Source organism: Kitasatospora sp. NPDC002965 (assembly GCF_040611255.1).
GTDB lineage: Bacteria > Actinomycetota > Actinomycetes > Streptomycetales > Streptomycetaceae > Kitasatospora.
Genome location: NZ_JBEXNT010000017.1, coordinates 1 through 55,066 on the forward strand (window position 1 = coordinate 1; position 55,066 = coordinate 55,066).

Consider the following 55,066-nt stretch of genomic DNA (forward strand, 5'->3'; position numbering starts at 1 on the left):
TTGGGGGTTTCCCTTGGGCTCCCCCCCTTTGTATTTCAATCTCTCCCACCCCCAGCCGGGGGGGCGCGCGCCGGGGCCCCCCCCGCGGCGGCCCCCCGGACGCTCAACGGTGTGGACCGGTCCGCCGGACCCGGCCGGCCGCCGGCCGGGCGACGGCCCGACAGCGGCGGGGCGGAGTCCGGGCTCACGACCGGTTCACCGAGGTCCCGGACGCGGTCCTGGTGGGCGACCGACACGGCACCCACGTCCGCTCCGGTGCGCCGCCGCGTTCCTCACGGGTGGTCGCGGTGTCGGCCCGCACGGCCGCACCGGTGCCCGCACGGGTCAGCGCAGCTCCTGGATGCGGACCAGGTTGCCCGCGGGGTCGCGGATCGCACAGTCGCGGATGCCGTACGGCTGCTCGGTCGGCTCCTGGACGACCTCGGTATCACCGGCCTGCACCTTCTCGAACGTGGCGTTGAGGTCCGGGGTGGCCAGCAGGATCCAGCCGTAGGTGCCCTTGGCCATCATCTCGGTGATCGTGCGGCGCTCGTCCTCGGTGATGCCGGGATCGGCGGCGGGCGGCGCCAGAAGGATCGACGTGCCCGGCTGGCCGGGCGGGCCGACCGTGATCCAGCGCATCCTGCCCTGCCCGACATCGCTGCGGACCTCGAAGCCGAGGACGTCGCGGTAGAAGGCGAGCGACGCGTCCGGGTCGTCGTGCGGAAGGGAGGTCGTGTGAATGGTGATGTCCATGGTGAGCAGGCTAGAGGTGGCTCCGTGAAACGCGCTTCTCCATTCCTGATCGATCCGGACACACCCGGACGTTCACGGGCATGTCATCACGCGGAGCGCACCCCCCTTCCCGCGACGGTGCACCCGATGCTCCGTCAGCCGCCCTCCGGGGGCGGAGACTCGTCGGGCGTTTCGTCTCCGGTCCTGACGGTCGGGTTGCGCGTCAGGTCGGGACGGTGTCGCCGGCGAGTCGGCGGGTCACGATGCCGATCATCGCGATCGGCACGGTGGTCGGTGTCGGCCTCGTTCGGCTGCCGTCTTGACGGGGGGAGACCGCCTCCTCCAGAGTTCACATGTGAACCCAAGGGGAGGGGTGTGCTCGTGAAATTCCTGGCCAGTACGTTGGTTCCCAAGAAGAGCAGGGGACTGGGAAGCCCGCCGCTCAGCCGGACGGAGCGGTTCACGGAGCTGATCGATCTCGCACTGTGGGCCGAGCGGGTGGGGTACGACGCGTTCGGGGTCGGCGAGCGGCACAATCCGGACCTGTTGTCGGCGTCACCTGCGGTGATCCTCTCGAACATCGCCGCCCGGACGACCCGGATCCGCCTGGTCACCGCGGTCGCGGTGCTGTCGCTCACCGACCCCGTCCGCTCCGCCGAGGACTACGCCACGCTCGACCACCTCAGCGGAGGACGGCTCGACCTGGTCATCGGCAAGGGCGGCGACCCGGTCGCGCCGAGCGTCTTCGGCATCGACCCGGCCGACCTGTGGGACCGGCTGGAGGAGGGTTACGAGCTGCTCCGGCGGCTGTGGCGGGAGGAGAAGGTCACCTGGGAGGGCCGCTACCGTCCGAAGCTGACCGAGGCCTCCCTCGAACCCCGGCCGTTCCAGCAGCCGGCGCCCCGGGTCTGGCACGGTTCGGCCACCAACAAGCGTTCCACCGAACTGGCGGCGCGCTGGGGGGACCCGCTGTACTCGGCCAACGGCACGGACCGCGTCGACCACTACCTCGACCTGGTCGCCCACTACCGCGAGCGGCTCGCCTTCCACGGCCACGATCCCGACACCGCGCTGGTCGGCGTGGGCGTGCATTCCCCCATCATCACCGACCGCTCGCAGGACGCCCTGGCGATCGCGCGGCCGATGTTCGAGGCCTCGGTGGCCGAGCACTACCGCGATCGCGCCCGCTTCCCGTTCGAGTCCCTGGAGGACTTCATCGAGAACGGATCCGCGCTCGTCGGTACCGCCGAGCAGATCACCGAGAAGCTCCTCGGCCTGCACCGGAAGTTCGGCAACCAGGTGTTCGGCGTCGGAGTGGAAGGGTTCTTCTCGACCTACACGACGGACCTGGCGGTCACCCGCGGCTACCTCGAACGGTTCTTCGCCGAGGTCGCCCCCGTCCTGCGGGCCGAGATCCCCACCACCGTCTGGGAGTGATCCTCAGTCCGACGTGTCCCGGCGCACATGGGCGCGGATCTTCCCGGAGATCGCGATGAGCCGCTCCACCTCGTCCGCGGTGAGAGCGCCGATCAGCTCCTCCCGGATGTGCCGGGCGCGGTACGCCTGCGCCCGGCGGAACACCGACAGGCCCTGCGGGGTGAGGGAAACCGCCGTGGCGCGGGCGTCACCGGGCACCGGCTCCCGCTCCACCAGGCCGCGCTGCTCCATGCGTCCGACGTGCTGGTGGAGCCGGCTCTTGCCGAACATCAGCGTCCTCGCCAGTTCGAACGCGCGCAGTGTGTGGCCCTCGGTGTTGCCCAGCGCGTCCAGAACCTGCCAGTCCGGCTCGGACAGCCCGGTGTCCTGCTGGAGCCTGCGGGTCAGCACCTGCCACAGCTCGACGTCCATGTGGAAGAAGGCGTCCCACAGTGCACGTTCGCGCTCTCGCTGCCGCATGGCTCCACACTGTACCGAGCCACCGCGCTGCTCCGTCCTCCTCAGCCTGCCGACGTGCGGCCGGGGCGGGCCGCCGACGAGCACGGCGGCCCGATCGGCGGCTCCGCCTCGCCCCTCGCGGGGCGCCGGTGGTGCTACTTCTGCCAGCCGATGGTCTCGGGCAGCGGGCTGTTGAAGATGGCGGCACCGACGTTGGCGAGGCCCTTGCGGAGGCCGTAGGTGGAGGGTCCGCTGTAGAGCGGCAGGAGGGCGTGCTGCTGGAGGGCCTTCTGCTCGATCTTGTTGACGGCCGCGATCTGCTGGCCGATGTCGGCGATCTCTCCGGTGGCGCGGATCTCCTTGTCCAGCTCGGGGGTGCCGGCTCCGGTGATGTTGGAGTCACGGTCCGAGCAGTAGAAGTCGCACAGGTACCGTGCGCCGAAGGGGTCCGTCGAGCGGTTGCCGGAGATGAACAGGTCGAAGCGGCGGTCGCTGAGCACCTTGGAGAACTCGTTCACGGAGACCTTGTTGACGGTCAGCTTCACGCCGACGGTCTTGAGCATCGCGGTGAACGCTCCGGCGACGGCCTTCTCGATGGGGTCGTCTCCGAGCAGGGTGTAGCCGAGTGCGAGCTCCTGGCCGTCCTTGGTGCGGACGCCGTCGGCCCCGGGTGCCCAGCCGGCCGCGTCCAGGGTCTTCCGGGCCTGCTCCGGGTCGTACTTCAGCACGGCGGTGAGGTTGTCCTGGTAGCCCTGCTGGAAGCTGTAGAGCACCGCCGAGCCGGGCAGCGGTTCGGTGTAGTCGAGGCCCTGGAACCGGATCTTCGCTATCTGTGCGCGGTCGATGCTCTCCTGCACCGCCTTGCGGACCTGGACGTCGCCGAGCAGCGGGGACTTGGTGTTGAGGTACAGCGCGTACTCGAAGGGGCTGCCGCCGCTGCGGACCTCGGCGTCCTTGGTGGTCCTCACCTGCTTGAGGTTCTCCGCAGTCCCGACGGGGGCGTAGTCGATCTCGCCGTTCTTGAAGGCGTTGATCGCGGCGGCGCTCTCCAGGTTGACGTAGACGCGCTTGTCGAGCTTGCCCTTCCGGCCCCACCAGGAGGGGTTGCGCACGAAGGTGATGTTGCCGGACTGGGCGTCCCAGGTGCCCACGGTGTACGGTCCGGTGCCCCACTCGGGGTGGGCCGTCTTGACGTACGCCTGGTTGAAGTTGGCGACGGTCGCGGCCTGGGGGTGCAGGAAGGTGGTGAACAGCGCGGACCAGGAGGCGTTGACGCCCTTGAAGGCGATGACCGCCTGTTTGTCGTCCGCGCCCCGGGTGACGGACGTGATGAGGTCGTAGCCGTCGGTGGAGGAGGCCGCGTAGTCCTTGTCCGTGCCGTTGTTGGACTTCCAGGTGGCCTCGATGGCCCGCCAGTCGATCGGGGTGCCGTCGTTGAACACGGCCTTGGGGTTGAGGGTGATGACGACCTTCTGGTCGCCGCCCTCGACCGAGACCTTCACGTCGCTGTAGTAGTCCGGGTTGTACTGGACCTCGCCGGTGGGCGAGTAGGTGATGGCGTCGGCGTTGTACCAGGACCAGATCCGCAGCGTGTTCAGGGTGCCGTTGACGTTGAAGGGGTTGCCCTGCTCGTCGAAGGTGCCCGCGGTGGTGTAGGTGCCGCCGTCCTTGATGTTCTCGTACGGCTGGGGGTTGTAGTCGGTGACCGAGGACGCGACCTTGGCCGTGTCCTTGGCGGTCTCCTTGGCGTCCGGCCCGGAGGAGGACGAGGAGGAGCACGCGGTGGCGGCGACCGCGACGGCCGCGACGAGCGCGAGGGGCAGGGTGAGCTTCCTACGCATGGGGTGTCCTTGTGGGATCGGTGTGAAGGGGTGGGGCGGCGCGGGTGTCAGACCGCGTGGCAGGCGTACTGGTGGTCGGAGCCGTCCGGGGTCCCGGCGGTGGCCGGCCGTTCGGTGCGGCAGCGCGTCTGTACGCTCTGGTCGGAAACTCGGTAGAGCGGGCAGCGGTCGACGAACACGCAGCCCTCCGGCAGCCTGGCGGCGCTGGGCTGCTCGCCCGCGAGGACGATGCGCTCGCGGTGGCGTTCGCGCTCCGGGTCGGGCAGCGGGATCGCCGACAGCAGGGCCTTCGTGTACGGGTGCCGGGGCCGGGCGAAGATCTCCTCGGTGGCGCCGGACTCGACGATGTGTCCGAGGTACATCACGGCGATGCGGTCGGAGAAGTAGCGCACCACGGCCAGGTCGTGCGCCACCACGAGGTAGGCCAGGCCCAGTTCGCGCTTCAGTCGGGCGAGCAGGTTGATGATCTCGGCCTGCACGGAGACGTCCAGGGCGGACAGCGGCTCGTCCAGGACCAGCAGCCTCGGCTCGCGGGCCAGGGCGCGGGCGATGCCGACGCGCTGGCGCTGGCCGCCGGACAGGGCGGCGGGGAAGCGGTCGCCCATGGCGCGGTCCAGGCTCACCAGGTCCAGGAGCCGGGTGACCCGGGCCCGGACGGCCGACCGGTCGGCGCCGGCGGCCCGGAGCGGTTCGGCCAGCAGGTCGAAGACGGTCAGCCGGGGGTCCAGGGCGTCCGTCGGGTCCTGGAGGACGATCTGGATGTCGCGCCGCAGCTCGCGCACCTGGGCGGCCGACCGCAGCGTGGCGACGTCGGTGCCGGCCACCTCGATGCGGCCGCCCTCGGGGGCGCGCAGCCGCAGGACCTCGCGCAGCGTGGTGGTCTTGCCGCTGCCGGACTCCCCGACCAGGCCCAGGGTTTCGCCGGCGCGCAGTTCGAAGCTGACGTGGTTGACCGCGTGCAGGGTCCCCACCCGGCGCCTGAGGACGGCTCCCTTGGTGACGGGGAACGTCTTGACCAGGTCCTCGACGCGCAGGACCACTTCGCCGGCGGTCCGCTCCCCGGCGCGGGCCGCAGGCACGGGCACGGCGCCCGCCGCCGGGTCGAGGCTTCCGTCGGCGATCTCCTGCGCGCGGTGGCAGGCGACCCGTCCGGGCTGCCCGGCCGGTGCGGGCAGGTCCGGTGCGGGCAGGTCCGGTGTGGTCAGGTCCGGTTCCGTGGTGCGGCACACGTCCTGGGCCACCGCGCAGCGGGGCGCGAAGGGGCATCCGGCGGGCAGGGCGGCCAGCGAGGGCGGCTCGCCGCCGACCGGGATCAGGGGCCGGTGGACGCCGCTGTCCACGGTGGGGACGCTGGCCAGCAGACGGGCGGTGTAGGGCATCGTGGGCCGGCGGAAGAGCTCGTCGACGCCCGCGTGCTCGACGATCCGTCCGGCGTACATGACGGCGACGTCGTCGGCGTGGCCGGCCACCACGCCCAGGTCATGGGTGATCAGGACGAGAGCTGCGCCGGTCTCGCGCTGGGCCAGGCGCAGCACGTCGAGGATCTGGGCCTGGACGGTGACGTCGAGCGCCGTGGTGGGCTCGTCGGCGACGAGGACCGAGGGCTTGTTGGCGATGGCCAGGGCGATGACGACGCGTTGGCGCATGCCGCCGGAGAACTCGTGCGGGAACGACTTGGCGCGTTCGCGCGGGTCGGGGATGCCGACCAGGTCGAGCAGTTCCACCGCCTGCTCCCATGCGTCCTTCGCGGACAGCTCCCGGTGCACGCGCAGGGCCTGGGAGAGCAGCCGGCCGACGCTGAAGATGGGCGTGAGCGCGGACATCGGGTCCTGGAAGACCATGCCGATGTCCTTGCCGCGCACCCGGGAGATCTCCCGGTCGTCCATCGCCGCCAGGTCGCGGCCGCCCAGCAGGATCCGGCCGCTGAGGTGTGCGGTGGGCGGCAGCAGGCCCATGACGGCGAGGGCGGTGGCGGACTTGCCGGAGCCGGACTCGCCGACGATGCCGAGGGTACGCCCGGGCAGGAGGTCGAAGTCGATGCCGCGTACGGCCTCCACCGGTCCGGCCTCGGAGGGGAACGAGACGCGCAGGTCGCGTACGGACAGGACGGGTGCGGGCTCGGTGGGCCCGGCCGCGGGCCCGGTGGGGCGGGCGGGTGCGAGGGTCATCGTCGGCCTCCTGCCGCGCCGGTGGACGTGGGGTCGAGGGCGTCGCGCAGGCCGTCACCGACGAAGGTCATCGAGACGGTGAGGAGCACGGTCAGCCCGGCGGGGAAGGCGAAGAGCCAGGGGGCGCTGGTGAGGGTGCCCGCGCCGTCGGCGAGCATCGTGCCCAGTGACACGTCGGGGGTCTGCACGCCGAAGCCGAGGAAGGACAGGGCGGTCTCGCTGAGCACGGTGGAGACCACGCCCAGGGTGAGGTTGACGATGAGCAGGGAGCCCAGGTTGGGGATGATGTGGCGCACGACGATGCGCAGGGGGCGCACGCCCATGAACTCCGCGGCGAGCACGTAGTCGCGCTCGCGCAGGGACGTCGACACCGACCAGACCACGCGGGCGGTGGACATCCAGCCGAACACCGTCAGGACGAGGATGAGGACCCGCCAGTCGCCGGCCAGCCGGTGCGAGACCAGGGCGAGGATGAGGAAGGAGGGCACGATCAGCAGGAAGTGGATGAGGGCGAGGGTGGCCTTCTCCACCCGGCCGCCGAAGTAGGCGGCGCCCGCGCCCACGACCGCGGAGATGGCGACGGTCAGCAGGGACACGCTCACCGCGATCGTCAGCGAGCGCTGGAGGCCGTGCACGGCGGCGGCGTAGATGTCGTTGCCGCCCTGGTTGGTGCCGAACCAGTGCTCGGCACCCGGGGCCTGGGTCAGGGCCGAGAAGTCGGCGTCCGCGTAGCCGTGCGGGGTGAACAGGTCGCCGAACGCGCTGAACAGCACGAGCAGCAGGAAGATCACGACGCCGGCGACGGCGATCCGGTTGCGCAGGAAGCGGCGGAGGTAGAGGCGGTGCCGTCCCAGGTAGCGCCCGTCGTGCTCGGTGGGCGGCGGGTCTGCGGTCGGCCCGGGGGCAGCCCCGGTGGCGGGGGCCGTGGCGGCGGTGGTCGTGGCGCTGGCGAGGACGCTTTCGGAGGTCGCGTCGGGACTCATAGGGGTGCCCATCTCAGCTGACCCGCACTCTCGGGTCGAGGAGAACGGTGGTGATGTCAGCGAGGATCGCGCCGACCGCGGTCAGGGCGGCGGCGAAGGCGGCGGTGGCCACGGTGCCGTGCACGTCGTTCTTGTTGATGGTCTGGATGAAGTACTGGCCCATGCCGTTCCAGCCGAAGATCGTCTCCGTGAGGACCGCGCCGGTGAAGGCGGCGGGGATGCTGAAGGCCACGGACTGGGCGGTGGGGATCAGGGCCGTGCGCAGGGCGTGTCGGCGGATCGCCTGGGCGCGGGTGAGCCCGGTGGCCCGGGCGGTGCGCACGAAGTCGGATCCGATGACGTCCAGCAGCAGGGAGCGCTGGGTGAGGTGGTAGCCCACGTACCCCGTCAGGGTGAGTGTCAGCGTCGGCAGGATCAGGTGCGCCAGCCGGTCACCGATCGTCGCCCAGAACCCCTCCACGTCGGGCGACTTCTCCCCTGCGACGTACAGGAAGTGCCAACCCGCCTGTTCGTTCAGCCGGATGGCGAGGAACACCAGGGCGAGGGCGGCGATCGACACCGGGACGTTGAAGAGCGCCATGGACAGGGCCTGGGCGGCCCGGTCCCGCCAGCCGTACTGGCGCGAGGCGGTGTGGACGGCGAGCGAGACACCGACGACGACGGACAGGACCGTGGCGCCGATCACCAGTTCGGCGCTGACCAGGGAGCGGTAGCCGATTTCCCCGTTCACCTGGACCCCGACCGGGGAGCGGCCCCAGTCGAAGCGCAGGACCACACCGGTCAGCCAGTCCCACCAGCGGTGGAGCAGCGGCTCGTGCGGGTCGAGGTTGTAGGGGGCCAAGGCCCGGGAGATCTGCTCCTCGGTGCGGACCGGGCGCAGCTCCTTGAAGTTCGAGCGCGGGTCGAGGAACCAACTGGCCAGGAAGTACGTGGCGTTGGTGGCCACGGCGATGACCAGGAGCCAGCCCGCCGCCCTGCGTGTCACGTACCGGAGCACGGACGCCACCTCCCCACCGGATGCGGCGGGTGTGGCTGGGGAGTAGCGGGTCTGGGGGAGCTAGGCATGCGGGTGGAACTCTTCCGATCCAAGGAGTGGTTGCACGACCGTGCAGAGGCCAGTCTGTGTGCGAGCGACACGTGACACCAGAGATCAGGGCATTTGGACACGAAGACGAAATACCCCCGCAGCAAATGGACGTGTTCGCGTCACAATTCGATCGATCCGCAGGTGGGGCGGGTCGTAGCAGGCGCAGGGCCCCGGGCCCTGTGGCCGCTGCGGCCGGTGGGGCAGAGGCGGCGTCAGCTTCCGGTGCGCGGAGGGGCGTCGGCCTCGCCCTCGGCCGGCCCGCGCTCGCCGGGGCGGCATCCTGCTCAACACCGTGCTCGTCGTGTCCCGGCCGGTCCGGGGCAGGGCGACGTGGACGCCGCCGGACGAGACCCTCGGGAACCGGACGGCGGCGACCTGGCAAGCGGGCCTGTTCGCGGTCCTGGTGTCGGTCACTCAACCGGCGCGTCGTAGTGAATCGCCTCCTCGGGGCCCCAGGGACAACGGAGTGGCGGCTCCTCCTGAAGGAGAGCGAGATCCCTGAGATCACCCGTTGCGCCACGTCCAGGAGCAGCGAACCACCTACCCCACCGCCTGCTGTCTTCCCGCGCCCCCACATGGACAGTGGTCGTAGCCGACCCGGCTCCCGCCTCGGATGCCGTGTTCCTCTACGGGGTGCCATAACGGATGTGACGCCCCCCACCGGAGGTAAGTCAGCGTATGAGTTCAAAGCGCAGCAAGAATCCAACCCTGCCCGTACTCGACGACGCATTCCGACTCGCGTCGGTCAAGGACGCCGAGGAGTCCACCCGTGACTTGGCCGCGCGGCTGGCCACCACCGAGCAGGAGTGAGCAATGAAGTATGTCGATCTCGATGTCCGAGTCGGCGAACTGACCGGGGTCCTCGGCCCCGGCCCCTACCTTGAGCTTCTGCCTGCGCTGAGCACCAACCTGCCCCCGGGCGCCAGGGCGTTCGCCACCGACCCGAGCCACTACGACTTCGCCGGGCGGCGCTGCGTCAAGGACATGACGCTCCACCAGGCGATCTTCTTCCAAGAAGGGTCAAGCCCTCGACCTCCGCCTCCGTCACAACTGTTGGAAGCACGAGGAGGACCTGGCCATTCGTTATGCGGGGGTGACAGCCGTCCAGATCAGCACTCCGAACGAGCCCTCGCCCTGGGACAACCTCGGCACGCTGATCCTGGACGAGATCCTTCCGCACGACCAGGGCTGCACTCACGAGATGGCCTTCAGGCCCGGGTCGTGCCCGGGCCGCCCCGCCAGGGGCCGAGACGGCACCGCAGACCGGCCTGACGGACGAGCCGGTTCGGGTGCCCCGTTGGTAGGCCGATCCGGATGCGCCTGCCAGGCCGTTGGCGCGGAGGGGGTGGGAGGGTGCAGGGTGTCACCATGTCCGAACGCCGCGATCGCCGCCGTCTGCACGCACGTGCCCGAGCTCTCGGGGTGCCCATCGGGCAGGCCGACCGCCGGGCTTCCCTTCGCCGGCCCGGGCCGCGGGTTGTGGAGCCCGCGTGGCCGCGCACCGCGCTGCCGGACCGGGACGAGACTCCTGCAGTCGTCCGGGCGATGCCTCCGGTACTGGTGGCGTGCTGCACGGTCACGCGCGACCGGCAGGTCACGGACGGCGGGACCGTGATGGTGCTGACACGCCACACGGCGGACTGCCCGGTCTGGTCCGCCCGCTGACCACGGGCCCGGACGGACCCAACCGCGCGAGGGGTGTTCTGCCGGGTGCTGTGGTCAGGCTCCTGCGTCTGCCGACAGAAGCGGCGGTGCCCGCGCTCCTACTGGTCGCTACCCGCCAACGCGCTCGCAGGGAGGACAGGGTGCTTCGGGCCTTCTGTGCCGCGGCCTCCGACCGACCCCCGCAGGCGCGGGGAGCGACCGCCGCAGGCGCGGGGAGCAGCGGCCCGGCCTGGTGGGCGGGCCGTATCGGGTGGACGCCGTGAACCGGGGGTCGTTGGTGAGGTGAACAGACTCAAGGAGGCCCGCTGCGTCGGCGCCCGGGCCCACCTCTGCACCACCGAGATCCAGCCCGCCCACGTCTGGCGCGGACCAGCCGCCGCCCGGCCCGTCGTCGGTGCTGCGCCCAGGGTGGGAGGGGTGGTGGGGTTGCGGGGCTTGGGGCTTCGGGGTGGCGGGTCCGCCCGGCCGGGGAGGGGTCCGGCCGGGCGGGTTCTTCGGGCCCACCGCGTTTCGCCGGATCGGCTCGGGTGCCGACGGGTGGGGTTCGCCGGCACCCGGGGTGTCAGTCGTGGACCCAGAACTCGATGGACAGGGGCGGGACGGTGACGGTGAGGTTGGTGCCGGTCTTGGCGCCGATGCTGTCCATGTTGGTGGAGGGGCCGTAGCGGTAGCCCCGGAAGGTGCCGGTGGTCTGGGTGTCGACGGTGAAGGTGTAGTTCGCGTTGCCGCGGTTGGTGACGACGAAGACGGGCTTTCCGCCGGGGGTCTTCCAGGCCATGATGCGCTGGTTGGGCCGGTAGGTGATGCCGCCGGGCGTCGTGGTGCCGTTCGCGTGGGTCTTGAGGCCGCCGCTGGCCTCGGTGGGGTGGGGCTCTTCGACGTTGTAGCGCACGGAGTCCCAGGGCATGAACCTCACGAAGCCGGCGACGGCGTTCCAGTTGCGGGGGTTCCACGTCCAGTCGCCGGGCTGGAGGTTGGGGAAGCGGCTGTTCACGGGGGCGCCCGGGGGCCGCCAGGTGCCGAGGCCGTAGTTCTCGGACAGGGCGTCGGTGCTGGGCTTGAGGGCGTGCAGCCACCACCAGGTGGGGGAGTTCTGGAAGGTCATCCAGTTCATGATGGACTGGGCGGTGTTGAGGGTGTCGCGGTCGGTGACCGGGCCGTGGCCCGACAGGTACTCGAACTCGTTGTTGAAGACGGGCCTGGAGGCGACGCCGCTGCCGGTGTAGTTCTCGGTGATCTGCGCGTTGCTGTCCGTGCCGATCTTGTGCCAGGTCCAGGCGTCGATGTACTGCATGGTGGTGGTGGAGTTCTTGAGGACCGCGCCTCGGTTGTTCCACCATCCGCTGATGCTGGTCGCGTGGATCTTCGCGTCGGGGTAGTTCGCGCGGATCTTGGGCGCGATGATGTTGAAGACGTCCCGGTACTGCTCGTCGGTGTACTTGCAGCTGCTGTAGGCGGCGCCCTGGTTGGGTTCGTTCTGCAGGCTCCACCAGGAGATCTTCAGCCTCGGCGGCGAGGCCGGGGTCTCCCTCGAGTTTTCGACCAGGTAGTCCAGGTCGGCGACCATGGCGTCACCCATGGCGGCGGACTCGGTCGGGGTGAAGGAGGCGAGGGTCGCGTTCTTGTTCGGTCCGCCCCCGAGTTGTCCGTTGCTCTTCCAGTGGGGGGCGGGGGACCAGTACTCGACGCCGAGGCCCTCGATGCCCGCGTCCTGGACCATCTTGGCCAGCTTCTTGGTCTGGTCCGGGTAGCGGTCCTGGAAGCGCTTGCCGTCGGTGGTGACGCCGCGGTGGTAGAGGCCCATGGCGAGTCGGCAGTAGCGGAAGCCTCGGTCGGTGCGGCCGGCCTTGAGCATGTCGTTGATGAAGCGGGTGTAGGCGGCGGCGGTCAGGTCGAGGGGGACGCCGCTGACCAGGGTGTCGTCGGTGGGGCCGTCGTTGGAGCCGATGGAGTCGGACTGGATCTCGAAGCCGAGGCCGAGGATCGTCTGCCGCTTCGCCCCGTTGTCGTTGAAGGCGATGACGTAGTCGCCGCCGGTGTCGTCGTCGGCGTGCGCGAAGGTGGGGATGAGGACCTGGGGCAGGGAGGCGGCGGCGCCGATGATGGCGGCGCCGCGCAGGACGGAGCGGCGGTTCATACCGTGCGGCTCGGGTCTGGTCATGGTCTTCCTTCGTGGGGGATCCGCCGGGCCGGGGCTCCGTCCGTGCGGGGCGGGGCGTTACGGCGTGGGCGGGCTGCGGACGGAGGCAGGCCCTGGTGCGTGCGGGGCAGGCAACGGGCCAGGTCGGGTGCGATATCGGCGTCGGGGCCGAGGTCGTGCCGCGTAACATATGCGATATACGAAATTAACGCCAGAGGTGTTGCCGCCTCCCCCTCCAGGGGGCGGGCGCCCGTCGAGGCGTCCCTCTCCGGCGGGTTCCTGGCGGGCTCCCGTGTTGCGTGGAGTGTTTCGGGGTGTCGGCGGGGGCGGCTCGCCCGGGAGTGCCGCGCGGGTCGCGCTCGCTCCGGACCGGATCCGCCTGATCGGGAGGGATTCTGACGTTCCGTCACGCGTGAGGTCCGCGCCCCGGTAGGCTGGCGCCAGGCAATGGGTCGTATGTCCGGAAAGTGGGACGACACTTGTTGTCGAATGAGCCGTATACATACCGTCTGGTCCTGGAGCCCGAGGTCAGGGAGTGGCTGCACGGGCTGCGGCGCACCGACCGGGCGTCGCTCGACCAGGTCGCCGCCGCGATCACCGCCCTGCGCCGCGTGGGCCCCGCTCTCGGCCGGCCCCTGGTGGACCGGATCCGGCACTCGGGGATTCCCAACCTCAAGGAGCTGCGGCCCGGGTCGTCGGGCGGCACCGAGGTCAGGCTCCTGTTCGTCCTGGACCCGGGGCGCCGTATCGTGGTCCTGGTCGCCGGTGACAAGCGGGGCCGCTGGCAGTCCTGGTACCGCACGGCGATCCCGCTGGCGGAGGAGCGCTACCGCCGGTACCTCCGGCGGACGGAGGAGCGGACGAACCGATGACGGAGCCCGGGAGCTACGGCGACGACGCCGAGTTCCTCGCGGAGTTCCACCCGCGACCGGGCGACGCGGAGCGGGTCGTCCGGGCGGCGGATCGCCTGGTCGCGGAGAACCGCGGTCGGATCCTCGCCGGACTGCGCCGCCTGACCGGCACCGGCGTCCCGGACCTCGCCCGCGCCATGGGCGTGGACGCGCAGGTGGTGGCGGCGTTGGAGACGGGCCGGGAGACGTCCGCGGGTGCGGTGCTCGCCTTCGTGAGGGCGCTGGGAGGGCACTTGGTTCTGGAGGTCGTACTCGCGGGCGGGCGCCGCGCGGGGTTCGACCTGCCCGCCACCGCCTCGCCGGCCACGGCGGAGGACTTCGGGGAGTGGACCGTCCGGCGCCGGGAAGCGGCTGCGGCGGCCGTTGCGCGGGCGGGCGCCGCGCTCCTCCTCCCGGAGGCGCCGGCCGCCGAGGTCCGCAGGTCGCTGGACCAGCCGGGCACGGCGGACTGCGGGGGAGCGGTCGTCGACGTGCTCCTGGTCGCCGTCGTCGACGGCTGGCGGGCCGAGATCGGCTGACGGGCGCGGGCGGGCACGGGCAGACGCCGGCAGGCATGAGCAGGCATGAGCAGGCATGAACGGGACGAGCGGGCACGGACGGCGAACCGTCGGGGCGTGCCGCGCGGCCGGCCGCCGGGCGGTCAGCCCGCGGTGCCGCGGCGCGCGTAGGTGCGGATGCGGTAGCGCAGGCCGGACGTCGAGGTCCGCGGGCCGAGGTCCTCGGTGACGGCCCACGCGGGACCGACGGCCGGGGCGTGGGTGTCGCCCTCGACAGACAGGTCGATCTCGGTCACCGAGAGGGTGTCGGCCCGGTCGACGGCCGAGCGGTAGAGCTGCCCGCCGCCGATCACCCAGGCCTCGGCGGCCGGGCCCGCCCCGGCCGTCTCGGCGGCCAGTCGCAGGGCCTCGTCGAGGGAGCCGGCGCGGTCGGCGCCGTCCGAGGCCCACTGCGGGTCGCGGGTGACCACGATGTTGCGCCGGCCGGGGAGCGGGCGGAACCGCGGCGGGAGCGACTCCCAGGTGCGGCGGCCCATCACCACGGGGTGCCCGAGAGTGGTCGCCTTGAAGTGTTCGAGGTCCTCGGGCAGGTGCCAAGGCATCGTGTTGTCCGCGCCGATCACGCCGTCCGGGGTCTGGGCCCAGATCAGTCCGATCCTCATACCGCGACCGGTGCCTTGATGGCCGGGTGGTGCCGGTAGTCGACCACGTCCACGTCGGAGTAGGCGTAGTCGAAGAGCGACTCGGCCTGCCGAAGGCGCAGCGCGGGGAAGCCGAACGGCGTGCGGGTGAGCTGTTCGGTCACCTGCTCCACGTGGTTGTCGTAGATGTGGCAGTCACCGCCGGTCCAGATGAACTCCCCCGGCGCGAGGCCCGCCTGCTGGGCGACCATGTGGGTCAGCAGGGCGTAGCTCGCGATGTTGAACGGAACCCCGAGGAACAGGTCGGCACTGCGCTGGTAGAGCTGGCAGGAGAGCCTGCCGTCGGCCACGTAGAACTGGAACAGCGCGTGGCACGGGGCGAGCGCCATCGCGTCCAGCTCGCCGACGTTCCAGGCCGAGACGATCATCCGGCGGGAGTCCGGGTCGCTGCGCAGGGTGTCGAGGACCCGGCCGATCTGGTCGATGTGCCGACCGTCGGGGCTCGGCCAGCTGCGCCACTGCACGCCGTAGACGGGACCGAGATCACCGTCGCGGTCGGCCCACTCGTCCCAGATGGTCACGCCGTGCTCGCGCAGCCAGCCGACGTTGGAGTCGCCGCGCAGGAACCACAGGAGCTCGTACACCACGGACTTCAGGTGCACCTTCTTGGTGGTGACCAGCGGGAACCCCTGGGTGAGGTCGTAGCGCAGTTGGTGCCCGAAGACGCTCCGGGTACCGGTGCCCGTCCGGTCGGTCTTGGCCGTCCCGGCGGTGAGCACGTGCTTCAACAGGTCTTCGTACTGGGTATCCACCACGAGCGGCAAGTCTACGTGCCCGTCCGATGCCCCGATTGTCCCGGTCCGGTACGCCGCGCGCGGCCGCGCAGCTGGGTCTCCCGTGAGCGCCTTCGGCCGGGCGGGGCGGACCGGGCGGCTGCTCTTGCGTCCCCGCGGCAGGTTATCTTGCGGTAGACGCACCGCGAAGTCGGCAAGCCCTGACCGCCGGGCCGGGCCTCAGCCGGCCGTCCCCCGGGCGGAGGTGTCGGGGGTGAGGCCGTCCTGCGCCTGCCGGGCGCGTTCGGCGAACAGCTGGGTGAGGAGGGTGAATCCGGGCGCGGTGAGGCCGGCGCCGGGCCCCTGGCCGCGCACGAGGAGCAGCGTGCTGCCGACCCGGACCAGCGCGACCGCCGCGCCGCCGCCCTGGATGCGGATGGCGCTCTGGTCGCCGCTCCGGGGGACGGCCGCCGTCGGCTGCTCGCCGGGGGTGCTTTCGAGCATGGCGTCGAAGGCGCGGGCGGCGGTCTCGGGGGAGGTGAAGGCGGTCGCGGTGAACTCGACGGTCTGCGCCGAGGCCGAGGCGAACGTTACCGTGGCGTAGGCGAGTTGGTGGTCGCAGGCGTCCGGAGGCAGGCAGGGGAGCGGGCCGGCGGTGCCCACGCCCGTCCCGCTCCCGGGACCCGTCCCCGACTCCGGCGCTCGCTGCACCCGCCAGCCGATCGGCATCGCGCCCTCGCCGGGCAGCACCGCTCGGAGCAGCGACGGGTCCCGAAGCGGCTGCGCGGCGTGTGCCAGGCCGGGCCCACCGGGCTTCAGCAGCGGGCGCGAACTCAGGTGGATGCCGAGCGCCACCAGAGAGGTGATCAGGACCAGGGCGAGCGCCACCACGATGCCGGCGCTGCTCCGCCGCCCGGCGAGCAGCCGGGCACGGGCGGCGTCCGGGCCCATCCGCAGCTGAACGGTGGCGGGGCCCTCTGGCCGGGGTCCGGTCCGCAGTTGCACGGTGCCGGGGTTCTTCGCCGGTGGTGCGCCGGCCCTACCCGTCCGCAGCTGGACGGTCTGCGGGCCGGAGGGTGACTCGGAGGGCTTCCCGAGTTCCGTGGTGGCCAGGTACTGCGCGAACGCCACGTCGGCGGCCAGCAGTCGGGCGACGGCCGCGGTCAGCAGCGTTCGCGCCTTCGGGTCCTGCGGGTCCGCCGCGGCGGCGGCGAGCGCCTGCGACCCCTCGGGCATCATCCGCAGCCGGGCCCGCACCACGTCCGCCACCGCCTGATGCGCTCCGTCGCCGAGCAGCGCCGCCACCACGGCCGCTTCCGGCCCCAGACCGTCTCCCATGGCAACTTCCCCCGTCGCGCGAGTAGTTGCCTCCACCATCCCGGACCACTGCTCAATTCGTACCCACGCCGAAACGGAACGGAGACGCAACTGCAACCCCACCCGGACGAACCGGGCGGCGGCGCGGACGGCGCGCTCAAGTCGGGACGGGGGCGAGGCGCTTGACTTCCCACAGGGTCACGGCGGTCTCGATGTGCCGGACCCCGGGGAGTGGGCTGATGCGCCGGTCGATGTAGTCGTACAGGTCGGCCGGGTCGCGGAAGATGCCGCTGGCGACCAGGTTGGACGTGCCGGTGGTGGCCGCGGCGAAAGCGATCTGCGCATGGGTGGCGAGGGTTTCCCCCACGATGCGCAGGTGCGCCGGCGCGACGTTCAGCCAGATGCGGGTGGCCGTCCGGTAGCCGAGGAGCCGCGGGTCGAAGTCGACCGAGAGGTTCAGGGCGCCCGCGCCGCGGAGGCGGTCGAGGTGGCGTTGGATGCTGGAGGGGGAGCGGCGGGCGGCCGCGGCGAGCTCGGGCAGCGACGCGCGGCCGTCGCGGGCCAGCTCCCTGAACAGGATGTGATCGGTTGTGTCCAGGTCGAGCGGGGTGGCGGAGGGCGCAGGGGAGGGCACCGCGGCCGCGGTGCCCTGTGGCCCGAACCGGGTCGCGTGCCAGGTGCTCGTCGCCCCGAGGAAGACGCGCATCATGCAGTGCGCGCTGACGGAGAGCACCCGCGGGGTGCGGGGGAGCTTCTCCAGGAGCAGTGCGTTGAGTTCGTCAGCCGAACGGGCGTCGAGCGCGCAGTAGAGCTCGGTGCCGTCCGAGGCGATGGTGACCCAGCTGGTGTCGGAACGGCGGGCGAGGGCTCCGGCGACGGTTCCGGCGGCGTCCGGGGCGCAGTGCAGTCGCAACAGCCAGCGGCTCAGGCCCAGACGGGAGGAGACGGGCCGGCCGATGATGCGCAGGCCGAGGCCGCGTAGTCGCCGGTAGCGACGGGCAACGGTGCGTTCGGACACCTCGCGGTCTCGCGCGATGCGGCTGAAGGGCGCGCGGCCGTCGAGTTGGAGAGCCCGGAGCAGGTGCTGGTCGAGCTCGTCGACGGTGTCGCGATCCACCGGTACACCTCGGTTCCTCGCCGGATGGTCCCGTTTTCAAGCGTACGGCTTGAGCCGTAGCGGGAGGGACCTGGATGGTGACCGGGTCGCCGTCCGTCCGGTGGGCGGCGGCCTTGGTCGGCGCGTGCGCCGAGGCCCCGGCCCCGGGCCGCACCGGAAACGCCCGCTCCCACCGACGGCCCCCGGCCCCACTGACACCCCTGCCCCGTCCATCGACCTCACGGAGGATCCGCCCGTGGCCACTACCCCGATTCCCCTCATCGACCTCAGCCGCTGGACGTCCGACCACAGCGCGGACCGGGAGCGGCTCGCCGCCCGGGTCGACCGCTCCCTGCAGTCCAGCGGCTTCCTCCTGGTGACCGGGCACGGCATCGAACCGGAACTCCCGGGCCGCGTACGCGCCGCGGCGAACGACTTCTTCCACTTGCCCCAGCCCGTCAAGAGGCCCTACGACCAGAACCGGCGCGGCTGGATCGGCCGGGAACGGGTGACCACCGCCAGGTCCGAGGGCACCCTCACCCCGCCGGACCTGCTGGAGGTCTGGTCGTGCGCCGTCGACTCCTCCGCACGCCCCGGCGTCCCGCAGCAGACACCCGGCCACTGGCCCGACGAAGTCCCCACCCTGCACCCGCTCGTCACGGCATACACCGCCCGGATGCGCACCCTGGCCGACACGCTCCTCGCCATCATGGCGACGGCGCTGCGCCGGCCGGCCGACTTCTTCACCCGTCACACCGCTCGCCCGCACTGGGACTTCACCATCAACTGGTACCCGGCGGCCCACGAAACCGGCACCGCCGCACCCGGCCAGTTCCGCGTCGGACCGCACACCGACTTCGGTCTCGTCACCCTTCTGAACCGGCAGCCCGGCAAGGGCGGCCTCCAGGTCCACGACGAGGAGGCGGGCTGGCAGGATGCCCCCTACGAGCCGGGCGCCTACACCGTCAACATCGGTGACCTCATGGCCCGCTGGAGCGGAGACCGCTGGCGCTCCGGCCGCCACCGCGTCCTGCCCCCGCCCCCCGAGGCGCCGCAGGAGGAACTCACCTCGCTGGTGTACTTCCACGCCTGCGCGCCCGACACCGGGATCACCTCGCTGCCGGCACCACTCGGCCGCAGGCCCTACAGTCCGGTACGCGCCGGGGACTACCTCCAGGGCAAGATGCGCGCGATTCTCGACTGACGGCGTCCCTCTCTCCGCCTGATCCCCGTGCCGCCACTGCGATTCGCCTCCCCGCCGCTGCGATCCGCCTCCCCGCCGCACGGACGGGTCACCGTCTCGGGCGCCCGCCCGTCGGTGCGCCGGTCCCATGCCGCCCACACGGCTTCGGCGGGCCGCCGGCAGGGACTCCCTCGTGCGCGGGGTGTGAGGGGCGGTCCCGGGGACGGGCACCCGCCGGCGGTGCCCCTTCCGTCATCGGGCGTCTTCCCTCCCGCTTCCTGGAACCCCTGCGGCGCCGGGGCGGGGCGTCTGTCCGTCCCTGTTCGGGCCGGAGACTACCTTCCCCTCGGACACGGAAAAATCTGTTCTGGCGGGAGTAGACATTGATGTCGGCTGTGGTTAGTGTTTCTCTCGTAGCCAGCAGTCGAGAGGTACCCGCCAGACACGAACTGGCGGGAAGCGTGACGGAAGTTCGCAGGTCGGCACGGTTGCGGGGCCCTGAAGCCAAGGAAGTGCAGTGCGGCGACAGGACCGGTGGCCGGGCCCGGTGGCCCGCAGTGATCAGGGGCCACCACCAGGCGGTACCGCCGCCGGCAGACGCAGTACCCCAGCAAAGGCGCCGGACTGCGGGCGCGCGTGCCGGGGAGGTCCGGACAGCGGGGTTCCACGCCGAGCTCGTGAGCAGGACGGGCGATGGAGCCGGCAGCCGGACCGGGCGGCAGTCAAGGGCTGCCGAAGCAGTGCGCAGTACCAGCAGTACCCGTGTGAAACCGCAGTGCGCAGGAATGTCAGTGACGCAGAGGAAGAACGGAGGGCGCAAGCGCCATCAGGATCGCCCGGCCCGTGAGGCAGCAGTTCAGTCCGGGCGGACACCGCAGACCCCCCAGCTACGAAGGACGGTGGTTTCCGGTCACGCATACGCGATCCCCGCACGCCCCATCCCCCGGGGCAGTGCGGAAACAGAGGACCGGCCCAGGCCGGTAGATGGTGTTGTTCCCCTTCGGGGCCCCGGAGCCGCAACGGCGACGGGGCCCCTCGACGCGTTCCCCAGGAACCAAGAGAGGTGCAGTGACTACGACGACCGACACGCCCCCCACCCCCAGCAGCTTCGACGACGACGACTACCCCGCCTACACCATGGGCCGCGCCGCCGCCATGACCGGAACCACGGCCGGCTTCCTGCGCACCCTCGGCGACCAGGGCCTCATCACCCCGCTACGCTCCGACGGCGGCCACCGCCGCTACTCCCGCTACCAACTACGCATCGCCATGCGCGCCCGCGACCTCGTCGACCAGGGCACCGCCATCGAGGCCGCCTGCCGCATCATCGTCCTCGAAGACCAACTCGAAGAAGCCCTGCGCATCAACGAACAGCTTCGCCACGACGCCGGACAGCCGCCCACCGCCGACACCTGACCCCGGCGTCACCCCCTGGCCCGGACGGGCCGCCTGCGGCCCGGTGACCTTCACCCCGGTCCGACAGTGCGACAGAACGCGGGAAAGCCGTCACCCACAGGGTGACGGCTTCCAGTGCGTTCAGGCTTCGCGGATCCCGTCCGGGCCCGCAGTTCCCCCGTCCGGACCGAGCACCCGGTTCGGCAACGAGGCCGCAGTCGCACGTGCCGCTCCCACACGGCTCCCCACCGCACTCGTCCTGCTGCTCCCGCCCTGGCGCCGGTGCGGGCCACGCGGAACAGCCCTGTCAGCGGCCAAGATCTTTTCCCCAGGTGCGGTCAGGTATCGGTTCCCACCCGGCGGCCCCGGAGACGAGGCCGGTGCGGAGCCGGTGCGGGGCTGGTGCGAGGCCGGTGCGGAGCCGGTCCGAGAACTGCGGTCGGGCGCGGTCGGCGAGGCTACGAACCCTGTGTGAACGCGGTGGCGTGGTCGGCGGCCCACTGGCGAAACGTTCGCGGAGGCGTCCCCAGGATGTCGGCCACCGCGGTGGTGACGTACGCGGGCTGTCCGACTGCCGCGCTCCACGCGGCGAGCAGCATGTCGACGACCGGGCCGGGCGCCGTACCCTTCCACAGGCTTCGGAACTCGTCCGGCGTGATCTCCTCGAAGTCGATCTTTCGCCCGAGGGTGTCGCCGATGAGGCCCACCTGTGCGGCCTGGGTCAGCGACTCGGGACCCGTCAGGACGTAGTCGCCTCCGACGTGTCCGTCCCGGTGGAGTGTCCGCGCCGCGACGGCTGCGACGTCGCGGTCGTCGACCGGTGCCGACTCGGCGGCGCCGTAAGGCCACCGGACGACGCCGCCGGCCCGGATCGCGGGCGCCCACCAGGCCGGTGCGTTCGATGCGAGCATGCCCGGCCGGATGACCGTCGATTCGAGTCCGGTGGCCGCGATGAGCCGCTCGATGTCGGCGTGCATCGCTGCGACGGGATTGGGCTGCTGGAAGAGGGGGTGCGGTGTCCGGTGCGGCGAGGAGAGGAAGACGACCCGCCGCACGTGGGCCGCCAGCCGCTCGACGACGGCCTCGGTGGTCCGGGGCGGGGCGGTCCAGACGAGGAAGACCGCGCCGGCACCGTTCAACGCCGGGTCGAGTGTCTCGGGCGCGGTGAGGTCGCCGGTGAAGACCTCGACCGCCGCCGGTAGCGTCGCCGCGGCCTCGGGGCGGCGGGTGAGGGCGCGGACCGGTACGCCCGCGTCGAGGAGTTGGTCGATGACGACGCGGCCGATCCGGCCCGTCGCCCCGGTGACGAGCACGGGAGGAATGTCTGTCTGACTCATGCCGCCCATAAAAACGTTACTCGGTTAAAAAAGCAACTCAGTTATGAATGTTACGGTGGTCGGATGAACGAGCCGACGGGACTGCGGGCCCGCAAGAAGGCGCGGACGCGCGATGCCATCGCCGACGCGTCCATCTCGCTGTTCCTGGAGCGCGGCTTCGACCGCGTCTCGGTCAGCGACATCGCCGCGGCAGTCGAGATCTCCAAGCCGACCCTCTTCCGGTACTTCCCCACCAAGGAGGACCTGGTGCTGCACCGGTTCGCGGACCACCAGGGCGAGGCGGCGCGCGTCGTCCGTGACCGCGGGTCCGGCATCGAGCCGGTGCCTGCGCTGCACCGCCACTTCCGGGCCGGCCTCGATCGGTTCGACCCCGTCACCGGCCTCAACGACCACCCCGAGGTGGTGGCGTTCCATCGGCTGGTGTTCACCACACCGAGCCTGGCGGCACGGCTCACGCGCTACCAGCTCGAAGACGAGGAAGCACTGGCGGACGCACTCGGCGAAGGCATCCGGGCACGCCTGTGCGCTGCCCAGGTACTCGCAGTCCAACGGGTGCTCGCCCGGACCAACTGGCAGAAGATCGCTGACGGTCGAACCGCGCGCGACGTCCACACCGAAGCCCTGGCCGACGCCGACCAGGCATTCGAACACCTGCGGTGACGGGCGGCGCGCCCGCCCGACGAAGAGTTCACAGCCCAGTGCACGCATGACTGCGGGCCCGGCCGAGACGCCGACAGCCGCCGCATCGCCGGGCACGATCCCCGGCATCGTCGACGCGACCCTCGGTCGGGCCACTGTTCGCAGCTGCTCCGGCGTCAACCCCCGAAGGACCTCCGGAGCCGACCGTCGTGTCTGCGCCTGCGCCGCCGGGAGCGTCCCACTCCCGCGCTGCTCGCCGTCCGGGCCGGCCGCTGCACTGCCGCGCCGCAGCCGTGGTCGCCGGGTTCCGGCCACCCCGCGCCTGCGTCCTGCCGCCGACCGGCCCTGCGGCTCCGACCGCCCGGGCGCGGCCCGGTCGTCCTCTGCTCCTGAAGGTTCTTCCGGCGGCGCGTTCGCGGGCTGCGGCCGGGACTACCGGGCGTCGCGTCGCCGACGCGCGCGCTCGAACTCGGCGACGTCCGACATCCAGGGACCGTGCTGTTCGAGTGCGGCGCAGCCGCCGCGGACGAAGGTGCTCACCAGCTTCCGGTACCCGCCGATCCCGTCGACCAGGCCGTACTCGACCCGGTACTCCGGATCCGACCCGCCTTCCCCCTCGCGCAGCGTCGTGACCCGGGCGACGGAGTCCGCGTAGAAGTGGAGCTGGATCCCTTCGCCCATCTCCTCGTCCTCGATGGTGAACACCTCGTTGTCCGTGGCCGAGCGGTCGCCGACGAACTCCCAGAACTCCGCGGTGGCAGTACGGGGGCTGTCCTGCCGCCACTTCTTCTCGGCGCCCTTGTCGTCGGTGAACGACAGGACCGTCTTCCTCGCACCCCCGTCCGTCCTCGCACCCCCGTCGAGGTCGGCGCGGTGGTCGGCGCCCTCGGCGTCATCCTCCACGGGGGTGTTCCTGGCGAGGTCCGCGGCCTCCGAGCACATCAGGAAGCTCACGGTGCGCACCGCGTCGTCGACCAGTTCAGGGTGTGCGCGGCGTACGGCCGTTTCGACCGTGGTCTCCATCCGACGCCAGTCGTGCTTGTCGGTGGCGCGGTGTCCCCGTCGCGGATCGCGGCCGATCCGCAGCGCGGCGCACGCCTGCTCCGCGGTGGCGATCACCCGCAGGACCTCGGGCAGCAGCGCGGGTTCGACGGCATCGGGCATCCGTCGGGGAACGGTTCCGCCGTGCAGGTACTGGCCCGTGTACCTCAGGATCGCGGTGTCGAGTGGACCGAGTACCGCCCCGCGCTCGGCGCGACGGCGGTCCGCGTGGTACTCCTGGGCCCGCTTGCCGTTCGACGTCTCCGTCGCCGCGCGCATCGCCGCGCATACCTGACCGCGCTCCAGGAGACCGATGTCGGCCCCGTGGGCGATGAGCCGGCTCCTGTCCCACCGGATGCGTTGGAAGAGTGCGTCGACGTCCGCAGGCGCGCCGAGGAGGATCGGGTCCAGGAGCGCGACGGCGGCGATCTCGTCGAGCCGGCCCCGGGTTCCGGCGTCGTCGCACAGCGGGAGGGCCGCACTCCACAGCAGCAGGTGTCTGGCCAGGTCCTCCCGGATCACCGCAAGATGGGCTTCGCCGATCGAGAACGTGAACGTGCGAGGCTCGTGGTTGGCGTCGGCCCCGGCGCCGAGCATCAGCTTCAGCTCGCCGTCCTCGCGGACGACGTTCGGGATCCAGCCGCTCCTGCGCGTGAAAACGATGTCTCTCATGGACTCAGTCTTTCCCGGAACGGCACCGGCCGGCACCACGGTGGTGTTGCAGCCCCACCCGCACCATCCCTCGACGTCGACTGCCCGGCCAACTTCCGTGTCCGGCCGCCCGGCAGGCTCTCGGCATGGAAAAGATCTTTTCCATGCTCGCCTCGTCCGGTACGGTCGCGGAGTTGTTTTCGCTGCTGGGAGGCCATGAGGCGCGCACGTGGCCCCGGGTGCCCGCCGACTGAGAGCAGGTTTCGTCATGGCATGTCGTATCGGTGAGCTGGTGCTCGGTTGCCGCGATCCCGAACTGTTGGCGCGGTTCTGGTGCGAGGTCCTGGGCTACGTCGTGGTCGGCCGCGAGGAGGGCTGCGTGGAGATCGGGACGCCGGAAGGGTTCGGCGGTCCGCAGCCCACGATCTTCTTCAGCGTCCGGGACGAGCCGGAGCCGGGGAAGTCCCGGCTGCACATTGACCTCAACCCCACCGACCGCGACCAGGACGCCGAGCTCGAACGCCTTCTGGAGCTCGGTGCCCGCCGGGCCGACATCGGCCAGACCGGGGACGAGCACTGGCATGTCCTGGCCGACCCTGAAGGCAATGAGTTCTGCCTGCTCAAGGCCCGCATCAAGCCGCTCTGACGCTCGTCCGGGGCTCATCGGTCACGCCGCGGCCTGCGGTTCTCCCGCAGCCGCGGCGTGATCCGGGGTTGCCCGGAACCGGCACGCACCACCTTGGTGCAGAGAAGCTGTCGCACGACGGCACGAGGCGGTTGACGGAACGACGGGGACGCCCGTGCGGCGGTTCCCACGCTCAGCTGCCGCGAAGCCCGGCGATCTGCTGCGCGAGCTGGGCTGCCTGCGCGTCACGCTCGGCCTTGAGCGCCGCGAACGCCTGTGGCTGCTGGGCGATCGCGGCCGTCTGGTAGTCGGCTTCGACGGCGAACCAGATCCCGACCAGGTTGGTGCGCGCCTTGCACTCCACATCGGTCTGCGCCATGCGGATCTCCGCGGCGTCCGGCTCGGGTTGCTTCACGGACGGTAGATCCCCTCCGGCCTCGACCGGGTTCGGTGCACTGAACCCGTCGGCGCGCATGCACTCCGACCAGCGCGCGAAGACCTCCTTCACCCGCGGATCGGTCATCGAGCGGGAGAAGCTCTCGGCCTTGGTCTGTGCGGCGAGCTGGGACGCGCCGCTGCCCGAGCCCTGTCCACCGGGCTGGAGCGACTGGAGATCGGTGTTCACCTTGCCCTGACAGCCTCCGGCCGGCACCGCCTGGCCGTTCGAGCTGGTCAGCGGCTTGCCGGTGGCGTCCCGGCCGAGCAGCAGCGCGTTTTCCGCCGGGGAGAGCGTGGCCCGCGGAGTAGCGGTGTCACGTTTGGGCAGGTGATAGCCCCAGATGCTGACGCTCGCCGGATCGGTCAGACCGTAGCGACGGAACAGGAGGGAGTCGGAGGCCGAGACGACCGGACCCGGCGTCATCGGCAGGTCGAAGCCGTACTGCTTCATGCAGATGGCGACCTTCTTGGTGTTCAACCACTTCAGTTCGGCCGCCTGCTGGGGCGTCAGCATGTACTCCGCGATCGGCAGCCGGAGTTCGGCGACCTGCGAGGGCCCGGGCGTGGGAGTCGCCACCACCGCGGGCGGGGACGCCGGGGCGGGCGGCGGCGCGGCCTGGCCGGCGGAGCAGCCGCCTACCGCCAGGGCGATCAGCACCGGGGTCAGGAGTCGCCCCCTGTGGACTCTCGCTGCGGCAGTCACGGCCGTTCTCCTTCGGGTTCGCGAGGTGGCCTGCCCACCGGTGTTCGTGCCGACGGGCAGGCCCTGGTCACGGGACGGACCGTCAGACGGTGGGGCAGAAGGCGCGCGAGGCGTCGTCGAGGGCCATCGACGCCTCGTTGTTCCTGAGCAGCGGGGTGAGGTTGCCGCCCCTGTTGGGGCTCAGCCAGTTCTCGTCGCCCATGTAGTTGGGGTAGACCCAGATGCCGACGTTGCAGGCGCTCGCGTTCTCGGCGGAGGCGGCGTTGTTCCGCACGGGGTTGCCGTCGGTGAAGTTCCCGCTGATCGTGGGAGTGGCGATGACGTGGCTGGTCCAGAATCCGCCGCCACGGTTGGGGCCGTACCAGAGGCAGTAGTAGCCGCCCTGCGAGGCGCAGGTGTACGAGTTCCAGCTGTCGATGTTGACGAAGCTGGCGTTGGCCTGGCCGCCCAGGCCGCCGAACGCGAGCGCGGCGGTGGCGCCGACGACGGCGAGGCGTGATGCTGTCTTCTTCACGGACATGTCGAGTTCTCCTCCGTAGGGCAGATCGAGTGGTGCGAAATCCGGTCCCCGAACTCGAGGGGGCAGGTGGAAGCGGCCCCCTCGGCGGGAAACGGTAGATCCTCTTCCGCACCGGCGTCTGCACGGTTTGCAGCCAATTCCGTGGCCGATCCACCGGCTCCCACGCCCCCGCCACGCGCCCGGCCCCGCGGCGGAAGCGCGGATTCACCGGCCGTTTCCCGGCACCCGCCGGAGCCGGTGGCTCCCGGAGGCTCGGGTCGGGGCCGGACCGTTCGCGGGGCATGACCGCGGACGGGGCGCTCGGCCCCGGGCCGGGAGATCGGGCCGGCTGGAGTGGTCGCCATGGACCACCGCTCCGGCCCTGGGCCCGTGGTGACGGCCACGTGTCACCCGAGGACCTGCGGGGCTGCCGGGACGGCAATCACCGGAGCGGTCGGCCGAACGCGCGAAGTCCCCGCGCAGAGGCACCCGTTCAGCCGGAGCCCGGACGCCATGGTCGTCCGGGTTGCAGGCGCTGCGCGCGAAGCACCCACGACGCCTACTGCCCGTGTCTACGGGAACGGCCGCCGGTCGGCCCGGTCGGCCCGGTCGGCCCGGTCGGCCGCGACGCGAAGCTCGGCCCGGACACGTTCGGCGTCCCGGTCGCGGACACCTGCGGTGCCGTTCCGCGAGGGGGGCGGGCCGGCCCGGCGTCGGTGGTTGCGCTCCAGCGCCCAGACAACGAGGACGATCCACAGGACGAGTACGGCGAGTCCGGTCATGAGGGCTCCTTGTCGGGTCTTGGCTCAGCGGGATGCTTCACGCGCGCCGAGGGAACGCTGTGGGGGCAACGGATCATGGGCCCACCCTGCTGCCGTCACGGCCCGGCGAACAGGTCCAATACGGAGCAGGTGGACCCTTTGAGCGTGCTGGTCGCATCGCGCCGCCGACGCCGCGGATCCTTCACCGGGTGCTGCCCGCCGGCGCACCGAGGTCCCAGATCGGGGCCTGCGTGACCGGCCGGCCCGACACTCCCTCGACCTGCTCTTCGGCGACGCCGCCACCACCCGGGGCGACCTCACGATCGGCGAGGTCCCGACGGACGGGCACGATCACCCGGCCCGGTTGTCCGGTCGAACCGGAGTCCACCAAGATCGATACGGCAACGGCTCCCTGGCGTGTATCCACCGGCGTCTCACCCTGCGGCGGCGGGGTTCTCCGTTCATGCGCCGTCCGTACTGCCCGGAGGTGCCCCAGGACAGTGAGCGGAGGTCGGGCTGCTCACCCCTCCCCGGGCTCCAGGACGACGTCGATCGTCAGAGCGAACCGGGGTCGTGTGGTCCTTCCGGTGCCCTGCGCCGCCTGGAGCGTCCGGTCACTGCTGCTGCCGAGCCACAGGCCCACGACCAGATCGGGAAGGTACTGCTCCATGGGTACCGCTGTGTGCCGGACGGCGGTGTGGCCGACGGTGAACTGCTTGGAGGAGGGGAGTGCTGCGGCGCCCTCGACGGCGGCGAGGAACTTCGCCGGAACCACGAGAACATCACCGGTGCCCCGGATCAGCCAGTACACGGCGCTGGCGCTGTGCTCCAACAGGTCATGGAGCTGACGGCGTTTGACGGTCCAGGTGTCCTCGCGCCCGGTGCGGCCGCGGCCTGGTGTCAGCGCGGTGGACTTCTTCACCTGGATCAGGTCTCCCGTCCGCAGCTGGAGTCGGCCGGGTACGCGTATGTCGACGACGACGCCGATGTCGGCACCGTTGGTCCGTTCCTCCTTCTTGGTCACGGTGCGGTGCCCGACCCGCAGATGCGGGCCGGGCACCGCGGCGAGCCGTGTGAGGGAGGGCAGGGCCGTGAACTCGCGGACGAGGCCGGCGAGCAGTGTGGCGGTCAGATGCTCTTCCTCGGCGGCACCGAGATCACCGATGGAACCGGCGAAGTCGGCAACCGCGCGGCGGGCGGCACCCCGCACGAGTCCCTCCAGGCCGTGGTCGGCGAGCCAGGTGGACGACGGAGCGCCCAGCGGTCGCGGGAAGTCGCTCCGGCGGTCGTCGACCGAGGCGGAGACGATGTCGAGTAGCCGATCCTCCAGCGGCCGTGCGGACTTCATCGCGGCCTGCAGCCCGGCGGCACGTAGCTGGACGCCGAGGACCGGACTGCGGGCACAGCGGCTGACCGCCTGTCGGACGGTGGGGTGCTTGCCGGCGAGCGCGAGGGTGAATGCCACGTCAAGACTCCTCAACTGCCTCCCCCAGAGCAGGAGCCACTCCAGCGAGCGCGCCCACACCGTCGGGCGAGCCCGCCTGTCCACGCGCGTGCGCAGTCCGGACTCCGCCACCGGGTCCTGTTCGCCGGCCAGGAGCGCCAGATCGCACCACAGCCCGGCAAGCCGCTGGTCCACGTCGGAATCGATGCGCAGCGGCAGACGGGAGATCCACAGCGCATGGCCGCGATCGCCCTCGCGCTGCTGATACGCCCGGGTGAGCCCGACGGCGACCGCCGAAGGAACCGGCAGCGCGGCGGCGACCGCCGGGGTGGCCCGTACCGCCCACTGCACGACAAGCGGAGGGCTGTCAGACCGGGACCACGCCACCATCGGCCGGTGGGCGCACTCGGCCAGCAGGAGATTCTCCACCCAGGCCCGGTGTGAGCCGGCGAATGCGGCGAAGGCGTCCGGGTCGAGCCGAGTGAGCTCTTCGACGTCGGACGGCACGGCAATCAACGCCGTGCGGCAGCAGTCGAAGCACGTCGGCACGACAGAGTAATGATCGGGGCAGGACTCCACCCCGCGACTCTACGGCTCCCGCCCGGGGCACCGTGCGGATTCACGTACGGCTCGTCAAACGGCCGGTGAGGAATTCGCTCGACATCTCGCACGCCCTCGATCCCGGACCCTTCGGGGTTTCAGCAACGGCGGGCGGCCGCTGTTCTCCCGGCCGGGGGCTAGGAGGTGCGGCGCCCGCTCCGCGGCAAGGGCCGGGCCGCCACCGCCGCCGCGGATGTGTTTCGGCCCGCTGCCCCGTTCGGGCCCCCGACCCGGTACTTCGTGCCCAGAATGGAGGGGCCCTGTCGATGCGGTTTCCGACGCATAGGAAGAAGTGCTCATGAGCGACACGGAGTTCATCAGCGCCCCCGCCCTGATTCTGCGGTCCCTGTCCCGGGATCCCGACCGGACGGCCGTCATCACCGCCGACGGCGCCGGGATCACCGCAGGCGAGTTCGCCGCCGCGACCTACCGCCTTGCCCACGAGCTGATCGCCCGCGGCGTCACCCCCGGCTCGACCGTCTCCCTGCTCACCGCCAACACCCCCGAGGCGCTCAGCGCCCGCTACGCCGCCGGGATCGCGGGCGCCCGGGTGGTCGGCCTGTACGACGGCATGAGCGCCCCCGTCCTCGCCCGGATCGTCGCCGGCGTCGACACCGCCGTCCTCCTCGTGGACGGTGAACGGCACGCGGACGCGGCGGAACTGCTCGCGGTGGCGGACGTGCCGACCGTCCTCACCCTGGGCCCGGGGCCGGATCCGAAGACGATCGGCGAGGACGTGATCGCTGCCTGCGCCCACCGCCCCGCGCGGCCCCCGGCCGTGCGGATCGGCCCGGACGACCACCTGGGTGTCCGCCATACCGGCGGCACCACCGGAATCCCGAAGGGCATTCTCAGCCTGCACGGTCCCTACCGCAGGATCTTCGACGTTCCGTTCGGCACGGCCGGTACGGCGCCGCGCTTCCTCGCGGCCACCGCCCTCGCCCACCTCGCCGGCGTGCTGAGCGACCTGACGCTCCACCACGGCGGCACGGTCGTCCTCCAGCGCTCCTTCGACGCCGGCGAGGTGCTGGCCGCCGTCGAGCGCGAGCGCATCACCGACCTGTGGGTCCTTCCGCCGCTGCTCCACCGGCTGCTGGACCACCCGGCGATCACCACGACCGACCTTTCCAGCCTGGAACGACTGATGTACGGGGGATGCGTCGCCTCCCCGACGCGCATCCGCGAGGCGTTCGGGGTGTTCGGGCCGATCCTGACGAGCGGATACGGGATGTCCGAGGCGCAGAACATCGCCGTCCTGTCCCCGGAGGACCACGACCGGCCCGGGCACGCCGGCCGGCTTCCCGTCGGCCGCCCGCTGCCGGGCGTCGAGGTGGTGATCCGCTCCGCGGGCGGTACGGAGGTGCCGACCGGCGAGCAGGGCGAGATCCACGTCCGCTCGCACTCCCTCATGGCGGGGTACTGGAAGCGGCCCGACCTCACGGCCGAGGTGATGCGCGACGGCTGGCTGAGGACCGGCGACATCGGCTGCCTCGATCAAGACGGCTTCCTCTACCTGACCGACCGCCTCACGGACAAGATCATCGTGACCGGTGGGCACGTCTACCCCTCCGAGGTCGAGGACCTGCTCCTCACCCACCCGGCCGTCGCCCGGTGCGCCGTCCTCGGCGTGCGCGACGCCCAGCAGACCGAGCACGTCCACGCCGTCGTCGTCCCCGTCCCGGGACGGCTCCCGGAACTCGACGACGTCCGCGCGTTCGTCACCGCCCACAAGGGGCGCATCTTCGCCCCCGAGGCCCTGCACCTGGTGCCGGAGATCCCGCTCACCTCGGCGGGCAAACCGGACCGCAGGCGCCTGCGCGAGACCCTCGTGCACTGACCCCGGCCGGGCCGCGCACCCGGCCCCGCCCGAGGTCCCCGGCCCGTTCCCGCCCCCGGTCCCGGCCTCGTCTACGCCCTGCCCCCGAAGAAGACCTGCACCTCACGGATCAGGCCACCGCGCACCGTGATCGCCTCTATGTTGCGGTACCGGCCGCCGGCGCTGAGCTCGTACTCGTAGTGGACCAGGACCAGCTCCTCGTCGGCGGGCGTGACGTGCAGCAGTCGCTGCTCCCGGAAGCGGTCGGCGGTGGGGAAACACCGCTCGAAGAAGGCGGCCTTGTCGATGTGGTCGTCCTGCGGGCTGGTGAAGGTGAAGTCGTCGGCGTACAGGGGCAGCGCCGCGTCCCGGTCCTGCGACCGGTAGCAGCGGAAGGCCGCCTCGACGACACGTGCGGGGACGGTGCTCACAAGGACCTCCATGGTCGGGTGCGGCGGGTGTGGCCTTCGTGCCGGGCGGGGCCGGGGGGCAGTAGCAGGCATACCCCGCCCGCCGCCCGGCACGACCGGAGGCGCGGAATGCGGGGGCGTCACGCGAAATTCACAGACCGGGGTCTACTCGCATAGACGGCGGTGGGCCATCCTGATGCCGCACCGTTTCGCACCCAGCTCCCCGTACGCCGAACTTCGCGCGTCCCGCTGCCCGGGCGGTCCCGCCGCCCGCCTGCCTGCCTGCCAGACCTCGCTCGCCCGCCGGACCCCGGCCCGGTGCGGGTCCGGTCGGCGGCATCCGGGGCCCGAGTCCGGCGTCCACCACCCTCACCGGGAGACGCAGATGAAACCACGCACCGCAGCCACCGTCGTAGCCCTGGCCCTCGCGGGCCTCGCCGTGTCGGCGCCCACGGCCGGCGCCAGCGGTACCAAGCTGTCGCAGTCGACGGCCGCCGGCCAGTTCAGGAACGCTGGCATCACCTGGAGCTCCAGCGGCGGATGTACCACCCGGTCCAACTCCACCTGCACCTCGTTCGAACAGATCAACTCGGGCACGGTGAGCACGATCATCACCCTCAAGCAGTCCAGCGGCTGCGCCATCAACATCACGGGCGGGACCGAGGTGGGCCACGCCTCCGGAACCTACAGCCACTACAACGGCTACAAGGTCGACATCTCCCGCAACTCCTGCATCGACGGCTACATCCAGAACAGCTTCACCTACATCGGCCTCCGGGGCGACGGCTACCCGCAGTGGAAGGCCGCCTCGGGCAACCTGTACTGCAACGAGGGCAACCACTGGGACATCCTGGTCTACTGACCCCGGCACCCGCACCCGCACCGGCCCTGTGGCGAGTCGGCGCCGACTCGCCACAGGGCCCGCCCCCGGGGGAGCCGTTCCGGTCCCGAAGTGCGCCACATCGGTCTCGGCGACCGCGTCAGGCTCCGGGTGGGTGCGGTCGATCCGCGGGTGTGCCCCGGGGACGTGCACGGACTCGCCCACCGAGTCGAGCCGGCGCCTGGCGTCCAGGTCGACCGGGTTGGCGTTGCACCGGGCGAGGTCACGCTCGGGGCGGTGGGCAACGACCGTGAAGGGCCCGCAGGACTCACGGGCTCCTACCCGCCCGGGGTTCCTGCGGCCACGGTCCGGCGAAGGTCCTGAAGGGTCCTCGCCTGGTGGGTCGTCAGGATCCTTCGTGCGGGACGTAGTGCTGGTTGGGGGAGCGGGCCCGGCTCTAGGCTGTGGGTATGCATCCTCGACTCGGTGAAGACCTCGACCGCCTGCGCGAACTCCTCGACGCGGTGAGTGATCGTGCCGCGCACGTGCTCGCCGGCATCGGGGACCGTCCCGTGGTGCGGGCCGGTGACGGGGCGACCGGTGCCGGCTTGCCGCTCCCGGTGGAGGGCAGCGGCGCCGACGGCGCGTTGAAGCTGTTCGCCGAGCGGTGGGAGCCGGGCTTCAGCGGCAGTGCCGGCCCGCGCTACCTCGGCTTCGTCACGGGCGGCGCGACCCCGGCGGCCCTCGCCGGCGACTGGCTGACGTCCGCCTTCGACCAGAACGTCAGCAACCGCATCGGCTCGGCCGCAGCAGACCTGGAGCAGGAGACGGTCGGCTGGCTGCGCGGTCTCTTCGGACTGAGCGAGGCCCACACGGGCGTCTTCGTCAGCGGCGCGACCATGTCGAACCTCGTCGGCCTCGCCGTCGCCCGCGAGTGGGTGGGGGAGCAGCGCGGCGTCAGCGTCACCCGGGACGGCCTCGCCGCTCTCGGGCCGGTCGAGGTCCTGTCGGGCGCCGCGCATTCGAGCATCGGCAAGGCACTGTCCGTGCTCGGGCTCGGCCGGGGCGCGCTGCGGCGGGTGCGGACGCTGGAGGGCCGGGAGGCGGTCGACGTGGGGGCGCTCGCCGATGAACTGGCGGCGCTGGAGGGGCGCCCGGCCGTGGTCGTCGCGAACGCGGGCACGGTCAACACCGTCGACTTCGACGATCTGCAGGCGATCGCCGCACTGCGCGAGCAGTACCCGTTCTGGCTGCACGTCGACGCCGCGTTCGGCGCTTTCGCAGCGCTCTCACCGGCCCACGAGCACCTCGTGGCCGCCCTGGACGCGGCCGACTCGGTCTGCGTCGACCTCCACAAGTGGCTGAACGTCCCGTACGACGCCGCCGTGCAGTTCACCCGCCGCCAGGACCTGCAAGTCGCCGCCTTCCACAACACCTCGCCCTACCTCGGCGCCCCGACCGCCGACCCGGACCCCGTCCACCTGGCCCCCGAGAACTCCAGGCGGCTGCGCGCCCTGCCCGCCTGGTTCGCCCTCACCGCCTACGGCCGCACGGGACACCGCGAGATCGTCGAGCGCACCTGCACCGAAGCGGCCCGACTCGGCACGGCCCTCGCCGCGGAACCGGCATTTCGCCTGCTGGCACCGGTGCGCCTCAACGTCGTCTGCTTCACCCTCGCCGGCCACCCCGCACAGGACGACATCGACGCACTGCTGCGCCGCGTCGCGGCCTCCGGGGAGGCGTTCCTGACGCCGACGGTGTTGGACGGGGTGCCGGCCGTTCGAGCGGCCTTCAGTAACTGGCGCACCACCGCCGCGGACACCGACCGCGTCCTCGCGGCGCTGCGCGCGGCGGTCGCCGCGCACTGACCGGCGGCGCCGCCGTACTTCGTGCCGCACGCGCCACCTCAGCCGGCCGGGCAACAGCCACGACCCCTTCCGGGTGGATACGAAAAGCGGACCGCTCGGCATTCAATCAGCGGGCCGCCGGCTCGGTGGGTGCCGACATGCGAGTCTCCCTTGCTATGAGCAGCGGCGCGACTGGCATACCTGTCCGACGGAAAGCGACGCTCTGCGAGACGAGATCCCTGCGATCGTCCGACAATCTCCCGACCGTATTTCTGGTCACAGGGGAGCACTGACGGGGCCGAGCGGCTTACAGGCGGCCTCCGGCGTCTCACCGGGCCGGTCCGTGATGCCGGTCCAGCAAATCGGAGAGAAGCGGACCGGCCGCGTCGTCACGCTCGGCATGCCGTCGAATCCCGATGGCGGGACTGTGATGGACCGGATTCGCCCGGAACGGCTGCCGCCCACCTTGAGCGACTTCCGGGTCGGAGCGACTGCAAACCCGTTCAGGATTGAGCGACCGGCCTGACGGGTCCCTCGGGGCGGGTCGGGAGCGGTCCGCCCCACCCTCTCACCGGTACTCGGCCGACCTCCGAGCCGCCGGCCTGACCGGTCGGGGTGCCGGCGGACGGCTGGTCGTTCCTGGAGCAGGCGCTGCGTGCCGAACTCGACGGCGAGGGCGGGTGGTTCGACACCTCCGAGATGACCGTGGACGAGGTCGTCGACGCCGTGCTCGCGAAGGGCTGAGCGGCGGTTCGATGCGGGCGTGGTCCGCCCGGAGTCTGCGGAACCGCACCACGCGTCCCCGGTGCTCCGGGCCGGGCGCGACGACGGACCCGCTGTCGATGGCGTCGAAGGGCTCGACGGCCGGGGCCGGGCCCGTCGACGGGGTGGCCGATGCCCGGAGAGGTGCTGCGCGGCAGGGCGGGTCCGTTTGGTGCGCGCTCTCGTGTCCTCGCCGGGACCACGGCTTCACCGCTGGCGGCGGTGAGGCCGTGGTCCGTCCGGCTGCTGTCGGCCGCCGTGCGGTGCCGGGGCCTGGCGCGGAGCACGGGCCTCAGCCCTCGGGACGTTCCGTCGCCTGCCACCACCCCGCCAGTTCGTCGATGATCGGCAGCACGGAATGGCCGCGTGGTGTGAGCTGGTAGGACACCCGGGGTGCGGAGCCGCCGGCGTTGTGTACCGTGCGGGCGACCAGGCGCATGTGCAGGAGGCGGCGCAGGGCGCGGTCCAGGGGCTTGTTCTCGGCCATGCCCGTCGAACGCGCCAGGTCGTTGTGGTAGTGCGGCCCTCCGGCGAGCTGGATCAGCACGGCGAAGACCCACTTGCCGGAGAGGATCCGCACGGCCTCGTACGCGTCGTGGAAGTGTCCGTGTTCCTGGGGCGGTGTGTCCGGATCTGCTGCTGCGCCGGGTCTTCTTCCGGCCGGCTCGCCACGCTCCGCCGGCTCCCGTCCGCCGGGAGCCGGAACCCGGCCGGACTGGGGGGCTCCACCGGGTGGTACGGAGGCCCCGGCCGGAGCGCGGTCGGAAATCGGCAAACCCCTCTCGGAGGCGAGGGCTTGTCCCGGCCGTTTCCCGGGGCGCTGCGGTGGGGGGTACCGGCCGCCGTTGCGCCTGTCGTCCTTCGATGTTTGGAGCGTGCGTGCCACGTTCGTCCGATTTGGACCGAACACCGAGTTTCCCCCTCACGGTGGTCCACTTCGGGCCACTCAGGAACGAGTGTGCCCGCACCAGCTCACGTGCGAATACAATGCCGTCTCGACAAGTCCTTACTGACAATTACACGACAAGCATGTCTGCGGCATTGCAGTGGGTCAACGGTTCGGCGGGGCCGGGGGATTGTCCCGCCATGGCGAATGCCGGGCAGCCCTTCCCCGTCGATCACAGGGCTGCGTCCTCTTTATCCCGTTCGCGCCCAGAAGAGCGCCACCGAGCCTGTCACCACGACTTCGTGCTCGGGGAAGACGGCGGCGAGGGCCGCATCGAGGTCCTCCGGTCGGTCCAGCCGGTTGGACATGATCCCGTGCCGGTTGGCCAGGCCCAGCTGGAGCCGAGCCGACCGGTTGTGGTCGACCCCCGAGCCCGGGATGGTCGCGCCGAACAGCGTGCCGCCCGGCTTCAGCACCCGCCTGGCGTGTTCGAGGACCACGGCCTTGTCCGCGAGCGTCCCCGGCAGGCAGTGCAGCAGGTGGCACATGCCGACGGAGTCCACCGACCCGTGTGGCAGTCCCCACGGCCGCAGCACGTCGGCCCGGTGGAGCCGCGGACGGTAGCGGCGCAGGCGCCGGTCCGCCGCGGCCAGCGACGACGGGTTGAGGTCCATCAGCGTGAGGTCCGGCGCCGGGACGGGGAAGCGGCACTCGTCGAGCAGCACCCCGGAGGCGACGCCGACGTCCAGGTGGTTGCCCGAGACGTGCCGGTCGTAGAGCGCGACGAGGCGCTCCTTCGGGCAGCGCCAGGTGAGCGGGGAGTTGACGCGGTAGACGAGGGTGTCGTAGATCCGCAGGAAGGACCGGGTGTACAGCGCCTGGCCCGCGTGAACGGCGAGGGGGGAGGGGGAGGCTTCCTCGGGGGCCGGCACCTCAGCTGTGCTCCGGTCGCGGGGACAGCCGGACCAGGGGGATCTCCCGCGTCGTGCGGCGCTGGTAGTCCGCGTACCCCTCGAAGCCGCGCACGACGCGCGGCCACGCGGCGGCCCGCTCCTCCGCCTCCAGCACCCGCGCCCGCACCGCCTGCACGCGGCCGCCGACGCGCAGGACCGCGTCCGGATCGGCCAGCAGGTTGCGGAACCACCGGGGATCGCCGGACGACCCCCGGTACGACGCGACGACGATGACATCCGCCCCGTCGCGGAAGGTGAACAGGGGGACGGAGTACGGCCCGCCGTCGCGGGGCCGCACGGTGGTCAGGATGCCGACCTGGTTGCCGAGCATCCGCCCGCCCAGCCGCCCGCCGGTCCGCTCGTACAGGGCGATGTGCACCGCGTTGTTCACGCGCTGGGCGAACCGCCCCCACAGGGTCACGGTCCGGCCGGTCCGTCTGCCGGCCGGGGCTGTCGTCATGGCGGGACCCTTCTCGTCGGCGGCGCCGCGGTGGTGCGTGCCGTGGTGGTGCGTGCCGCGGTCCTGCGTGCCGTGGTCGGGTGCGGGCCTGGGTGCGGCGGGACCCCGGGGGGTGCCGCCGGCGCCGCGGGCGCGCTCGGCCAGGAGCGTCGGCACCACCCAGAACGCGTGGACCAGCGCGAGGCGTTCGAGGCTCGCGCCCCGGGCGCGCATCAGCGACAGGCTGCCGCCCAGGCCGGCGGCGGCGCCGGTCACGGCCGCGTTGCCGGTCGGTACGTGGGCCAGGCCGTACAGCAGGGTGGTGGCGGCGGCGGCCCGGCCGGCGCCGAGCCGGCGTGTGAGGCGGCCCTGCACCAGGCCCCGCCAGAAGAGCTCCTCGGCGGGGGCGATCACCAGCAGCAGGTGCGCGCACATCCGCAGCGGGTCCGCGGTGGCGGTGAGCGCACGCAGGGACTCCGCGTCGGCCGCGATCCTGGGCACGGCGCGTCGCACCACCGTGTCGAGCAGCACGCTCCCCGCGACCATGCCCGCGCCGATGCGCAGGGCCGTCACGACGTCCTCCCGCCCCGCGGACCGGTGCCGGGCGGACGGTTCCACGACCGACGCGGCCAGCCCCAGTGCGCCGTGCGTCAGCGCGAGCGTGCTCCAGTGCGCCCGCCGCGGCCCCCGGAACGCCGCGGCCAGCCCGGCCGCACCGACCAGCACCCCGGCCGCCGCCACGCGGGACCCCGTGTCCGACGGCCGGACGGCGGAACCGGTCCGTGCCAACCCGGCCCGCAGCGCACGGATCCCGCGCCCGGGGTGCGGCGCCGCGGTCATCGGCGGGTCCGGTCGACCGTCGGCGGGTTCACGGGCCGTGGCGCGGGATGCCGGATCGAGGGGAAGTGGCTGCGCACCCACGCCGACCACAGCCGCGCGGGCACCATCCGGCTGAGCGGCAGCAGGACGCGTGCGTCGGCTCCCACCGGGTAGCGCAGACGCGGACGGCTCTCCGTGAGCGCGCGCATCACCACCGACGACGCGTACTCGACGGAGGCGCCGCGCGGCAGCCGCTCGGCCATCTGCCGCGCCAACTCGGACACCAGGTCGCCGTACGCGCCGGCGGCGTACTCGTTCTGCTCCGGGACGTTGTCCGCCCAGCGGGAGTTCACGGCGCCCGGCAGCACCAGGCTCACCTCGATGCCGAACCGGTGCACCTCCAGCCAGAGCGCCTCCATCGCGGCCTCCAGGGCGAACTTGCTCGCGTGGTAGGCGGCGCCCACGGGCAGCACGATCTTTCCGGCCAGGGAGCTGACGTTCACGATGCGTCCGTACCCGCGCTCCCGCATCCCCGGCAGGACGAGCTGGGTGAGTGCCACCGGACCGAAGACGTTGGTCTGGAACTGCCGGTCCCAGCGATCCAGCGGGACCTCCTCGAAGGGGCCCAACTCGCCGTAGCCGGCGTTGTTGACGAGCGCGTCGACCCCGCCGTGCTTCTCGTCGAGCTCCTCCACCACCCGGTGTCGGGCCTCGGCGTCGGTCACGTCCAGTGCGCGCACCAGGCAGCCCGCGGCTTCGAGTTCGGCCAGCGACTCGGGCTTCCGGGCGGTCGCCACGGTGGTGAATCCCGCGCGCACGGCCCGAAGGGCGACCGCCCGGCCGATGCCCGAGGAGCAGCCGGTGATCAGCACCACCGGCGGCGCGCCCGGCCTCCCGCGTACGGACCCGGCAGGACCTCGACCGCCTTTCACAGGACCACCCCCAGGGAGAAGTCGGCGCTGACCCCGGGGCCGAAGCCCGCGATGACGCCGCGCGCACCCGGCCGGGCCGCCCCGTCGTCCCAGAACCGCGCCAACGAGTCGAAGATCAGGACACTCGCGGTGTTGCCGTGTTCGGAGAGCGCCGCCCGGCTGAACCGGTGGAGCGCCGGATCGATGTCCAGGAACCGGGTGAGGTCGTCCAGGATGCGCGGGCCACCGGCGTGGGCCAGGACGAAGTCCAGCTCTCCGGTGCTCCAGCCCGCCTCCTCCACCACCTTGCCGATGGCCGGAGTGACCGCGCGCATGGTGTGCCGGACCCGGCTGTCCAGGCGGAAGTGGAATCCGGTCTCCCGGACGTCGTAGGAGATCCAGTCCGCCGTGCTCGCAATGGTCTCCGACGCCGACCGCTCGATCCTGAGGCCCGAGCGGGCCGTGCCGCGCATCACCGCCGCGGCGAAGCCGTCGCCGAAGAGGCCGGCCGAGAGGAGCGCGCCCACGTCGGTATCGGTCGGCTGGTAGCACAGCGAGCACAGTTCGAAGGCCACGATCAGGACGTTGCGGTCCGGGTGGGCCCGGCAGTAGCGGGCGGAGGCGCTGATCGCGCCGCTGCCCGCGGCGCAGCCGAGCTGCGCGAGCGGAATCTGGTCGACGTCGGTGGAGAACCCCAACTCGTTGATCATCCAGACGATCGGGGACGGCATGGTGAAGGCCGTGCACGACACGAAGACCACGGCGTGGATCTGGTCGCGGGACATCGCGGCCCGCTCCAGCGCCTCCGTGACCAGGGCCGGCAGGTGGGTGCGCACCGCCTCCCAGTACAGGCCGGTGCGTGCGGCGACGCCGGGGTGGGCGAGGGTGAGGTCCAGGGGCTGGAGGAGGCGACGGGTGCGCACCCCGGTGTTCTCGATCAGACGCAGGACGGTGTCCAGGCGCGGATGCCGCGGATGTAGCCGGCGTGCCGTCGCGAGCGTGTCCGCGAGGGTGACCTCGTGCTCGGGGAAGTGCACCGCTGGAGGGCACAGGACAGACATTCGGTGACCACCTCGACCACGGTCGGAGTTATGTGACGGTTCGTCAGATCCATACGGCCAGGGAGAGCAGGGCGAAGACCGACGCCAGCAGCCGCGGCAGGTGCATCCACGACGGCATCGTTCCTCCCAGTCGGGACCGCGTCACCCCGACGACCAGCCAGACCGCGTAGGGAAGGGTGGCCAGGGGGGCGGCGAATCGCCAGGAGTCGAGCGCATGCGCGACGAGGACGAGGCACGGGTACGGTGCGAGCACGAACACCGCGTAGCAGATCTTGGAGGCGCGCGGTGACAGTGCATGGGCGAGGGTGCGCTTTCCCGCCCTGAGGTCCTCGACGCTGTCCCGCAGATCGTTGTGGAACATCGTCGCGGCGAAGAGGAATCCCGCGGCGACCGCCGCCATCACGGCCGCGAAAGGCAGTTCCTGGACATTGACCCAGATCACGACGGCCACGACGTAGAAACCGCAGACGACGAAGTCCATGAGTTCGCCGAGCCCGTGGTGTCCGAGCGGGACCGGCCCGCCGGAATACACCAGCACGGCGAACGAGAGCGGGAGCAGGGCCAACGACCACGGATTCGCCGTGTACAGCAGCCAGCCCAGCGCCAGGATTCCGGTCGTGAAGCAGGCCAGGCCGACCGCCCGTACGCGCTGCATGGAAAGGCCGGTGGCCAGGGCGCTGCCCCGCCGGGCCGTTTCCGGCACGTCCACGCCGCGCTTGAAATCGTCGTAGTCGTTGAGCAGGCGCCGGGAGACGGACTCCGGCACGAACAGGGCCAGCGTGAGCAGCGCCCGGCTCGTGGAGAGGGGGCCGAGGTGGCGGGCCACGGAGAGTGCGAACAGCACCTGGAGCAGCACCACCACGGTCATTTGCAGCCCCATCGCCGAAACCCACGCCCGCACCCGTGGGAGCGGGCGTGCGGAAGTCGGGGGAGCGGCGGTCGAGGGCTCGGACCTTTCCAACCGGGATTCCGGCATTCTTGATTATTCCCCCTTGGCGGACGGCCCTGGAAAACGGGTCCGAGTGCGACGTCGTCGGGTTCGCAGTGCGCTGGAACGAGCGGTGGCCGCGGTCCCCGGCCGACTTCCGGACACCCGGCAGATTGAAGTCGCGCAATGCGCCTCCGTCCAGAGACACCGATGTCCGGTGGGGACACCGGTGACCCCTGCGAACCCGGCACCGGCCTGTTAGTGTCCGCCGTCATCGGCCCGGTGGAGCCGGGAAACGGACTTCCGGACAATGGGGGTGGGGCATGAGTACCGAGAGCCGCGACGGGGGGCGTGCGGAGAAAGAGGGAACCGGGCAGGAACGGCCCTATCCGTTCACGCCGGTCCATGCGCTCGACCTGCACGAGCTCTACCAGCGGGCGCGGACGAGCGAACCGCTGTGCCCGGTCCGCATGCCGTACGGCGATCCGGGCCTGCTGGTCACCCGCTACGAGGACGTCAGGACGGTGTTCACGGACCCGCGCTTCCGCCGGTCCGTGCCGGAGGGCACCGACCAGCCCCGGGTCACCCCCGACCTGGTGCCGCTGGGCCTGATGGACATGGACCCGCCCGACCACCCCCGCATCCGCCGCCTCATCGCGGCCTCGTTCACCGCCCAGCGCGCGGAACTGATGCGCCCGTCGGCCGAACGGCTGGCCGCCTCACTCGTCGACACGATGGTCCGGACCGGGCCGCCGGCCGACCTCGTCCGGGACTTCGCCGTCCCGTTCCCCATCGGTGTCATCTGCGACCTGCTCGGGGTCCCGTACCGGGACCGCCACCGGTTCCACGGGTGGGTCACGGAGGTCAACCAGCTCGTCGGCGGCGACAACGGACAGACCCGGATCGAGAGCATGGGCGAACTCCTGGCGTACATGGGCGGGTTGGTCCAGGCTCGGCGTTCAGAGCCGGCCGACGACCTGATCAGCGAGTTGGTCGCGGCCCGCGACCAGGACGACCGGCTGTCCGAGGACGAACTGGTCTTCCTGTGCATGCTGCTGCTCATCGCCGGCTACGAGACCACGGCGAACGAGATCGCCAACTTCGCCTACGTCCTGTTCACCCACCCCGACCAGCTGGCGCTCCTCAAGGCCCGCCCGGAACTGCTCCCCGACGCCGTCGAGGAACTGCTCAGGTTCACCCCGCTGACGGTCTGCGCCGCCTACCCGCGCTACGCCACGACCGACGTCGACCTCGGCGGCGGCACGGTGCCGGCCGGCCGGCCGGTGCTGACCTCGACCAACGCCGCCAACCGGGACCCGGGGATCTTCGACGGGCCCGACCTCCTCGACCTCACCCGTTCCACCGCCCGCCAGCACCTGGCATTCGGTCACGGCCCGCACCGCTGCGTGGGCGCGGCCCTGGCGCGGATGGAGCTCCAGGTCGCGCTGGGCGCACTGCTGGCGCGGATGCCCGACATCGGGCTCGCCGGCGAGCCGGACTCCGTGAAGTGGAAGACCGGTCTGCTCTTCCGGGGACCCGAGACCCTGCCCGTCACATGGTGAACCGCCACCGTCCGCCCGGACGAACAGGAGGCCCGCTGACCTTGGACACCGCACCCGTAGCCACCGCACCCGAACTCTCTGCCTTCATGGCGACCGCGCCCCACCTCCCCGCGCCCCAACTCCCCGCACCCGCAGCCGCCGTGTCCCTCCGCCGCCCCGCCGGCCCGTCGTACGGCGCCCGCGAGGGGAGCGAGGCCCGGTGACCGGGCAGCGCAGCGACCCGCGAGCCGACGGGGCCGGGCGTACGGCGGAAGAGGTCCTCGCGGCCGCACGCGTGGCCCTGGCCGACCGGCAGGACGAGGAGGCCGACGCGAGCGTCGACGGCGCGGCCGGAGACGTCCACGGGGAGGCCGTCGGCCTCCTCGTGCACCGCCTCCTGGACGCCGTCGACCCGGTCCGGGAAGCGAAGCAGCACGAGTGGATCACCGCACGGCAGAACGCCGACGGAGGCTTCCCCCGACAGGTCGGCGGGCCCTCCGACCTGTCCACGACCGTGCTCACCCACCTCGCCCTCCGGGTCCTCGGCCGTACCGCGGACCACGCGGTCCTCGACCGCGCCGCGCGGTTCACCGGGCGGCACGGCGGCATCCAGGCGCTGGAGCCCGAACCCGCCCACCTCCTGCTGGCGGTCACCGGAGCGGTCGGCTGGAACGGTCTCGGGCTCCTGCCCCCGGAACTGCTCGCCCCTTCCCGGGCCCCCGCCGCCGGCGGCTCGGACGGCCCTGCTCGCGCGCTCGCCGCTGCGGTCGGCGTGCTGGGATCCGTCCGCCCGGTACGCGAACTCCCCATCGAAACAGAGCCGTTGAGGGTCGGTCGGCGCGAGCGCGCCGGCCTGCGCGGAGCCGCTGTCACCGCCGTGCTGCGCACCGCCCAGGCCCTCGGCCGGACCGCTCCGCCGCCCCTGCGTCGCGACGCGCTGGGCGAGGCGGAGCGCCTCCTGCTCGACGGGCAGGAGAGCGCCGGGAACTGGGGCGGCGACCGGCCGCACACGGCCGTCTGCGCGCTCGCCCTGTGGGCCCTGGGCCACGGCACCCGGCACCCCGCCGTACGCGCCGCGCTCGACGCCCTGGCCCGGCAGGACGTCCTCGCTCGCCCGGCGGTCGCCGTGGACACCGCCGTCGTCCTGCGGGCTCTGGCCGCGGCGGGGGAGCGGGCCGGCTCGGACCCGGCGGTGGACCGCGCGCTCGACCGGCTGCTGTCCGGCCGGGACGGCGGCACGGCCGACCGGCCCGTCCTCGCCCCCATGAGAGTGTCCGACGTGGCCGGCACCGCGCTCGTCCTCACCGCCCTGCATGCCGTCGACGCGCCGCGCGCCCGCGAGGTGGACACCGCCGTCGCCGAAGGCGTCCTGTGGCTCCTCGGACGGCAGTCCGCGAACGGTGGCTGGTCGCGCGACGGCATCCACCGCTCCGCTCGGCCCGGCCGGTGGGCCGCGGCCGGCCCGGGCGTCGTCGCGCCCCCGGCGCCGGGCGTCACCGCCCACGTCGTCGAGGCGCTGTGCGCCGAGGGATACGGCTGGCATCCGGCCGTGGGCCGCGCCGTCCGCCTCCTGCTGGCGCAGCAGGCCGTCGAAGGGTTCTGGAACGACGGCCGAGGCGGCCGACTCCGCGAAACCTCCGAGGTCCTGCTCGGGCTCGAAGCCGCCGGAATCGGAGCCGGGCACCTCGCGGTGGAGGGCGCGATGGAGTGGATCTACCAGCAGCAGAACCCGGACGGCGGGTGGAGCGAGGACACCGCGGGAGCCCCCGGCACCCCCGGCACCCCCGGACGGCCGAGCGACCCGGGTACGGCGACCCCGGCCACGGCTACGCCGAGCACGGTGGCGCAGACCGCGCGGTGCGTCATCGCCGCCCACACCACCGGGGTCCTCGACGGGCCGCGCACCGACGCCGCCGTCGCCTTCCTGCTGCGTCACCAGCGGCGGAGCGGCGACGGACCTCCCGCGAACGTCCGCGCCGACGCGCTCGCGCTCTGGGCGGTCGCCCTGCACACGCGCCGCTCCCGGAAGTCCTCCGGGACCCCCACGATCACCGGCGGTCCCGCCACGGCGGAGCCTGCCGAGTACGACTCCTGGTCGACGCTGTGGTGGCAGCGCCGGGGCCCGCTCGCCATCCTCCACTGGTGCGCGCGCACCCGGGCCGAGCACATCCCCCCGGCCCGCAGCCCCGGCGCCGTGCTGGTCGACGTGGCCTGCGGCGGAGGCCTGCTGCATCCGCACATCGCGGACAAGGGCTACCGCCACATCGGCGTCGACGTGTCCGTCAGGAGCGCGGAGGTGGCGCTGCGGCACGGCGTCGACGAGGTCCTGATCCACGACATCCACGACATCCCGCTTCCCGACGGCTGCGCGGACGTCGTCGTGGCCGGGTACTGCCTCGAACACGTGGCGCGCCCCTTCGACGTGATCGCCGAGTGCTGCCGGCTGCTCAAGCCCGGCGGCACCCTCGTCATGGACACCATCGCCGAGACCTTCCTGGCCCGGCTCTCGGTCATCACGCTGGGGGAAGGCCTGCCGCTGACCTGGGCCGCGCCCAAGGGCTCCCACGACCACCGGGCGTTCATCGCCCCCCGCCGGATCGTCGAGGCGTGCGCGGCCCACGGCGTTCCCGTCGACGTCTTCGGTGTCGTCCCGGTCGTCCGGGACCTCGTCTCGTGGTCCGTGGGACGCGGCTACGGCGTGCGGATGCGCAGCGGCAAGTCCGTGAGGATCCTCTACGGCGTGGCCGGCGTGAAGCCGCTGCAGGACGGGGCTCCGTGAGCGGCACGCCCGGCGTACGGACGTGGACGGAGCTGTGCCTGACCCGGCCTGGCCGGGCCGGTACCGCAGGGCGGCGAACGGCTCCCGATCGCACGGTGCGGAGGTTTCCGGTGGCCGTCGCACCGCACGGGCACTGACGACGGTGCACGGCCTGTGTGGGGCAGACCGTGCACCGCCACTCCCGTCTGCCCCACGAGCCACAGGGCATGCCTCCCGTCTGCGGGAAGGGCAGGCGAAACGTGTTCGGGGAGCCCGTCGTACCGCAGGTGTGCGGGCCGTCGACCGTGAGGTCGTGTCCCGCGGTGGTGGTGACCCGGCCGGCCCCGTCGATGTCGAGGTCGGTCGGGCGCCTGGTGCCGTGCCCGAACGTGTCGGTGACGGTCTGGGCGCCGGTACCGCCGGTGACCGCGCTCTGTTGTTGGTCGTCGTGCCGGTCGGGCCGGTCCGCCGCAGGACACTACTGTGAGAAGGATTTGTGAGACCTGACGGTCCGTCGGATGGGTCGAGGGGGCGAGCACGCGCTCCGCAGCTCCTGCGGCCAGGCGTCGCAGCCCGTTCCGCCGGCAGTCTGCACGGACCGCCCCACACGAGGAGAAGTCACCCATGTCAGAAGAGACAGCCGAGGCGGCAGTCGACGAGCCGTTCCTGATGTCCGTCGTGGACGTCCACTCTCCCCCGGGGGGCGGATGCGTCGTACGGGGCCGCATCGAACTCGGCAGCGTCGAGGCGGGGGACGAGGTCGAGATCGTCGGCGGTGGCAAGTCCCTCGTGGCCAAATGCGCAGGGGTCGAGGTGGACGGTACGGCCGACGGGGAGCAGGACGGGAAGGCCGTGGCCGTGCTGCTGCGCGACGTGGCCGCCAAGGACATCGAAGTGGGCCAGGTCCTGGCCAAGCCGGGCAGCTTCACCGCACGCACCACCTTCAAGGCCGACGTCTACGTGCTGAGCGCGGACGAAGGCGGCAGGGACGTCTCCGTCACCGCCGGCTACCGGCCCAAGTTCGTCATCCGCGGAAAGATCATCGACGGATCCATCAAGCTGCCGGACGGGATCGAAAAGGCAGCACCCGGCGAGAGCACCGACCTGACTGCCACTCTGGACCGCGAGATCGTCCTGGTGAAGGGCCTGCGCTTCTCGATCCAGCACGGCCCGGGAATCGTGGCGAACGGAGCCGTTACCGAGGTCATCTCGTAGCTGCGGGGCCGCGTGCGTGCTCTGGTCGGTGTCCGCCCGAGGGCCTTCGCCGTCACGGCCTCGCTCGAAGTGAACGAAGCCGCGTAGCGGACGTGGCCAGGCTGTCTCACGGATCGTTGCAGGCCACCGGCGGATCCGGCAAGGAACCTGAGACAGCGACACCGAGAGGTGAGGCGGGACAGCGCGGGTCAGCCCGTCAGTGTCCGAAACGCGAAGTCCACGGAAGCGTTCGCCGAACGGTCGCAGTGACCGTTCGGCGAACGGAACTGCCGGGGCAGGCGGGACGTACGGGGTGTGCCGTGGAGAACGGGACCCGGGGGCCGGCAGGTTCCGAGGGCTCTCCGGTACATCCTGCCTGGCCGTCGCCCGAACTCCTGCACGGAAGATCCATCCCGTGGCAGAGCCCCAGTACCTTGATCAACCTCAGCGTCGCCACGGTTCCGTTGATCCCCGAGGCCGTAGACGCCGGCCCGGCGCTGGGCGATCCCGTCGGCGGTGGCGTTGCGGACGGCCGCCGTCGGGGCTGATGGCCAAGGTGGCACCCAGCTCCGCCACCGCGCCCGGCAGTTCGATCTTGGCTGTGACGTCCATCGACCTGGTGGCAACGCAGGACGTCGGCACTCGGGTCAGCCCGGTCCTGGCGTGCTCCTCGCATCTGCCCCCGCCCGGTGCGGGGGGTCTATGACGGTAATCCTGTACCCAGGTACCGGTTTCAAGCCGGGCCTTCAGCGCTCTCTGCGGCGGTTGTGCTGTCCTGGTCCGAGCGTCATGATCGCGGGATGACTGAGGAGACGTTTGTCGAGAAGACCTGGCGGGGGATGCTGGAGGGGCACCCCACGGCGCGGCGAGGGGAGCCTGCGGTCATAGCGGCAGCCTACGCCGAACCGCGGTTGCGGGCCTTGTTCCCCTTTCCGAGCCACGGGGCTCTCTATTTTTTGAGGAACACGCAGTTCCCGTGGAGCAACGACCTGCCGTCCATCGTGGGCGACGCGCAGTCGTGCACCGTGTACGCGCCGCTGGGCGTTCCGGAGCGTGTCCTGGGCGAGTCACTCACACCGCATGAGGCGGCTTCGTTGGTCGTGGCCCACCTTCCCCCTGACTGCGGTCCGGCCTTTGACGGACCTTGGCCCCCACCGGAGAGCTCCGACGGCTGAACCGGCCGCGCCTCCGGATAGCCAGTCCGAAGTACCTGGGGGGGCGTATCTGGGCGTGATCAATCTGTGGGATTCGCCTGCGTGGGCAGGTCCGTGGTGTGACGCCGGCGTCTTCGAGGCGTTGCCGGAGGGCGAGATCGCCGGGGCCGCGAGGCGCGGTGAGGTGGACCTGTCCCTGATCGGTGTGGACTCCACGGCTGTCCGGGCCCACCAGGGTGCCGCCGGGCTGCGTCGCCGAACCCCGGCCGGGAGATACATAAAGGATTCATATAAACCTGTTATGCTTCAGGCATGAGCCGCCGAGACGCCGCGCACGGCGCTTCCGATGCCATCGGGTCAGCCCTCTACGGTCTGGCCACCAGGGCCGTGAGACGCCTTCCCCGCGACATGAGCCTGACGTCCGCCGCCACCTTGGCCACCCTGGACAAGACCGGCCCGCGACGGATCACCGATCTGGCGGTGTCCGAGGGCGTCACCCAGCCCGCGATGACCGTCCTGGTCCGGGTGATGGAGGAGTCCGGGCTGGTCGAGCGGAAGGGCGATCCGTCCGACAAGCGGGTCACACTGGTGTGCCTGACCGAGGCCGGCGCGTCGTACGTCCGGACGCGACGCCGGGCGGGCGTCGACGCGTACGCGCGGTTGGTCGAGGAACTCACCGGTGACGAGGTCGAGGCCCTGGCAGCAGCCCTTCCGGCGCTGCTGCATCTGGCGGAGCTCGAAAGCCACACCCGAGAGGACTCGGACCGGTGACCGGGGCCCGGGCTCATGACCGGCCCATGAGCACGGCCCTGATACGTTCCGAGGCACGTCCGCTGGTCCCCGCCCTGATGTTCATCGCCCTGGTCGTGGCGGCGGTCGCCAGCCTCGGGACGCCGCTCGTCACCAGCGTCGCGACCACGTTCCACGTCTCCCTCGACAGCGCGCAGTGGACGCTGACCATCGCCCTGCTCAGCGGCGCCGTCGCCACACCCGTCCTCGGCCGGCTCGGAGCCGGTCCGCACCGGCGGGCCACGGTTCTCGCCACGCTGGCGATCGTCGTCGTCGGCAGCGCGCTCACCGTGCTGCCGCTGCCGTTCGCCTGGCTGCTCGTGGGCAGAGCGGCCCAAGGCGTCGGACTCGGTCTCACGGCGCTGATGATGGGCGTGGCCCGCGACCATCTTCCCGGGGATCGCAGCGCGGCCACGATCGCCCTGATCTCAGTGGTCTCCATCATCGGAGCCGGCGTCGGCTACCCGCTGGCCGCGCTGCTCGCCGAGTTCGGCGGTCTGCGGGCCGCCTACGGCCTCGGCGTGCTCGTCACCGCCATCGCCTTCGTGACCGCGTGGCGCTCCGTGCCCGCCGCTCCCGAAGGCCGCTCCGCTCACGTGAACGTGGCCGGCGCGCTCGTCCTGGCGGGTGGACTGTTCCTCGTCCTGTTCCTGGCCGGCGAGAGGAGCCTGTGGAGCCGACACCTCGCCGTGGCGGTGACCCTCGCCGTCGCCGCCGTACTCCTGCTCTGCGGCTGGACCGTCTCCGAACTGCGAACCAGGACGCCCCTGGTCGACGTCCGGGCGGTGCGGCACCCGGCGGTCGCCGGGGCGAACATCGCCATGTTCGTCGGCGGGAGCGGCATGTACCTCCTGCTCACGCTCATCACCCGCTACGCGCAGACGCCGCAAAGCGCCGGGTACGGCTTCGGACTGACCACCCTCGCGGCGGGGCTGGTCCTCGTCCCGTTCTCCGTGCTGGGGTTCGTCGCCGGCAAGCTCACGCCGTGGGTCCGCGAACGGATCGACGGCCCCCTGCTCCTGGCCGGGAGCGCCGCCGTCGTCGGCGGCGGGTTCGTCCTGTTCGCCACCGCCCGGTCCACCCTGGCCGAACTGCTCGCGGCCATGGGTGTGCTGGGCTTCGGCGTGGGCAGCTTCTCGGCCGCCGTGCCCGGCGTCATCCTGGCCGTCACCCCCAAGAGCGAGACGTCGAGCGCCATGAGCTTCAACTACGTCGTCCGCAGCGTCGGGTACTCCCTGGGCAGCGCCATCGGCGGTCTGGTCCTGGCCGCCGGCACCGCCACGGGTCGCCTCTTCCCGAACGACGACGCCTACACGACCGCGGCGCTGGTCGGCGTCGCCGCGATGGTGATCACGACGACGGCCGGACTCGCCCTCGCCCGCCGACGCTCACCCGAGACCAATCCGATCACGGCCCCGGTCGATGTGCCGGGCCCGGGCCGGTCGAGTCGAATGGGAAGCTGAGGATCGAAGCCGTCCGACTTCGACGCCGTCTCCGTCGGCTCGCTCACCCACAGCGCGCCGGCCATGGACCCGAGCATGCTTCTGAGCATCGATTCCGAACACAGGAGGTACCGTGGTCAAGGGCTATTGGGTCAGTGCCTACCGCGCCATTGCGGACCCCGAGAAGCTGGCTGCCTACAACAAGCTGGCTGGTCCAGCCGTCAAGGCCGCGGGCGGGCGGGTGCTCGTCCGGGGTGGCCGGGTCGTTGCACACGACGCCGGAATCGCCGGGCGCACCGTCCTGATCGAGTTCGACAGCTTCGAACAGGCGGTCGCCGCACACGCGAGTGCGGCCTACCAGGAGGCGCTGGCCGCACTTGCCGACGGCGTCGAGCGCGACTTCCGCATCGTCGAAGGCCTCGACTGACGACGGGGCTGCGTCGGCGGCGAACAGGAAGCCGACTGCGGGGATCACCCCGGCTCGTCGGCGCACCGGTCCGGCCGGACAGCACGGCGCAGCACCGATCCGGGTCGCTGTGTGAGCCTTTCCCGGACGTCGTGGAGGGGGAGCGATTGTCACGGGTTGGGGCCGCGTCCGTCCCGTGGGGCGAAGGCTGCGAGGGCGTCGGCGTCGGTCGCGCGAGCGTAGAGGAAGTAGTCGGCCCATTCGGTGATGCCGGGATAGGACGAGTCCTGGCTGAGCCGGGTGGCTGCGGCTTGGAGGTCGAAGTGTGTGGTGCGGAGTTCGGCGCCCGGGCCCAGGAGGGCCCAGTGCGCTCCGGTTCGGCCGTAGGGCATCCCGATGCTGCCGGGGTTGATCACGAGTCGGCCATGGGCGAGGCGGACGAACGGCATGTGGGTGTGGCCGCAGACCACGGTGCGAATGTCGGCATCGAGTCCGTCGAAGACCTCCTCCCAGCGGTCGAGGCGGGAGTCGACCAGGACGACCTCCTCGTCGTCGCGAGGGGTCGCATGGCAGAACAGCACTCTTCCCAGGCCGTTCACGGACAGGGAAAGTGATCGTGGAAGCGAGCCGAGGAGGTCGAGATGGTCTTCGCGGAGCTGTTCGGCTGCCCAGGGAGCGATCGGATCGGGGATCGTTTCGCGTTGTCCGCGGCGGTATTCGAGGAGTTCGCGGTCGGCGTTGCCGCTGATCCAGATGACGCGGTCGCCGAGGCTGGTCAGGAGGTCGAGAACCTGGGCGGGTTGCGGGCCGGCGGTGATGTCGCCGGTGAGCACGATGTGATCGGCGGTGCTGACGTCCGGTTCGGCGATTACTGCTTCCAGGGCCGGCAGGACTCCGTGAATGTCGGACAGGACGGCTACTCGGTTCGGCATGGTCACCACTGTGGGACGGAGGCAGCCGAGTGATGTGACCTTTCGCCCAGCGCGTAGCGACGGTGCTGCCCACCTCGCCCCGGCCGGCGCCGGGGCAGTGGTGCGGACGGCTTCCGCTCAGCGGCAGACGTCGCCCAGGGTCGCTTCAGGGAAGAGCCCGAACCACCGGTTGGTCCGGCTCAGTTCGCAGACGCGGTCGGCGATCCGGTCCGCGTCCGTGGGCCACAGCCGTAACCCGTCCGATCCTACGGTGAGGAGCGAGCTCCGGTCGGGGCTGAAGGCGGCTCCGTGCACGCCTCTGGTGTGGCCGTCGAGCCGTGCGGTGATCCGCTGCCCGGCCACGTCCCACAGGCAGACCCTGCCGCTGGCGTCCGTGGTGGCCAGTGTGCGGCCGTCGGCGCTGAAGGCGGCGGAGAAGACGGTGTTGATGTGGCCGGTGAGGGTCGCGACGCTGCGGCGCTTCGCCACGTCCCACAGGCGTACGGTGGCGTCGGCGCTGCCGGTGGCGAGGGTGCGGCCGTCGGGGGAGTACGCCAGGGCCGTGAGGGCGGCGGTGTCCTCGGGCAGGACGGCGAACTCCGCCCGCGAGGCCAGGTCCCACAGCCGTACCGTGCGGTCGTAGCTGCTGGTGGCGAGGGTGCGGCCGTCGGGGGAGAAGACAGCCCGGGCAACCATGTTGGTGTGCCCCAGGAGGACAGCCGTCGGCCGGTGGGTGGCCAGGTCCCACAGGCGTACGGTCCGGTCGTAGCTGCTGGTGGCGAGGGTGCGGCCGTCGGGGGAGAACGCGACGCTCGACACGCTGCCGGTGTGGCCTTCGAGCGAGGCGACCGGGCGGCCCGACGCGGCGTCCCACAGCCGCACCGTGTTCCCGGAGCTCACGGTCGCCAGCAGCTGTCCGTCCGGGGAGAACGCCAGGTGCATGATGTCCTGGTCGTGTGCCGTGAAGGTCGTGAGGGGACGGGGCGGGTCGGTGGCCCACAGGGTGACGGAGCCTTCGGCGTGGCCGACGGCGAGCGTCCGGCCGTCGGGAGCGTAGGCGGCGACGGTCGTGGTGCCGTCCGCGGTGCCGATGGTGGCGGTGGTTCGGCGGGTCCGGACGTCCCAGGTGTGGACGATGTGGTCGGCGGCGGTGGTGGCCAGCTCGGTGCCGTCGGGGGAGAGGGCCAGCGCGGGGGCGGTGGAGTTGGTCTCGTGGAACGTGTCGGTCATCCGCCGCTCGGCCACGTCCCACCAGGCGAAGGTGCTGTCCTGGCCGATCGTCGCCAGGGTACGGCCGTCGGCGGTGAACGCGACCTGGCTCACCTCCTGCGCATGCCCGTCGAGGACGGCCGTGCCGGTGTACGAGGTCAGACTCCACAGCCGGACGGTGCGGTCGGCGCTGCCCGTGGCCAGGGTGCTGCCGTCGGGGCTGACGGCGACTGTGGTGACGGCGCCCGTGTGGCCGAGAAAGGTGCTCGACATCCGGGGGGTGACGGTGTCCCACAGGTTGACGGTGCGGTCGGCACTGCCGGTGACCAGGGTGTGGCCGTCGGGCAGGTACGCCACCGACCGGACGGAGTCGGTGTGGCCGGTGAGGATGCCCTTCGTGCGCCCGGAGGAGACCTCCCACAGCCGGACGGTGCGGTCGGCGCCACCGGTGGCGAGGGTGCGGCCATCAGGGGAGAACGCCGCCGACCAGACGGCGCCGGTGTGGCCGGTGAGGATGCCCGTCGTGCGCCCGGAGACGAGGTCCCACAGCCGGACGGTGCGGTCGGCGCCGGCGCTGGCCAGGGTGCGGCCGTCCGGGCTGAAGGCGACCGTCATGACGGTACTGCCGTGGCCGGTCAGGGTGGCGAGCATGCGGTGGGTGGCGGTGTCCCACAGCTTCACGGTGTGGTCGGCACTGCCGGTGGCCAGGGTGCGGCCGTCAGGTGAGTACGCCACGGCCAGGACGGCGCTACCGTGACCGGCGAACTGCCTGGACGTGTAGGCGCCGTAGGCACTCAGCAGACTGCCGCGGGCCTCGGTGGTGCGGGCCGCCCGGTAGCCCTCCAGTGCGACCAGGGCAGCGGTTTCGGGCTCCTTCTCCAGGTACTGCCGGGACTGGGCGGTCCGTTCGTGGGAGACCGCGATCCGGCGCTGCGCGTCGGACTGCGTCTTCTGGACGTACGCGGTCGTGGCCAGCACCAGTGAGAGGACCGTCAGCACGGCCAGCGCGACGACCGTCCAGCGCCTGCGGCGGCTGAGCCGGTCGTCCGCAGTGGTGCTGGCCGCCACGAAGGCGGCCTCCAGACGGTTGAGCGTCGAGCCGCCCGACCGCGAGCAGCCCCGGGCACCGGCGAGCTGCGCGCCGCGGTACAACGCCCCCGGGTCGCGGTGGAGCTCGTGCCAGGTCCGGGCGGCCTGGGTGAGCCGGCGGTGCGCGCGCAGGGCCTCGCGGTCGACGTCCAGCCAGTGGCGCAACCGCGGCCAGGAGCGGATGACCGCCTCGTGGGCGACGTCGACGGTCCCGTCGGACAGGACGATCAGCCGCGCGGCGGCGAGCCGGTGCAGCAGGTCGTCGATGGTCCCGGCGTCGGCGAGGCCGTCGAGTTCCGCGCGGGCCAGGCGGCGGCGGGTGTCCTCGGTGCCCTCGCCCGGGGCGGTGAGCCGCAGGAACAGCATCCGCATGGCCTCCTGGTGTCCGGGCGGAAGGCCGGCGTACACCGCCTCGGCGGTCTGGGTGATGGCTCCCCGCATGCCGCCGGTGGCCTGGTAGTCGGCCAGCCGCAGGACATCCCCGCTGCGCCGGGTCCAGGCCTCGCGCATCGCGTGGGCCACCAGCGGCAGGGCGCCGGGCTGGTCGGTGGCCTCGGCGAGGACGGCCTCCAGCAGTTCGGGTTCCACCACGACGCCCGCTCCGGCGGCGGGTTCGGTGACGATGTCCCGCAGCTCGCCCCGGGTGGGGGTGCCGACCGGCAGTTGGGCGCCGCGGCGCAGGGCGCCCGCGAGTTCGGGGTGGGCGAGGCAGCGGTCGTAGAAGTCGGCGCGCACGCTGATGACGAACCGCACCCGGGCCGCGGCGGCCCGGTGGCCTGCCACGGGGTCGCAGGCCGTGCGGTCGTCGGCCGTCAGGGCCAGGCAGGCCAGGACCGCTTCCCGTTCCCCGGCGTCCGGACAGGTGGTGAAGAGTTCCTCGAACTGATCGATGACGAGGACCGCGCGCCGGTCGGCCGGCTGGGTGACCAGCCAGGTGTCCAGCGCGATCCCCAGCGCCTCGGGCTCGCCGGCCAGGACGCGGGCGAGCGCCTCGGTGTCACCGCCCGTCAGCGCGCAGACCGCCGAGGCCAGTGCGTGCAGCGGGCGGTCGCCAGGGGCCAGCAGGGCGGTGTGCCAGGACTCGTCGAGCCGCGGGAGCAGCCCCGCCCGCAGCAGTGAGGACTTGCCGCTGCCCGAGGCGCCGACGACCGCCGTCAGCCGGTGGCGGTCCACGAGCCGCACCAGATCGCCCACCAGTTCCGACCGCCCGAAGTACAGGCCGGCGTCTGCGGTGCCGAACGGGGCCAGCCCGAGGTACGGGTCGCGAGCCGGAGCGCTTCCGTCCGCACGGTCCTCGCCGCCCGCCTCCGCTCCCGCCGAGGGGCCCCGCAGTGCCCGGGAGGCCGCCTCCCAGCGGGCCTGCCACTCCGCCTGCCCGCCGCCGCACACCCGCGCGTAGGCGAGCACCACGGCCAGCGACGGCAGGCGTTCGCCCTTCGCGGCCTCCGCGAGCGTGCTGGCCGAGTAGTGCGAGGCCTTCGCCAGCGCACGGTAGCTCGGGGCACCGGCCCGGTCGCGCAACTGCCGCAGCTCCCAGGCGAGCCGCTCCACCGGGCCGGCCTGCGGGTCCACGAACCGCTCCGGCCTGCCCAGTCGGGCCTGGCGCCTCGTTCCGTCCGGCCGCGCGTCCATGCCACCACCCCCGGGCGGGCCCGTCCCGCCGCACCCGCATCATTGTCCGAATTGAATGTCCTGCCCAGAGGGCCCTTTCGGACAATGCCCATCCACCACAAGGTTGTTGGCACGGGGGACGCCTCGGACGGCCTTGCGGTGCGGAGACCGGGTCCGAGGCGTGTACGGAGCGGGACCGGTGGCCGACCGAACACCGAGCCGCCCGCCCCCGTCCACCAGTGGGAGGACACCGACTCGCCGGCCCAGTGGTGGCGGCTGGAACGGC

At 72.0% G+C, this 55,066-nt stretch carries 47 protein-coding genes and 1 pseudogene; 21 read left to right on the plus strand and 27 right to left on the minus strand.

Going from position 1 to position 55,066, the window contains the following annotated elements:
- Positions 1 to 324: 324 nt before the first annotated feature.
- Entirely contained in the window at positions 325 to 735 is a 411-nt protein-coding gene (locus tag ABZY91_RS10070; RefSeq protein WP_329879784.1) for a VOC family protein, read from the minus strand.
- A 354-nt stretch (positions 736 to 1,089) separates the two neighbouring features.
- On the opposite strand from ABZY91_RS10070, the gene ABZY91_RS10075 reads away from it, so the two are divergent.
- A complete protein-coding gene (locus ABZY91_RS10075; protein ID WP_355401247.1) occupies positions 1,090 to 2,151 on the plus strand; it encodes an LLM class flavin-dependent oxidoreductase in 1,062 nt (353 codons plus the stop codon).
- Positions 2,152 to 2,154: 3 nt separating this feature from the next.
- On the opposite strand, the gene ABZY91_RS10080 is transcribed toward ABZY91_RS10075, so the two are convergent.
- The 5 genes from ABZY91_RS10080 to ABZY91_RS10100 form a co-directional block, all read right to left on the minus strand.
- Positions 2,155 to 2,610 (minus strand): MarR family transcriptional regulator, encoded by a 456-nt coding sequence (locus ABZY91_RS10080; RefSeq protein WP_355401249.1) that lies wholly within the window; start codon positions 2,608 to 2,610, stop codon positions 2,155 to 2,157.
- Positions 2,611 to 2,744: 134 nt separating this feature from the next.
- Positions 2,745 to 4,430, minus strand: a complete 1,686-nt coding sequence (locus tag ABZY91_RS10085; protein ID WP_329879787.1) for an ABC transporter family substrate-binding protein — start codon at positions 4,428 to 4,430, stop codon at positions 2,745 to 2,747.
- 47 nt (positions 4,431 to 4,477) lie between these two features.
- The gene (locus ABZY91_RS10090) at positions 4,478 to 6,598 is read right to left on the minus strand and encodes an ABC transporter ATP-binding protein (RefSeq protein ID WP_355401251.1); all 2,121 of its coding nucleotides are present in this window, start codon (positions 6,596 to 6,598) and stop codon (positions 4,478 to 4,480) included.
- On the minus strand, positions 6,595 to 7,581 hold the full coding sequence (locus ABZY91_RS10095; protein ID WP_355401253.1) for an ABC transporter permease: 987 nt from the start codon (positions 7,579 to 7,581) through the stop codon (positions 6,595 to 6,597). Before ABZY91_RS10095 ends, ABZY91_RS10090 begins: the two co-directional genes overlap by 4 nt.
- A gap of 13 nt (positions 7,582 to 7,594) precedes the next feature.
- Positions 7,595 to 8,578, minus strand: a complete 984-nt coding sequence (locus ABZY91_RS10100) for an ABC transporter permease (protein WP_355401255.1) — start codon at positions 8,576 to 8,578, stop codon at positions 7,595 to 7,597.
- A gap of 768 nt (positions 8,579 to 9,346) precedes the next feature.
- Here ABZY91_RS10100 and ABZY91_RS10105 point away from each other — a divergent pair.
- Positions 9,347 to 9,478, plus strand: coding sequence for a hypothetical protein (locus ABZY91_RS10105; RefSeq protein WP_355401257.1), 132 nt, complete (start codon positions 9,347 to 9,349; stop codon positions 9,476 to 9,478).
- A gap of 1,417 nt (positions 9,479 to 10,895) precedes the next feature.
- Here ABZY91_RS10105 and ABZY91_RS10110 read toward each other — a convergent pair.
- On the minus strand, positions 10,896 to 12,494 hold the full coding sequence (locus ABZY91_RS10110) for a hypothetical protein (protein ID WP_355401259.1): 1,599 nt from the start codon (positions 12,492 to 12,494) through the stop codon (positions 10,896 to 10,898).
- A gap of 461 nt (positions 12,495 to 12,955) precedes the next feature.
- On the opposite strand from ABZY91_RS10110, the gene ABZY91_RS10115 reads away from it, so the two are divergent.
- Entirely contained in the window at positions 12,956 to 13,345 is a 390-nt protein-coding gene (locus tag ABZY91_RS10115) for a type II toxin-antitoxin system RelE/ParE family toxin (RefSeq protein ID WP_355401261.1), read from the plus strand.
- Positions 13,342 to 13,902 (plus strand): hypothetical protein, encoded by a 561-nt coding sequence (locus ABZY91_RS10120; protein WP_355401263.1) that lies wholly within the window; start codon positions 13,342 to 13,344, stop codon positions 13,900 to 13,902. The genes ABZY91_RS10115 and ABZY91_RS10120 overlap by 4 nt, the downstream gene beginning before the upstream one ends.
- Before the next feature lie 122 nt (positions 13,903 to 14,024).
- Here the strand turns inward: ABZY91_RS10120 and ABZY91_RS10125 are convergent, their stop codons facing one another.
- The 4 genes from ABZY91_RS10125 to ABZY91_RS10140 all read right to left on the minus strand — a co-directional run bounded on the left by ABZY91_RS10125 (position 14,025) and on the right by ABZY91_RS10140 (position 17,729).
- Positions 14,025 to 14,543: a dihydrofolate reductase gene (locus tag ABZY91_RS10125; protein WP_355401265.1), complete on the minus strand. Its 519-nt coding sequence runs from the start codon at positions 14,541 to 14,543 to the stop codon at positions 14,025 to 14,027.
- Positions 14,540 to 15,337, minus strand: coding sequence for a thymidylate synthase (locus ABZY91_RS10130; protein WP_355401267.1), 798 nt, complete (start codon positions 15,335 to 15,337; stop codon positions 14,540 to 14,542). The genes ABZY91_RS10125 and ABZY91_RS10130 overlap by 4 nt, the downstream gene beginning before the upstream one ends.
- 198 nt (positions 15,338 to 15,535) lie before the next feature.
- Positions 15,536 to 16,633 (minus strand): hypothetical protein, encoded by a 1,098-nt coding sequence (locus ABZY91_RS10135; RefSeq protein WP_355401269.1) that lies wholly within the window; start codon positions 16,631 to 16,633, stop codon positions 15,536 to 15,538.
- Positions 16,634 to 16,769: 136 nt separating this feature from the next.
- Positions 16,770 to 17,729, minus strand: a complete 960-nt coding sequence (locus tag ABZY91_RS10140) for an AsnC family transcriptional regulator (protein ID WP_355401271.1) — start codon at positions 17,727 to 17,729, stop codon at positions 16,770 to 16,772.
- A gap of 235 nt (positions 17,730 to 17,964) precedes the next feature.
- Between ABZY91_RS10140 and ABZY91_RS10145 the strand changes: the two genes are divergently transcribed.
- Positions 17,965 to 18,912, plus strand: a complete 948-nt coding sequence (locus ABZY91_RS10145; RefSeq protein ID WP_355401273.1) for a 2-oxoglutarate and iron-dependent oxygenase domain-containing protein — start codon at positions 17,965 to 17,967, stop codon at positions 18,910 to 18,912.
- Positions 18,913 to 20,028: 1,116 nt separating this feature from the next.
- A complete protein-coding gene (locus ABZY91_RS10150; RefSeq protein ID WP_329950677.1) occupies positions 20,029 to 20,307 on the plus strand; it encodes a MerR family transcriptional regulator in 279 nt (92 codons plus the stop codon).
- A gap of 437 nt (positions 20,308 to 20,744) precedes the next feature.
- On the opposite strand, the gene ABZY91_RS10155 is transcribed toward ABZY91_RS10150, so the two are convergent.
- Positions 20,745 to 21,623, minus strand: a complete 879-nt coding sequence (locus ABZY91_RS10155) for an NAD(P)H-binding protein (protein WP_355401275.1) — start codon at positions 21,621 to 21,623, stop codon at positions 20,745 to 20,747.
- 63 nt (positions 21,624 to 21,686) lie between these two features.
- On the opposite strand from ABZY91_RS10155, the gene ABZY91_RS10160 reads away from it, so the two are divergent.
- Complete coding sequence (locus ABZY91_RS10160) at positions 21,687 to 22,283, plus strand: TetR family transcriptional regulator (RefSeq protein ID WP_329950666.1); 597 nt, start codon at positions 21,687 to 21,689, stop codon at positions 22,281 to 22,283.
- 411 nt (positions 22,284 to 22,694) lie between these two features.
- Here ABZY91_RS10160 and ABZY91_RS10165 read toward each other — a convergent pair whose 3' ends face one another.
- Positions 22,695 to 23,975 carry a DUF6357 family protein gene (locus tag ABZY91_RS10165; protein ID WP_355401277.1) on the minus strand — a complete coding sequence of 427 codons (1,281 nt, stop codon included), beginning with the start codon at positions 23,973 to 23,975 and terminating at the stop codon, positions 22,695 to 22,697.
- A gap of 247 nt (positions 23,976 to 24,222) precedes the next feature.
- Between ABZY91_RS10165 and ABZY91_RS10170 the strand changes: the two genes are divergently transcribed.
- Positions 24,223 to 24,600: a VOC family protein gene (locus ABZY91_RS10170; RefSeq protein WP_355401279.1), complete on the plus strand. Its 378-nt coding sequence runs from the start codon at positions 24,223 to 24,225 to the stop codon at positions 24,598 to 24,600.
- A 172-nt stretch (positions 24,601 to 24,772) separates the two neighbouring features.
- Here ABZY91_RS10170 and ABZY91_RS10175 read toward each other — a convergent pair whose 3' ends face one another.
- The 5 genes from ABZY91_RS10175 to ABZY91_RS10195 all read right to left on the minus strand — a co-directional run bounded on the left by ABZY91_RS10175 (position 24,773) and on the right by ABZY91_RS10195 (position 29,003).
- Positions 24,773 to 25,720: a hypothetical protein gene (locus ABZY91_RS10175; RefSeq protein ID WP_355401280.1), complete on the minus strand. Its 948-nt coding sequence runs from the start codon at positions 25,718 to 25,720 to the stop codon at positions 24,773 to 24,775.
- A gap of 82 nt (positions 25,721 to 25,802) precedes the next feature.
- Entirely contained in the window at positions 25,803 to 26,240 is a 438-nt protein-coding gene (locus ABZY91_RS10180) for a peptidase inhibitor family I36 protein (RefSeq protein ID WP_355401282.1), read from the minus strand.
- Between the two features lie 551 nt (positions 26,241 to 26,791).
- The gene (locus ABZY91_RS10185; RefSeq protein ID WP_355401284.1) at positions 26,792 to 27,001 is read right to left on the minus strand and encodes a hypothetical protein; all 210 of its coding nucleotides are present in this window, start codon (positions 26,999 to 27,001) and stop codon (positions 26,792 to 26,794) included.
- 181 nt (positions 27,002 to 27,182) lie between these two features.
- Positions 27,183 to 27,335, minus strand: coding sequence for a hypothetical protein (locus ABZY91_RS10190; protein ID WP_355401286.1), 153 nt, complete (start codon positions 27,333 to 27,335; stop codon positions 27,183 to 27,185).
- A gap of 165 nt (positions 27,336 to 27,500) precedes the next feature.
- A complete protein-coding gene (locus ABZY91_RS10195) occupies positions 27,501 to 29,003 on the minus strand; it encodes a hypothetical protein (protein WP_355401288.1) in 1,503 nt (500 codons plus the stop codon).
- 319 nt (positions 29,004 to 29,322) lie between these two features.
- Here ABZY91_RS10195 and ABZY91_RS10200 point away from each other — a divergent pair, with 319 nt between their 5' ends.
- Positions 29,323 to 30,861 (plus strand): AMP-binding protein, encoded by a 1,539-nt coding sequence (locus tag ABZY91_RS10200; protein WP_355401290.1) that lies wholly within the window; start codon positions 29,323 to 29,325, stop codon positions 30,859 to 30,861.
- A 71-nt stretch (positions 30,862 to 30,932) separates the two neighbouring features.
- On the opposite strand, the gene ABZY91_RS10205 is transcribed toward ABZY91_RS10200, so the two are convergent.
- Entirely contained in the window at positions 30,933 to 31,271 is a 339-nt protein-coding gene (locus ABZY91_RS10205; RefSeq protein WP_355401292.1) for a nuclear transport factor 2 family protein, read from the minus strand.
- Positions 31,272 to 31,635: 364 nt separating this feature from the next.
- On the opposite strand from ABZY91_RS10205, the gene ABZY91_RS10210 reads away from it, so the two are divergent.
- The 3 genes from ABZY91_RS10210 (at position 31,636) to ABZY91_RS10220 (ending at position 34,661) form a co-directional block, all read left to right on the plus strand.
- The gene (locus ABZY91_RS10210) at positions 31,636 to 32,112 is read left to right on the plus strand and encodes a hypothetical protein (protein ID WP_355401293.1); all 477 of its coding nucleotides are present in this window, start codon (positions 31,636 to 31,638) and stop codon (positions 32,110 to 32,112) included.
- Between the two features lie 428 nt (positions 32,113 to 32,540).
- Complete coding sequence (locus ABZY91_RS10215) at positions 32,541 to 33,938, plus strand: pyridoxal-dependent decarboxylase (RefSeq protein WP_355401295.1); 1,398 nt, start codon at positions 32,541 to 32,543, stop codon at positions 33,936 to 33,938.
- 594 nt (positions 33,939 to 34,532) lie between these two features.
- The gene (locus ABZY91_RS10220) at positions 34,533 to 34,661 is read left to right on the plus strand and encodes a hypothetical protein (protein ID WP_355401297.1); all 129 of its coding nucleotides are present in this window, start codon (positions 34,533 to 34,535) and stop codon (positions 34,659 to 34,661) included.
- Positions 34,662 to 34,971: 310 nt separating this feature from the next.
- Here ABZY91_RS10220 and ABZY91_RS10225 read toward each other — a convergent pair whose 3' ends face one another.
- The 6 genes from ABZY91_RS10225 to ABZY91_RS10250 all read right to left on the minus strand — a co-directional run bounded on the left by ABZY91_RS10225 (position 34,972) and on the right by ABZY91_RS10250 (position 40,628).
- A complete protein-coding gene (locus tag ABZY91_RS10225; protein WP_329881578.1) occupies positions 34,972 to 35,259 on the minus strand; it encodes a helix-turn-helix domain-containing protein in 288 nt (95 codons plus the stop codon).
- Between the two features lie 557 nt (positions 35,260 to 35,816).
- Complete coding sequence (locus ABZY91_RS10230; protein ID WP_355401299.1) at positions 35,817 to 36,497, minus strand: class I SAM-dependent methyltransferase; 681 nt, start codon at positions 36,495 to 36,497, stop codon at positions 35,817 to 35,819.
- 1 nt (position 36,498) lies between these two features.
- Positions 36,499 to 37,797 carry a nitroreductase/quinone reductase family protein gene (locus ABZY91_RS10235; protein ID WP_355401301.1) on the minus strand — a complete coding sequence of 433 codons (1,299 nt, stop codon included), beginning with the start codon at positions 37,795 to 37,797 and terminating at the stop codon, positions 36,499 to 36,501.
- On the minus strand, positions 37,794 to 38,651 hold the full coding sequence (locus tag ABZY91_RS10240) for an SDR family oxidoreductase (RefSeq protein ID WP_355401302.1): 858 nt from the start codon (positions 38,649 to 38,651) through the stop codon (positions 37,794 to 37,796). The genes ABZY91_RS10235 and ABZY91_RS10240 overlap by 4 nt, the downstream gene beginning before the upstream one ends.
- A 53-nt stretch (positions 38,652 to 38,704) precedes the next feature.
- Positions 38,705 to 39,748 (minus strand): 3-oxoacyl-[acyl-carrier-protein] synthase III C-terminal domain-containing protein, encoded by a 1,044-nt coding sequence (locus ABZY91_RS10245; RefSeq protein ID WP_355401304.1) that lies wholly within the window; start codon positions 39,746 to 39,748, stop codon positions 38,705 to 38,707.
- Between the two features lie 43 nt (positions 39,749 to 39,791).
- Positions 39,792 to 40,628 carry a prenyltransferase gene (locus ABZY91_RS10250; RefSeq protein WP_355401306.1) on the minus strand — a complete coding sequence of 279 codons (837 nt, stop codon included), beginning with the start codon at positions 40,626 to 40,628 and terminating at the stop codon, positions 39,792 to 39,794.
- A 371-nt stretch (positions 40,629 to 40,999) separates the two neighbouring features.
- On the opposite strand from ABZY91_RS10250, the gene ABZY91_RS10255 reads away from it, so the two are divergent.
- From ABZY91_RS10255 to ABZY91_RS10295, 9 genes and pseudogenes are all read left to right on the plus strand, one after another.
- Positions 41,000 to 42,238, plus strand: coding sequence for a cytochrome P450 (locus ABZY91_RS10255; protein ID WP_355401308.1), 1,239 nt, complete (start codon positions 41,000 to 41,002; stop codon positions 42,236 to 42,238).
- Between the two features lie 41 nt (positions 42,239 to 42,279).
- Positions 42,280 to 42,441 carry a hypothetical protein gene (locus ABZY91_RS10260; RefSeq protein ID WP_355401310.1) on the plus strand — a complete coding sequence of 54 codons (162 nt, stop codon included), beginning with the start codon at positions 42,280 to 42,282 and terminating at the stop codon, positions 42,439 to 42,441.
- Positions 42,438 to 44,996, plus strand: a complete 2,559-nt coding sequence (locus tag ABZY91_RS10265) for a methyltransferase domain-containing protein (protein ID WP_355401312.1) — start codon at positions 42,438 to 42,440, stop codon at positions 44,994 to 44,996. The genes ABZY91_RS10260 and ABZY91_RS10265 overlap by 4 nt, the downstream gene beginning before the upstream one ends.
- A gap of 603 nt (positions 44,997 to 45,599) precedes the next feature.
- Positions 45,600 to 46,190, plus strand: coding sequence for a hypothetical protein (locus tag ABZY91_RS10270; RefSeq protein ID WP_355401314.1), 591 nt, complete (start codon positions 45,600 to 45,602; stop codon positions 46,188 to 46,190).
- A gap of 779 nt (positions 46,191 to 46,969) precedes the next feature.
- Positions 46,970 to 47,344, plus strand: coding sequence for a DUF6193 family natural product biosynthesis protein (locus ABZY91_RS10275; RefSeq protein ID WP_355401316.1), 375 nt, complete (start codon positions 46,970 to 46,972; stop codon positions 47,342 to 47,344).
- A 100-nt stretch (positions 47,345 to 47,444) separates the two neighbouring features.
- Positions 47,445 to 47,576 (plus strand): annotated as a pseudogene (locus ABZY91_RS10280) (IS5/IS1182 family transposase); the annotation flags it as partial.
- A gap of 59 nt (positions 47,577 to 47,635) precedes the next feature.
- The gene (locus tag ABZY91_RS10285; protein ID WP_355401318.1) at positions 47,636 to 48,094 is read left to right on the plus strand and encodes a MarR family transcriptional regulator; all 459 of its coding nucleotides are present in this window, start codon (positions 47,636 to 47,638) and stop codon (positions 48,092 to 48,094) included.
- Between the two features lie 26 nt (positions 48,095 to 48,120).
- Positions 48,121 to 49,575, plus strand: coding sequence for an MFS transporter (locus tag ABZY91_RS10290; protein ID WP_355401320.1), 1,455 nt, complete (start codon positions 48,121 to 48,123; stop codon positions 49,573 to 49,575).
- A gap of 112 nt (positions 49,576 to 49,687) precedes the next feature.
- Complete coding sequence (locus ABZY91_RS10295; RefSeq protein WP_355401322.1) at positions 49,688 to 49,981, plus strand: DUF1330 domain-containing protein; 294 nt, start codon at positions 49,688 to 49,690, stop codon at positions 49,979 to 49,981.
- 149 nt (positions 49,982 to 50,130) lie between these two features.
- On the opposite strand, the gene ABZY91_RS10300 is transcribed toward ABZY91_RS10295, so the two are convergent.
- Complete coding sequence (locus ABZY91_RS10300; RefSeq protein ID WP_355401324.1) at positions 50,131 to 50,892, minus strand: metallophosphoesterase family protein; 762 nt, start codon at positions 50,890 to 50,892, stop codon at positions 50,131 to 50,133.
- Positions 50,893 to 51,009: 117 nt separating this feature from the next.
- The gene (locus ABZY91_RS10305) at positions 51,010 to 54,801 is read right to left on the minus strand and encodes a helix-turn-helix domain-containing protein (RefSeq protein WP_355401326.1); all 3,792 of its coding nucleotides are present in this window, start codon (positions 54,799 to 54,801) and stop codon (positions 51,010 to 51,012) included.
- Positions 54,802 to 55,066: the final 265 nt, after the last annotated feature.

Excerpts from the sequence above, each read along its gene's own strand:
- ABZY91_RS10155 (WP_355401275.1), bottom strand. The coding sequence starts at position 21,623 with ATGAGTCAGACAGACATTCCTCCCGTGCTCGTCACCGGGGCGACGGGC.
- ABZY91_RS10290 (WP_355401320.1), top strand. The coding sequence starts at position 48,121 with ATGAGCACGGCCCTGATACGTTCCGAGGCACGTCCGCTGGTCCCCGCC.
- ABZY91_RS10085 (WP_329879787.1), bottom strand. The coding sequence starts at position 4,430 with ATGCGTAGGAAGCTCACCCTGCCCCTCGCGCTCGTCGCGGCCGTCGCG.
- ABZY91_RS10235 (WP_355401301.1), bottom strand. The coding sequence starts at position 37,797 with ATGACCGCGGCGCCGCACCCCGGGCGCGGGATCCGTGCGCTGCGGGCC.
- ABZY91_RS10080 (WP_355401249.1), bottom strand. The coding sequence starts at position 2,610 with ATGCGGCAGCGAGAGCGCGAACGTGCACTGTGGGACGCCTTCTTCCAC.
- ABZY91_RS10135 (WP_355401269.1), bottom strand. The coding sequence starts at position 16,633 with ATGGGAGACGGTCTGGGGCCGGAAGCGGCCGTGGTGGCGGCGCTGCTC.
- ABZY91_RS10210 (WP_355401293.1), top strand. The coding sequence starts at position 31,636 with ATGAAACCACGCACCGCAGCCACCGTCGTAGCCCTGGCCCTCGCGGGC.
- ABZY91_RS10255 (WP_355401308.1), top strand. The coding sequence starts at position 41,000 with ATGAGTACCGAGAGCCGCGACGGGGGGCGTGCGGAGAAAGAGGGAACC.
- ABZY91_RS10090 (WP_355401251.1), bottom strand. The coding sequence starts at position 6,598 with ATGACCCTCGCACCCGCCCGCCCCACCGGGCCCGCGGCCGGGCCCACC.
- ABZY91_RS10160 (WP_329950666.1), top strand. The coding sequence starts at position 21,687 with ATGAACGAGCCGACGGGACTGCGGGCCCGCAAGAAGGCGCGGACGCGC.
- ABZY91_RS10180 (WP_355401282.1), bottom strand. The coding sequence starts at position 26,240 with ATGTCCGTGAAGAAGACAGCATCACGCCTCGCCGTCGTCGGCGCCACC.
- ABZY91_RS10250 (WP_355401306.1), bottom strand. The coding sequence starts at position 40,628 with ATGGGGCTGCAAATGACCGTGGTGGTGCTGCTCCAGGTGCTGTTCGCA.
- ABZY91_RS10185 (WP_355401284.1), bottom strand. The coding sequence starts at position 27,001 with ATGACCGGACTCGCCGTACTCGTCCTGTGGATCGTCCTCGTTGTCTGG.
- ABZY91_RS10070 (WP_329879784.1), bottom strand. The coding sequence starts at position 735 with ATGGACATCACCATTCACACGACCTCCCTTCCGCACGACGACCCGGAC.
- ABZY91_RS10095 (WP_355401253.1), bottom strand. The coding sequence starts at position 7,581 with ATGAGTCCCGACGCGACCTCCGAAAGCGTCCTCGCCAGCGCCACGACC.
- ABZY91_RS10285 (WP_355401318.1), top strand. The coding sequence starts at position 47,636 with ATGAGCCGCCGAGACGCCGCGCACGGCGCTTCCGATGCCATCGGGTCA.
- ABZY91_RS10305 (WP_355401326.1), bottom strand. The coding sequence starts at position 54,801 with ATGGACGCGCGGCCGGACGGAACGAGGCGCCAGGCCCGACTGGGCAGG.
- ABZY91_RS10275 (WP_355401316.1), top strand. The coding sequence starts at position 46,970 with ATGACTGAGGAGACGTTTGTCGAGAAGACCTGGCGGGGGATGCTGGAG.
- ABZY91_RS10105 (WP_355401257.1), top strand. The coding sequence starts at position 9,347 with ATGAGTTCAAAGCGCAGCAAGAATCCAACCCTGCCCGTACTCGACGAC.
- ABZY91_RS10120 (WP_355401263.1), top strand. The coding sequence starts at position 13,342 with ATGACGGAGCCCGGGAGCTACGGCGACGACGCCGAGTTCCTCGCGGAG.
- ABZY91_RS10200 (WP_355401290.1), top strand. The coding sequence starts at position 29,323 with ATGAGCGACACGGAGTTCATCAGCGCCCCCGCCCTGATTCTGCGGTCC.
- ABZY91_RS10150 (WP_329950677.1), top strand. The coding sequence starts at position 20,029 with ATGGGCCGCGCCGCCGCCATGACCGGAACCACGGCCGGCTTCCTGCGC.
- ABZY91_RS10165 (WP_355401277.1), bottom strand. The coding sequence starts at position 23,975 with ATGAGAGACATCGTTTTCACGCGCAGGAGCGGCTGGATCCCGAACGTC.
- ABZY91_RS10215 (WP_355401295.1), top strand. The coding sequence starts at position 32,541 with ATGCATCCTCGACTCGGTGAAGACCTCGACCGCCTGCGCGAACTCCTC.
- ABZY91_RS10125 (WP_355401265.1), bottom strand. The coding sequence starts at position 14,543 with ATGAGGATCGGACTGATCTGGGCCCAGACCCCGGACGGCGTGATCGGC.
- ABZY91_RS10170 (WP_355401279.1), top strand. The coding sequence starts at position 24,223 with ATGGCATGTCGTATCGGTGAGCTGGTGCTCGGTTGCCGCGATCCCGAA.
- ABZY91_RS10110 (WP_355401259.1), bottom strand. The coding sequence starts at position 12,494 with ATGACCAGACCCGAGCCGCACGGTATGAACCGCCGCTCCGTCCTGCGC.
- ABZY91_RS10245 (WP_355401304.1), bottom strand. The coding sequence starts at position 39,748 with ATGTCTGTCCTGTGCCCTCCAGCGGTGCACTTCCCCGAGCACGAGGTC.
- ABZY91_RS10270 (WP_355401314.1), top strand. The coding sequence starts at position 45,600 with ATGTCAGAAGAGACAGCCGAGGCGGCAGTCGACGAGCCGTTCCTGATG.
- ABZY91_RS10300 (WP_355401324.1), bottom strand. The coding sequence starts at position 50,892 with ATGCCGAACCGAGTAGCCGTCCTGTCCGACATTCACGGAGTCCTGCCG.